A 54789-nucleotide genomic window follows, 5' to 3' on the forward strand; every position below is an offset into this window, starting at 1 on the left:
GACAGCCACCTCGACCACGTCGAACGCGCCCACCGGCGCATCACCGACGTGGTCGAAGACGTGCTCTCTCTCGCCCGCGACGGGCGTTCCGTCCTCGACGCGGAGGAAGTCTCGCTGGCGGACGCCGCGGCAACCGCGTGGGAGATGTGCTCGCCGAACGCCGGCCACGTGCGCTGTGAGGTCGGCGAACTTCCGGTGGTCGAAGCCGACGAGAGCCGGGCGACGCGGCTCTTCGAGAACCTGTTTCGGAACGCGCTCCAGCACGGCCGAAGCGACCGTGACGACGCGTCCACCGCGAGCGACGACTCGGAGCTCGTGATTCGCGTCGGTGCCCTCCCGTCGCACCGCGGCTTCTTCGTCGAGGACAACGGGCCCGGCATCCCGGCGTCGATTCGCGACCACGTCTTCGACTCTGGGTTTTCCACCAAAGACGGCGACGGAAACGGCCTCGGACTCGGTATCGTCCGGCAGATTGTCGACTCCCACGGCTGGATAATTCGGGTCGCCAACGGCGGGTCCGGGGCGCGCTTCGAGGTGCTTTTCGACCCCGTCGGCGAGGCCGGCGCGACCGACTGACCGGGGCGAACCGAAGGGGACGACGACCGCGCCCCGGCGACCGCCCGTCCGCTCCACGAGACCGACCGACCGCGCCACCGCGGCCGCGCCCCCGAAAGCAGATATATCCCCGTGGCATAGGAGTCAACGATGCTCTTGGTCCTCTGTGTCGACCTCGACGACGACCTCGGCCGCAAGACGGGTCTCTCGACGCCCGTCGTCGGCCGACAGCGCGTCGAGGACGCCGCGGTGGCGCTGGCCACCGCGGACCCGGAGGACTCCGACGTGAACGTCCTCTTTCAGGGCATTCAGGTCCACGACGAACTCCTCGAATCGGAAGACGAGGAGGTCGAGGTCGCGGCGGTCACCGGGTTGGAAGGAAGCGACGTGAAAGCGAACCGCGCCATCGGCGACGAGATTGACACCGTCCTCGCGAGCCTCTCGACCGGCGAGCCCGTCCACGCCATCGTCATCACCGACGGCGCACAGGACGAGTCGGTCCTGCCGGTCATCCGCTCTCGCGTCCCCATCGACGGGGTCCGTCGGGTCGTCGTCAGACAGGCCCAGAACCTCGAATCGATGTACTACACGATGAAGCAGGTGCTCGCCGACCCCGAGACTCGTGGGACCATCCTCGTCCCGCTCGGCATCCTGCTTCTCATCTACCCCTTCGTCACCATCGCCAGCTTCTTCGACGTGCCCGGCGCGGTCGTTCTCGGCCTCATCTCGGCGCTCCTCGGCCTGTACACGCTGTTCCGCGGGCTCGGCCTCGAATCCGCCGTCGACGAGGCGGCCAACCGGGCGCGAAACGTCCTCTACGCCGGTCGCGTCACCATCATCACCTACGTCGCCGCCGCGGCGCTCCTCGTCGTCGGCGGCGTCCGCGGGGTCGAACTCCTCGAAACCGTCTCCGACAGCGTCGGCGGCGACCCCGCCCCGGGACTCATCCTCGCGACGCTCGTCCACGGCGCGGTCGAGTGGTTCGCCGCCGCCGGTATCACGAGCAGCCTCGGGCAGGTGACAGACGAGTACCTCCACGACCGGTTCAAGTGGCGCTACCTCAACGCGCCGTTCTACGTGTTCGCCATCGCCATCGTGCTCTACGCGCTCTCCGGCTTCTTCCTCCCCGAGGGCGTCGTCGGTGTCCAGAAGTTCTACCTCCCCGGCCTCGCCGTCGCGCTCACGGTCGGCACGCTCCTCGGTGTGCTGAGCACGCTCACGTTCGCGGTGGCGGAGTCGCGCTATCCGACCGGCTCGGACGGCGACGGCGAGCAACCGGCGTAATCAGTCGCGGGCGGCCTCGCCGCTCGGCGTTTTCTGTCGGTTTTTAGCGTCGTCGGTGCCGAACTCGAAGTCGCCTCGTCAGCTCTCGCGGACGATGACGAACTCCGCGAGGTCGCGGAGATACTCCAGCGGCTCAGAGTCCTCGACGCCCGAGGAGTCGAGGGCCGAAAGCGCTTCGTCGGCCTGCTGTCGGGCCCGGCGGTTCGCTTCCTCGGGGGTCAGGTCCGTCACCTGTACGAGCGACGGCCGACCCATCTCGGCGTCCTGTCCCGTCGGCTTGCCGAGTTCCTCGGCGTCGGCCGTGGCGTCCAGCACGTCGTCGCGAATCTGGAAGGCGACGCCGACGCGGGCCGCGTAGTCGCCGAACGCCTCGACGACGTGGGCGTCGCCGCCGGCGGCGACAGCGCCGAGTTCGGCGGCGGCGCGGAACAGCGCCCCCGTCTTGCGGTGGGCGAGTTGCATGTACTCGGCTTCGTTGGACGGGACCGCGACGAGTTCGGTCGCCTCGCCCTCGCCGAGTTCGACCATCGATTCGGCGACGATGCGGGTGGCGCGGTCGGACGACGAGAGGAGGGCGAACGCCTCGCCGAGCAGGCCGTCGGAGGCGATGATTGCCGGGCCGTAGCCGTACTCGGCCCACGCGCTGGGCGTGCCGCGGCGGATGTCGGACCGGTCGATGATGTCGTCGACGACGAGCGAGGCGTTGTGGACGAGTTCGACGCCGACCGCGAAGTCGACGGCGTCCTCGGGGGTGCCACCGACGGCCTCGCAGGCGAGGATGGTCACGGCGGGGCGGACGCGCTTGCCCCCCGCGAGAGCGACGTGGTCGAGTTGGTCGGCGAGTTCCGACGGCTCGACCGCCGAGACGACCTCCTCGAGGCGGTCGTTTACCATCGTGACCCGGCGCTCCAGGTATTCCATTGTCGGTTCGTAGGGTTGGGTAGGGAAGTACGTACCGGATTTGGAGAAACCGCGCGACTGGGGTGCGGCGGTAGTCGGAGAACACCTGATTGGGAGACGCCTGCCCGAACTGTTCGATGAGTTCCGGAACCACGTGCGACAGCCTTTTTCCGGACGCTCACCGGTTCGCGTCCGCAAAAATCTGGACCAAAAACGGATGACGTTTACTCGAACTGTTCGATGAGTTCCGGAACTACCTCGAAGAGGTCGCCGACGATGCCGTAGTCGGCGATGTCGAAGATGGGCGCGTCGGGGTCGGTGTTGATGGCGACGATGTTCTCGGCACCCTTCATCCCGGCGACGTGCTGGACGGCGCCGGAGATGCCGATTGCGATGTAGAACTTCGGCGTGACGACCTTCCCGGACTGGCCGACCTGTCGGTCCTTCGGGAGCCAGCCGTTGTCGACGATGGGCCGCGACGACGAGAGCGTCGCGCCGAGCGCGTCGGCGAGTTCCTGCACGAGTTCGATGTTCTCTTCTTCTTCGATGCCGCGGCCGACGGAGACGAGCACGTCGGCGTCGGTGATGTCCACGTCGCCGCTGCCGGCTTCCTCGAAGCCGGTCACGCGCGAGCGCACGCGAGACTCGTCAAGGTCGAACGAGAAGGCCTCGACGGTGGGTTCGCCCGGCTCCTCGGCGGCGTCCCACTCGCCGGGGCGGACGGTGACCGCGGCGCGGTCGGCGTCGACCTCGACGGTCGATTCGACCTTCGAGGCGTACATCTCGCGGGTGACGACGAGGCCGCCGTCGTTCTGTAGGCCGATGGCGTCGGTCACGAGCGGGAGGTCGAGGCGTTCTGCGACCGCGGGGGCGTAGTCGAGACCGTTGACCGTGTTGCCCATGAGGACGTACGTGGGGTCGAGCTCCTCGGAGAGGGCCTCGACGGCCTGCACGTACACGTCGTGGTTGAATTCGTCGCCCTCGGCGACGGTGTGAATCGCGTCCACGCCGGCGAGCGAGAGCGCCTCGGCGAAGGCGTCCACGTCGCCGCCGATGACCGCGAGGTGGAGGTCGCCGCCGGTGTCGCCGACGAGGTCGGCGCCGGCCGTCACGAGTTCGAACGACACGTCGCGGAGGCTTCCGCGGCGGTGCTCGACGACGGCGAGCACGTCGCTCATTGCGCGCCCACCCCCTTCTCGCGGAGGACGGTCGCAAGGTCGGCGGCCTGCTCCCCGGCGTCACCCTCGAAGTAGGTCGCGTCGGACTCGGTCTCCGGCTCGTACACGTCGGTCAGGACGAGGTCGGACTCGACCGCCGCGGCGTCGAGGCCGAGGTCGGAGAGCGCGAGCGGCTTGATCTCCTTCGACTGGGCCTGCCGAATCCCGCGCAGGCTCGCGTAGCGGGGCTCGTTGATACCGGTCTGGATGGTGAGGACCGCGGGCAGGTCGACCTCGGTGAGCTCCTCCACGCCGCCTTCGAGTTCGCGGCGGACGTTCGCCACGCCGCCGTCGGCGTCGAGGTCGAGCGCGTTCACGACCGCGGCCCACTCGAAGTCGATCGCCGAGGCGAGCGAGACGCCGGTCGCGCCGAAGCTGTCGTCGTTCGCCTGCACGCCCGTCAGGACGAGGTCGGGGCCTTCCTCCTCGACGACCGCCGAGAGCAGGCGCGTCTTCGCGCCCACGTCGAGCAGGTCCACGCCGTCGAGCGCGTCGTCCCACACGCGGACCGCGCGGTCGACACCCTTGGCGAGCGCCATGCGGATGGTCTCTTCGGACCGCTCGGGGCCGATGGTGACGGCGACGACCTCCACGTCGTCGTCGCTCTCCTCGGCGATTTGGACGGCTTCCTCGACCGCGTACTCGTCCCACTCGTTGAGGTCGTAGTCGAGGTACTGGTCCGCCACGCGGAGCCCGTCGAGCTCGAAGTCCTCTTCGACCTCGGCGACCTCCTTGACGGTTACGAGAACTTTCATCAACGTTCACTACCGACCGGGGAGAATAAACGTTTTCGCACCGCGGTCGTCGGCGACGCCGTCCCCCGATTACTCCTCGTCTTCGTCCTCGTCGGGGAGCGAGATGAGGTTCTCGCGGCCGAGGCGCAGTTTCTCGACGCGCTCCTCGTCGGCCATCGCCGACAGGAGCTGCGAGACTTTGGCGTCGGACCAGCCGGTCTCCTTGACGATGTTCGCCTGCTTCATCCGCCCGCCGCTCCGTTCCAAGAGGAGTTCGACCCGCTCTTCGTCCGAGAGTAAGTCGAGGTCGATATCGTCGGGCGCTTCGCCTGCTTCGCCGTCGTCGTCAACCTCTTCGTCGGTGCCGAGTTCGTCGGCCGGCTCCGGCGTCGGCTCCTGACGCCGCGTGGGCGTCGATGCCGACGGTTTGGCCGTGGCCGCGTCGCCCGGCCGCCGCCGGGTGAACAGGACGACTCCCGCCACGAGCACCAAGAAGACGATGGCACCGCCACCGACGAGCGTCCACGGAATGGCTCCGTCAGACCCTGTGGAAACGTAACTCACGCTTAGTTGCTCGGTCGACTCGAACGTCCGCGGCCCCTCGGCGACGACGGCGTTGTTCTCCAGCGGGATGTCCGTGTCACTGACGGCGTAGCCCGGGGGCGTCTGAATCGTGAGGTTCTGGTTCGACTGCAGCGAGGTGACCCACGTCTCGCCGCCACCGGCCGAGAAGGCGTCACCGACGCGCAGCCCTTCGTCGGTCTGTTCCGCGAAGTTCGTCCAGGTGAACCTCAACACGAGGACGCCGGTCCCGTTTTCGACGTACCCCGTCGTCGTCGCGTTCTGGACGGTCATCGACCGACCGGTCTGCTCGGCGGCCGTCTGGCTGACACGCTGAAAGAAGGCGGCGTCGGGGCCGACATCGGTGGTTCCCTGCTCGTACTCCTGTGCGAACTCTTCGAACGCCGCGGTCTCGTTTCGCGTCTCGAGCTCGTAGCGCATCTCGATGCGCCAGTCCGCCGAGCGGTCGTCGCGAACTCGAATCGATATCTCCGTCCGCGGCGACCGTTCGAGACTCGTCTGCTGGGTGACGAGCGGTGCGCGGCCGAGGGCGGTGGGCGCTTGCGAGCGAGAGTCGGAACCGAAAACGTCGACTCCGGAATCGTCGACTGCCGCGTCAACGCCGTGAGCGCCAAGCGCAGTCATATCTGTGGCCGCCGCCGGGACTGCGACGCCGGAGACGATGGTGAGGAGGGCAACGATGAGGGCGGCGCTCCGCATACGTAAATCCGTTTCATCCGGCGATGAAAACGCTTTCCATCGACTCAACAGCGTCATACGTCGCCGACGTGCGCTCTCGAGGCTTCGCCGTGCCGACGCCGCCAAGAGGGTCATTTTAGTACCGGCACCGTGTACCCTCACGGCGATGAAGGCCCTCCCGCTCGTCGTCGTCATGCTCTTGGTGGCGTCGCCGGTTCTCGGCGCGGTCGGTCCCGCGGACGGCTCGGCCCAAGCGACGGCTCTCGACGAGCCGGCCCCCGCACAGGTCCAGTCGCCGTCCAACGAGACGATTCACGTCCTCGATATCCCGTCGTCGCAACTGGTTCGAGCGACCGTCGAGCCCGCCCATGTCGACCTCGGCCCGTCCCTCGGCTTCGCCGGCCTCGATACCAGCGGCGAGGTTCAATCGCGCGCGTCGATCGAGCGTATCGAGTCCGCGGGTGACGACAGCACCCGCCAACAGCTCATTCTCGACGAGATAAACAGCATCGAGCAGCGCGCGATTGCGCTGCAAAGCGCACAGCGCTCCGCAATCGAACGGTTCAACGCGGGGGAGCTTACCGCGCGCGAACTCCTCGTCGAACTCGCGCGAATCGACGCCGAGGCCCGCGGCCTCAACGAGCGACGCGTCGCCCTCCGGGAACTCGCCACCGAGACGTCGGACTTCTCTATCAACTCCGGCCGGCTCGCGGCGCTCGAACGCGAACTCGACACGTTCACCGGTCCCGTCCGAAAGTACGCCGTCTTGGTCATGACCGGGGAGTCCGATACCGCGCGGTTCTCTGTCCGAACGAGCGAGACGGGCGTCGTCCTCGGCGTCGTAGCCGACGGAGAGTACGTCCGCGAGGCCTACCGTGCCGGGCTTCGCAACCGCGACCAGAGCACGGTCTCCTACGAGGAGGCGCTCGACATCGTCGCGGAGAGCTACCCCACCATCTACTCGAGCCGCGCCGCGCAGAACGGGACCAACGTCATCAGCGCCGGTGACAGCCACCGCGTGCGAATCAACTACGACCGCGGCCAGTTGACTGCCTACGTTGACGCCGGGAGCGGGCGGGTGTTCAAGGAGTCGCAGACCCGCCCACTCGGTTCGATTGCGACCGGGGCCGTCGCGACCGAGGTCAAAGACGGCCTCGCGCTCACTGTCGACCGGACCTACCCCGGGGGGCCGCTCCGAATCCAGCTGAACGAAAGCGGGAGCGACGACCCGGTAGACGCGAACGTCACCATCGGACTCGAAGCCAGCCAAGAGAGCACGCTTCTCGGCCACACCGGCACCGACGGGACGCTCTGGACCGTCTCGCCGTCGTCCCCCTACACCATTACGGTGATTAAGGGCAACTCGGCGGTCGTGCTCACCACTTCACCGACGCCGATGCCCGACCTCGTCATGAACACGACCGCGGAGGCGAACGACAGCGCCGCGATGATCACCTCGACGCCGACCGAGTCGACGAGTTCCGCGTCGGTCGGTTCGGAGGGCGCACCGCCCGGTCCGCCGGCGGTCATCTGACCGGAGCTTCTTATCCCATGACGGGGCCACCCCGTCTCGATGTCTCGTCAGTTCCGCCGCTCGACTCGCGGCTCGTCCGTGCTCCTCGGGAGCGTGCTCCTCATCGGTCTCGTGGTCGTCGTCGCGGCCGCCGTCGGCGCGGTGGCGTTCGACGCGGCCGAGTCCTCGCCGACACCGACCCGACCGACAGCGCTGTCGCTCGCGGTCTCGGGCGACACGCTGTCGCTGACCCACGAGGGTGGCGCGCCACTCGACGTGAAGTCACTCGCGATTCGCATCTCCGTGGGCGGAGAGCCGCTCGCCTACCAACCGCCCGTGCCGTTCTTCTCGGCCAGCGGGTTCCGTCCCGGACCGACCGGTCCGTTCAACGCCGCGGCCGACTCCCGGTGGACCGCGGGCGAGACGGCGACGCTCGAACTCGCGGGGACGAACGACCCGGACATCGAACCTGGCGCGACGGTAACCGTCCGCGTCTTCGACGGAGAGACGCCGGTCGCGGCGCTCGAAGCGAGCGCGTCGTGAGTCGGCGGTGACGAAAACGAGCGTCCGAGTCGAACGCGGCGGTCGCGGTTTATTCCTCTGGTGCGCGCGCGATGGTCACGATGGCCCGCGGACTGCCGGGCTGGCGCTGGAGGATGTGGTGTTCGATGTCGACGAAGCCCGCGGCCTCGAACATTCGGTCGGCCTCCTCCTCGTCGTAGAACAGCATGATGGCGTCCGCCAACTTCTGGAAGACGCCGGATTTCGGGTCGTCGGGACCGACGACGAGGACTTTGCTCCCCGGCTTCACCACGCGTCGGAACTCCTCGAGCGCGGTGACCGGGTTCGGCCAGTACTCGATGGAGCCGGACGACCAGATGACGTCGAAGGAGTCGTCGGCGAAGGGGAGCCGCTCTGCGTCCCCGCGATAGAACCTGACCTCGTCGTTCTTGCCGAACTTCTCCCACGCCTTCTGCATCTGGTGGATACTCTGGTCGAGGCCGTGGACGTCGTCGGTGTAGCGGAGCAGTCCCTCGGTTCCGAAGCCGGTGCCACAGCCCACGTCGAGGACGCGGTCGCCCTGCTGGATGTCGAGCATCTCCAGCGCCTCGTCGCGCATCTCCTCGTTCCAGATGAACGGGTTCACCCGGTCGTACACCTTCGAGAGGTACTTGTAGAACAGGCGGGCCCGCGCTTTGTTTTCGAGGACTCCCATCGCGCAGGGATTAGGACTCACCGATGATAACGGTGCGGATTCGCCGCGCCGGTCGGCGTTCTCGGGGGTAAATCGCCGCGTTCCCCGAGCGTCTGTCACAGACTTTCCGCAAACACCTTATACAGCGCTTGTGCAACGTTCCTGTGATACGAGTATGCCGAGACAAGAGGTTCTCGAACGAATCAAAACGGCCGAGCAGGAGGCCGACGACATCGTTGAAGAGGCCGAGGCCAAACGTGAGGAGCTCGTCGCGGAGGCGCGTCGCGAAGCCGATGAGATTCGCTCCGAGGCCGAAGAAGAGGCCGCAGAGCTCGAATCCGAGCGTCTACAGGAGGGACGCGCGGACATAGAGTCGGAGCGGGAACGCATCCTCGAAGAAGGCGAGGACGCCCGCGACGAACTGGTTGCCGAGGCGGAAGACCACATCGACGACGCGGTCGAATTCGCCATCGGCCAATTCGAGGAGGCGGTTGATGCTCAGACCTGAGCAGATGAGCAAGGTCTCGGTGACCGGTTCCAAGGGCGTCATGCCCGAGGTCATCGAGGCTGTCCACGACCTCCGACTGCTGCACGTCACCGAATACGACGGCTCGTGGCAGGAGGAGTTCGGATTCGAGACGGGGTCGCCCATCGAAGGCGCCGAGAGCGCGTCCGACAAGCTCGTCACCGTCCGCTCGCTCAAGAGCATCCTCGGGGTCGAAGACACCGACACCGGCCGGCAGCGCATCGTCCCCGACGACGCGCTCGGCGAGCCCCTCGAAGAGATTCGAGCCGAGGTCAACGAACTGGACGACCGCCGCTCAGAGCTCGAAAACGAGCTCCGCGCGGTGGACGAAGAAATCGACGCGATGGAGCCGTTCGTCGACCTCGGGCTCGACCTCGACCTGCTTTCGGGGTACGAGACGCTGCAGGTCGTCGTCGGACAGGGGAAGGTCGAACCCGTCGAGCGCGCCGTCGTCGACGCCGACGACATCAACGCGTACGAGATCTTCTCGGGCGAGCGAACGCACGCCATCTTCGGCCGCGCGGTCGACGGTGCCGACGAGATGGCGCTCGCCGACGCGCTCGTCGGCGTCGAGTTCGCCACGCTCGAAGTCCCGGATGCCTCGGGAAGCCCCGAAGAGCACATCCGCAATCTCGAACAGCAGAAGCGCGAAATCGAGTCGAAGCTCGAAACCGTCGAGTCCGAGCTTCACGACATCGCCGTCGAGGAGGGAGAGTTCCTCCTCGCCGCCGAAGAGCGCCTCGCAATCGACGTCCAGAAGACGGAAGCGCCGCTTTCGTTCGCGACGACGGAGAACGCCTTCGTCGCCGAGGGCTGGATTCCGACCGAGCGCTACAACACGTTCGCGAGCACGCTCAAAGACGAGATCGGCGAGCACGTCGCCGTCGAGGAGCTCGAACGCGCCGAGTTCTCGCGTGACGGGCACGACCACGCGCGCGAGGATGTCGCCGAGAGTGGTGGCACGGTCGCCGCCACCGACGGCGGGACCGTCTCGATGTCCAGCGACGACCCGCCGGTCGTCCAGAAGAACAGCGGCGCAGTCAAGCCGTTCGAAATCCTCGTTCAGGCGGTCAATCGCCCGAGCTACTACGAGTTCGACCCGACCATCATCCTGTTCCTGACGTTCCCGACGTTCTTCGGGTTCATGATCGGTGACCTCGGGTACGGTGTCATCTACACCGCCATCGGCTTCTTCCTCTACTCGAAGTTCGATGACGGCGCGATTAAGAGCATGGGTGGCGTCACCATCGCCGCGGGGCTGTTCACGACGTTGTTCGGCATCCTCTACGGCGAGATATTCGGCTTCCACCTCATCACCGAGTACTTCTGGGAAGGCGTGCTCGGGATGTCGCACCCGCCCATCGAGAAGGGACTATCGCCGGCCACCTCTGAGTGGGCCCTCGGTTGGCTCACCGTGAGCGTCGCCGTCGGTATCTTCCACGTCAACGTGGGGTACATCCTCGACTTCTTCGAGAACTACGAACTCCACGGCGCGAAGGACGCAGTCCTCGAAAGCGGTTCGTGGATCCTCATGCTGAACGGCCTGTGGATCTGGATCTTCAGCGACGCGCTCGGTGGCGTGCCGCCGGAGTTCCTGTTCACCACGTTCGCGGCTGACGGGCTCATTCCGCTCGGCTTCTCCGGCTTCTCGTTCATCGTCGGCTGGGCCGGCTTCGGGATGTACATCCTCGGCGCGGTGCTGCTCGGGATGGCCGAACTGGCCGAACTCGTCGAGTTCGCCGCCCCGCTTTCGAACGTCCTGTCGTACACGCGTCTCGGCGCGGTTCTCATCGCGAAGGCGTCGATGGCGTTCGCCGTCAACCTGCTCGTCTTCGGCGTGTACGTCGACGACCACGGCGGCTGGCACTTCGGCCTCGGCGGGATGCCCGACGCCGCCGCCGTGTCGGCGCTCGGCGCGGGTGAAACGCTGAGTTACCACGGCTACGAAGTGACCGAAGTCCTGTTCGGCGGCATCTTCCACACGGGTGCCGCGGGCGTCGTGGGCGGACTGCTCGTCCTCGTCGTCGGTCACCTGGTCGTCCTCGCGCTCGGCGTCACGAGCGCCGGCCTGCAGGCCGTGCGTCTCGAGTACGTCGAGTTCTTCAACAAATTCTTCGAGGGCGGCGGCCGCGAGTACAACCCGTTCGGGTACGACCGCGAGTTCACGACCGAAGACTAACTCTCACCGACGATTCTTTTTTGAGTTTTGTCCGCTGGGAGCGACTGCTTTTGCAATGACGACGATTCCGCCGTCGTAGACAGACCGCTCCAGACGTTTTGGGAACCTTTATGATACGGCTGACGCCACATGCAGACGTTCGGAGACGACAATCCGGTACTCAGGAACACACAATGATTGAAGCACTTGAACCCCTCATGACTGCACTGCAGAATGAAACCGCTTCCTCGCCTGCGATCACCGAAGGCGCTGCAGCGGCCCTTTCCGTCGGTATCGCCGCCTTCGCCGCGGGCTACGCGGAGCGTGGCATCGGTTCCGCTGCGATGGGAGCCATCGCGGAAGACGAGGACCTCTTCGTTAACGGGCTGGTCCTTACGGTTCTCCCCGAGACCCTCGTTATCCTCGCACTGGTCGTTGTCTTCGCGGCCTAAGCACCCCCTCTCTTTCCCATTATGAGTTTGGACAACGTCGTTGAGGACATCCGAGACGAAGCCCGCGCACGCGCAGAGGACATCAGGCAGGACGGCCAGGAACAGGCAGACGAAATCGTCGCCGAGGCCGAGGCCGACGCCGAAGAACTCCTCGAATCGCGGAAGGCGGACGTCGAGCAACAACTCGAACGGGAGCGCGAACAGGCGCTCTCCAGCGCGAAGCTCGAAGCCAAGCAGGCTCGACTCAGCGCCCGTCGTGACGTGCTCCAGCGCGTCCGCGAGCAGGTCGAAAGCGAGCTCGCCGAGCTGGAAGGCGACCGTCGCGAAGAGCTCACCCGCTCGCTGCTCGACGCGGCGTCGGTCGAGTTCGAAGACGAAGACGAAGTCTCCGTCTACGGCCGCGCCGACGACGAGGACCTGCTTTCGAGCATCCTCGAAGACTACGACGGCTACGAGTTCGCCGGCGAGCGCGACTGCCTCGGTGGCGTCGTGGTCGAGGGCTCGAACTCGCGCGTCCGGGTGAACAACACCTTCGACTCGGTCCTCGACACAGTCTGGGAGGACAATCTGAAGGAAGTGAGTGCGCGACTGTTCGACGACCAATGAGCACTACAGGCGGCTCGAATCCCGAATACGTCATCGCTCGCGTTCGAGCGCGACGTAGTGCCCTGTTCGGCGACGAGGAGTACCGCAAACTGGTCCGCATGGGGCCGGCCGAAATCGCTCGGTTCATGGAGGAATCGGAGTACGAAACCGAGGTCAACGCGCTCGGCAGCCGTTTTTCGGGCGTCGACCTCATCGAGTACGCGCTGAACCAGAATCTGGCGAAGCAGTTCAACGATATCCTCGACTGGGCAGACGGCCGCCTCTACGACCTCATCGCGCGGTACCTCCGTAAGTTCGACGCGTGGAACGTGAAGACGATCATCCGCGGCATCTACTCCGGCGCGTCCCGCGACGAGGTCGAATCCGACCTCATTCGCGCCGGCGAGTTCGACGACCGCCTCCTCTCGCGACTGCTCGACGCAGACGAGATAGAGGAGATCGTCAACCTCCTCTCCGGCACTATCTTCGGAGACGGCCTCGCGGCCGCCTACGAGGAGTTCGAGGAAGTCGGCGTCCTCGTTCCGCTGGAGAACGCGGTCGACCGCGCCTTCTACGAGCAGCTGCTCGAGGGTCTGGTCGTCGGCGAAGAGGCGAAGAAGTACCGCGAGTTCCTCGAAGCCGAAATCGACTTCCGAAACGCCCGCAACGCGCTCCGCATCGCTCGCAGCGGTGCCGACCTCGACCCTGTCGACTACTTCATCGAGGGCGGCACGCTGTTCCGCGCGTCGGAGCTCGCGTCGCTGGCGACCAGCCCGGACGAGCTGGTGTCGAAGATTCGTGACAGCCGGTACGGCGACCGCCTCTCGACGGCCCTTTCGGACCTCGAGGAGGCCGACAGCCTCATCGGCTTCGAGCGCGCCCTCGACGCGGCGCTCTTGGAGTACGCGGACACGCTCGGTTACGTGTTCCCGCTTTCTGTCACGCCAATCGTCTCGTACATCCTCGCCAAGGAGCGCGAGGTCGACAACATCCGGGCCATCGCCCGCGGCCGCGAGGCCGGGCTGGACCCCGATGCAATAGAAGAGGAGCTGGTCATCCTATGAGCCAGGAAATCGCAGTTATCGGCAGTCCGGACTTCACCACGGGCTTTCGGCTTGCGGGCGTCCGCAAGTTCGAGAACGTCCCGGACGAAGCGAAGGACGACGAACTCGACGAAGCCGTGACGCGAACGCTGGAGGACGAGGACGTCGGCATCATCGTGATGCACGAAGACGACCTCGACCACCTCTCGCGTAACGCCCGGCAGTCGGTCGAGCGCAGCATCGAGCCGACGCTCGTGACGCTCGGCGGTTCCGGCGGCGCGAGCGGCCTCCGTGACCAGATCAAGAGAGCAATCGGTATCGATCTGATGGACGAATAACCAAACATGAGTCAGGCAACACAAGATTCCGTTCGCGAGGACGGTGTCATCGCAAGCGTGAGTGGTCCGGTCGTGACCGCCCGTGGCCTCGACGCCCGCATGAACGACGTCGTCTACGTCGGCGACGAAGGCCTAATGGGCGAGGTCATCGAAATCGAGGGCGACCTCACGACTATTCAGGTGTACGAAGAGACCTCCGGTGTCGGTCCCAGCGAACCCGTCGAGAGTACGGGCGAACCGCTGACCGTCGACCTCGGTCCGGGGATGATGGACGCCATCTACGACGGCGTGCAGCGTCCCCTGGACGTGCTGGAGTCGAAGATGAACTCGGCGTTCCTCGACCGCGGTGTCGACGCGCCGGGTATCGACCTCGAAAAGAAGTGGGAGTTCGAACCCACCGTCTCCGAGGGCGACGAGGTCGCCTCCGGCGACGTCGTGGGGACGGTCCCCGAGACCGTGACCATCGAACACAAGGTCATGGTCCCGCCGGACTTCGAGGGCGGCGAAGTCGTCGCCATCGAGGAAGGCGAGTTCTCCGTCACCGAGACGGTCGCCGAACTCGACAACGGCGAAGAGATTACGATGCACCAGGAGTGGCCGGTGCGTCAGGCGCGTCCCGCCGCGGAGAAGAAGACCCCGCGCGAACCGCTCGTCTCGGGGCAGCGCATCCTCGACGGCCTGTTCCCCATCGCGAAGGGCGGAACGGCCGCGATTCCGGGTCCGTTCGGGTCCGGGAAGACGGTCACCCAGCACCAGCTCGCCAAGTGGGCCGACGCGGACATCGTCGTCTATGTCGGCTGCGGCGAGCGCGGTAACGAGATGACCGAGGTTATCGAGGACTTCCCGGAACTCGACGACCCGAAGACCGGCAACCCGCTCATGGCTCGGACGTGCCTCATCGCGAACACGTCCAACATGCCCGTGGCGGCCCGCGAGTCCTGTATCTACACCGGCATCACCATCGCGGAGTACTACCGCGACATGGGATACGACGTCGCGCTGATGGCCGACTCCACCTCCCGGTGGGCCGAGGCCATGCGCGAGATCTCCTCGCGTCTCGAGGAGATGCCCGGCGAAGAGGGGTACCCCGCGTACCTCGCCGCGCGTCTCTCCGAGTTCTACGAGCGCGCCGGCTACTTCACGACCGTCAACGGCGAGGAAGGTTCCGTCTCCGTCATCGGCGCGGTTTCGCCGCCGGGCGGCGACTTCTCCGAGCCGGTCACGCAGAACACCCTGCGTATCGTGAAGACGTTCTGGGCGCTCGACGCGGACCTCGCAGAGCGCCGTCACTTCCCGGCGATTAACTGGAACGAGTCGTACTCGCTCTACCAAGAGCAGCTCGACCCGTGGTTCGTCGAGAACGTCGAGGACGACTGGGCCGAAGAGCGCCAGTGGGCCGTCGACGTGCTCGACGAGGAGAACGAACTGCAGGAAATCGTTCAGCTCGTCGGTAAGGACGCCCTGCCGGAGGACCAGCAGCTGACCCTCGAAATCGCTCGCTACCTCCGCGAGGCGTACCTCCAGCAGAACGCGTTCCACCCGACGGACACGTACTGTTCCCCCGAGAAGACGTACGGTATCCTCACCGCCATCCACGCGTTCAACGACGAGGCGTTCAAGGCGCTCGAAGCCGGCGTCCCCGTCGAAGAGATTCAGGCCATCGAGGCGGCTCCCCGGCTGAACCGCATCGGTGTGCAGGAAGACTGGGAGGCGTACATCGAGGACCTCAAAGCAGAAATCACCGAGCAGCTCCGCGAGCTGTACTGAGACCATGAAGGAATACCAGACTATCACCGAAATCAGCGGCCCGCTGGTGTTCGCCGAGGTCGACGAGCCGATCGGTTACGACGAAATCGTCGAAATCGAGACGCCCCAAGGCGAAACCAAGCGCGGACAGGTTCTCGAATCCTCCGAGGGCCTCGTCGCGATTCAGGTGTTCGAAGGCACGAGCGGTATCGACAGGAACGCGTCCGTCAGGTTCCTCGGCGAGACCCTCAAGATGCCCGTGACCGAGGACCTCCTCGGGCGCGTGCTCGACGGGTCCGGCCAGCCAATCGACGGTGGCCCCGAAATCGTTCCCGACGAGCGTCGGGACATCGTCGGCGCGGCAATCAACCCCTACTCCCGCGAGTACCCCGAGGAGTTCATCCAGACCGGCGTCTCCGCCATCGACGGCATGAACACCCTCGTCCGCGGTCAGAAGCTCCCGATCTTCTCCGCGTCGGGGCTTCCCCACAACAACCTCGCGCTCCAGATCGCCCGTCAGGCGACGGTGCCCGAGGACGAAGAAAGCGGCGAAGAGTCCGAGTTCGCAGTGGTCTTCGGCGCGATGGGTATCACGCAGGAAGAGGCGAACGAGTTCATGGAGGACTTCGAGCGCACGGGCGCACTCGAGCGCTCCGTCGTCTTCACGAACCTCGCGGACGACCCTGCAGTCGAGCGGACGGTCACGCCGCGTCTCGCGCTGACGACCGCCGAGTACCTCGCGTTCGACAAGGACTACCACGTCCTCGTCATCCTGACCGACATGACCAACTACTGCGAGGCGCTCCGCGAGATCGGTGCGGCTCGCGAAGAGGTTCCCGGTCGCCGTGGCTACCCGGGTTACATGTACACCGACCTTGCACAGCTCTACGAGCGTGCAGGTCGCATCCAGGGTCGCGACGGCTCTGTCACGCAGATTCCCATCCTCACGATGCCGGGTGACGACGACACGCACCCGATTCCGGACCTGACCGGCTACATCACCGAGGGTCAGATCTACATCGACCGCGACCTCAACTCGCAGGGTATCCGCCCGCCGATCAACCCGCTTCCGTCCCTGTCGCGTCTCATGGACGACGGTATCGGTGAGGGCCTCACCCGCGAGGACCACGCCGACGTGTCCGACCAGATGTACGCGGCGTACGCGGAGGGTGAAGACCTGCGCGACCTCGTGAACATCGTCGGTCGCGAGGCGCTGTCCGAGCGCGACAACAAGTACCTCGACTTCGCCGAGCGCTTCGAAGCCGAGTTCGTCAACCAGGGCTTCGACACGGACCGGTCCATCGAGGAAACCCTCGACATCGGCTGGGACCTCCTGTCGATGCTCCCGAAGTCCGAGCTCAACCGTATCGACGAGGAGCTCATCGAGGACTACTACCACGAAGACGCCGAGTCGGTCGAAGCGGAAGCCTAGACCGCGACGAACGCCGCGTTCGTCCCTCGGTTCGATTCTCCTCTTCTATTCGCGCCCCGAGCCGTGCGACCGCACGCCCGCCGCGAGAACTTCCTTATGGCTCGGCGACCACACCCCCGTATGGACGCCACTTCGTCTCGCGCGCACGTCCTCGCGGTCGTCGGCCCCGCCGTCGACCGGGGGCGACTCTTAGACGCGCTCTCGCCGCTTTCGGTGTCGCTCGCCGCGTCCGTCGATGCGGTGAGCCGGCGCGCCGAGGACGAACGGGTCGACTGCGTCGTGCTTGCGACCGACCGACTCGCGGACGTTGAAGCGGTCCACGGCGCGCTCGCGGTCCCGCTGGTCGTCGTCGTCCCGACCGACGGCGACCTCTCGGCGGCGGCCGCCCGCGACGCCGGCGCGGCCGACGTGGTACCGGTCGTCGACTCGAACCTCTTCGAGCGGCTTCCCGAACGGGTCGAAAGCGTCGTCGCGTGGCGTCGCCGCGGCGCGACGGCCGCGAGCAAGATAACCGAGGACCTGAAGGAACAGGCGATAGACGAGGCACCGGTCGGCATCACCGTCGCCGACTGCTCGCTTCCCGACCGACCGCTCGTCTACGTCAACGAGGCGTTTGAGGCGATGACCGGCTACTCGGCCGACGCGGCGCTGGGGCGGAACTGCCGATACCTTCAGGGACCGAACACCGACCCCGAGCGGGTCGCCGAACTCCGCCGCGCCATCGAGGCCGAAGAGTCGGCGTCGGTCGAACTGCTGAACTACCGCGCGAACGGCGAGACGTTCTGGAACCGGGTCGACGTCGCGCCGTTGAGCGGGCCGGATGGCGAGGTGACCCACTACGTCGGCTTCCAGACCGACATCACGGAGCGCGTGCGCGCGGAGACGGCCGCCGAGCGGTACGCCGAGAGAGTCGACGAAGAGCGCGAGCGTCTCCAGACGCTCGTCGAGCACATCGAGGGCTTGTTGGCGGACGTAACGAGCGCGCTCGTCCGCGCGGAGAGCAGACAGGAACTCGAAGCCGCCGTCTGCGACCGAGTCACCGCCGCCGGGTCGTTCACCTGCGCGTGGGTCGGCCGCTGCGACCTCGCACCGGCGGTCATCGTCCCGAACGAGCGGGCCGGAGCCGACACCGAATTCCTCGACGGCCTCGAAATCGACCGGTCCAACCCCGACGACCCCACCGCTCGCGCCGCGGAGACGCGGACCGTCCAGTCGGCGACTGTCGGTGACGGGAGCGTCTCCGCGGAGACGCTCGTCCCGTTCGACTCGGTCATCGCGGTTCCGTTGGCCCACCGCGGGACGCTCTACGGCGTCTTGACCGTCTACACCGACGCCGCGGAACTCGACGACCAGGTTCGGGTGGTCTTCGGGACGCTCGGTCGGGCGGTCGGCGCGGCCATCGACGCTTTCGAGAGCCGGCGGTCCCTGCTGTCCGACGAGCGGCTCGAACTCGAAATCGAGGTGCGCGACGAGACGCAACCGCTGGTCCGACTCGCCGCCGCGGGGGACTGCAAACTCTCGTACCGCGGTTCGGCCCAACACGACGACGGGACCGTGAGTCTGTTCGTCTCGACGGACCCCGCGACGGAGTTCGACGAGGTCGACACCGCGCTCGACGGCCTTCGGAGCGTCGACGTCCTCCCTCGCGGTGACGACGCCGAACTCTACGAACTCACCTTCGCCGACGGGTCGCTCGTCCACCTCGTCGCCGACGCGGGCGGGCGACTCGTCGACCTCGAAGTAGACCGCCTCGGCTGTCGGCTTACGGTCGTCGTCCCCGACCGCGTAGCGGGGCGGGCGCTCCTCGACGACTTCAAGTCGGTCGCGGCGAACGCCGAACTCCGATCCGTGACGAACCGGTCCGAACCGCCGGAGGCGCGCCGCGAGTTCGTCGCGAGCGTCAACGACGACCTGACCGACCGCCAGCAGTCGGCCCTCCAACTCGCCTACCTCGGCGGGTATTTCGAGTGGCCGCACGCCGTCACCGGCGACGAACTCGCGGAGACGATGGGTGTCTCGCGGGCGACGTTTCACCAGCACCTGCACGCGGCGGAGCGAAAACTCATCTCTCGGTTTTTCGATGGAGAACCGTACTAGCGGGGATATCCGGCGTTTCGATAGCCGCTCGATGTCTACCGGCCTCGGTACCCCGACATCAGCACCCGTGACGACCCACGAACTGAATCGCGGTCTCGACCCACAGACGTGACGTCTCCCCGTCACGACGGAGTTCGGGCGGTCCGGCCGGCCAGACAGTAAAAGATTAACACCCCAGGCGAACAACCCCCGCCAACGATGGCCGAAGACGTCAAGCCGACCCGCAAGAACTTGATGGCGATCGAAGATCGCATCGAACTCTCCGAGCGGGGCCACGACACGCTCGAACAGAAGCGTGACGGGCTCATCATGGAGTTCATGGATATCCTCGACCAGGCCCAGGACGTGCGGGCCAACCTCAATCAGGACTACGAGCGCGCGCAGAACAAAATCAACATGGCCCGCGCCATGGAGGGCGACGTGGCCGTCCGCGGCGCGGCCGCCGCGCTGAAGGAGTACCCCGAAATCACGACGCAGTCCAAGAACATCATGGGCGTCGTCGTTCCGCAGATCGAGTCCTCGCGTGTGAAAAAGAGCCTCGATCAGCGCGGCTACGGGCTGCTCGGCTCCTCGGCCCGCATCGACGAGGCCGCCGACGCCTACGAGGAACTCCTCGAATCCATCATCCTCGCCGCGGAGGTCGAGACGGCGATGAGGAAGATGCTCGAGGAAATCGAGACGACGAAGCGCCGCGTCAACGCGCTCGAGTTCAAACTCCTGCCGGAACTCTACGAGAACCAGGAGTACATCGAGCAGAAGCTCGAAGAACAGGAACGCGAGGAGATCTTCCGCCTGAAGAAGATCAAGGCGAAGAAGGAAGAAGAAGAGAAGGAAGAACGCGCCGCCAAGGAAGCCGCCGCCGAAGCGGAAGCGGCGACCGCGGCCGACTGAGGCCGACCGCGCGCGACCGTTCTCTCTCCAGTTCTCTCTCGGTCGGGTCTCCGACCGTTTTTCACCGTCTCGGCGCGTAGAGACTGCTATGTCCTGTCCCGACTGCGACGGTGAAATCGCCGTCTTCGCAGTGCCCGAACCGCTCGAGTCTCACGCGCCCGAAGCGGCGCTGACCGTCGGGTTGTGTGCCGGTTGCCTCCGACTTCACCCGGCGGAGACGGCGCCGACCGGCGGCGACTCGCGCCCGCTCGCGGACGTGCTCCCCGAGGGCGACGCGGGCGCTTCGGTCGCGCTCCTCGTCGGCATGCTCGACTCGCTGGCGCTCAACCGCGCCGGCATCGTCGACTGCGTCGAGTTCGCCGAACGGTCTGGCATCGACGTGCATCTCACGCTCGACCGACTCCAGCGGGAGGCGACCGACCCTCACTTCGACGTCGCCCGTCGGCAGGCGCAGTTGGACGCGTTCCTCTGAGCGCCGCCGCTCCGTGCTGTCTGACAGCGTGGCGCGCGAAGACGCCGAGGAGGAGTCGCTTAGACGCCGGTGGAGTACCGGAGAATGCCGGCGATACCGCCGAACGCGTCGTAGAGCTGTTCGCCTTTCTCGAAGTCCGTGCTGATGAACTTCGTCTCGGTGCCGCGCTGGTCGGCGAGGTCCATGAGCCACTCGATGACGTCCTCGCGCTCTTTCAGCTCGGCTTCCGAGCCGCCTTCGCACTCGTGGGTCGGCGTGTTGTGACGGTGGTCGACGAGTTCGTACTCCTCTTGGCCGTCGCAGTCGTAGATGGCGATGTCCTTCCGCAGGTCCTCGGAGATGAGGAGACGGTCGACAGAGCCCATCACGAGGTTCTTCCGGGTCGCCTCGAACCCGTATGTGGACTCGTTGCCGCGGTGGAGCTTCTCGAAGAACTCCTCCATCTGCCTTTTGTCCTTCATGACCTCCTGGTCGGCCAGCGCGTCCTGGCCGGCGTCGACGAGGTCGTAGAGGCCGGACTCGTCGGTGTAGGCTACGTCGAACTTCCCGACGACGAGGTCCTGCAGTTCGTGGTGGAGGTAGTCGCCGTCGAGGAACTCGTCTTTCGTCGGCGAGGGGCCGCCCACGAGGATGCCGTCCATCTCGTGTCGCTTGGGGACGAACAGGTCGTTGGCCATGCCGGCGACCTCCTGATAGAAGTTGTCGATGGCTTCGAGGCGGAGGCGGGCGAAACGCTGGGCGGACTGACCACCTTTGCGCTGCTTACCGGGGACGAGCGACGAGGCGCTCTTGACCGGCTCGACGCGCTTGCCCTTGAGCCAGCCGACGTTGGCCTCGCGGCGGTCGAGGACGATGAGCCCGAACAGGCCCTTGTCCATGAGCATGTCCTCGAGCGGCCCGGTGAGGAAGTTCGAGTCGCAGTGGTACCGGAACGACTGAATCGGCTCCGGCGGGCTCTCCAGCACCTTCGTGACCATGTCCGTCTGGCCGCCGCCGGAGTTGACCGCTCCGGAGAACATGACGATACCGCGGTCCGGTGGGAAGGTGTCGTAGTACCGGAGTCGGTCCTTGATGCTCGTCAGGGCGTCTTGGACGTTCGTTCGCGTCTGCTTCGATTTGATGTTAGACGCTTCGCTGTGCTCCGTGATGACGTGTTCGACCACGTCGGAAATCTGCTTGTCTTCGGGGATGTAGATGGTGACGAGCTGCGTTCCTGACCCTTCGTACTCTCGCAGGTCCTCGATGACCTTCTTGAATTCGTACTTTCGGCGGTCCTCGCTCGCCTCCTCGGCGTCGCTACTCATCACTCCACCTAGTCCCTCCAGCGGCTAAGTAACCTTTGACTGGTCACGTTCCGCGGTATCCTGCCGCACGAGCCGCCCTACGACCCGACTTCGAGACGAGCGCGGTCGGAGAACATTTATGTGGCTGTCACGGGTGGACTTCGACGTTGGAATTATGGCCCGGGTGTACGCAGTTGCCAGCGCGAAAGGCGGGGTTGGAAAGACGACGACCACGGCCAACCTCGGGACGACGCTCGCGATGGCCGGTCACGATGTCGTCGTCGTCGACGGTGACCTCGGGATGCCGAACCTCGCCGGCGCGCTCGGCGTCGACCCGGACGGGGCGACGCTTCACGACGTATTGACAGGCGAGGCGGCGGTCGAGGCGGCCGTCTACGAGGGACCGGCGGGACTCTCGGTGCTCCCCGGCTCGAACGCCCTCGAAGCGTTCGCGACGGCGAACGCGAAGGAACTCGAACCGGTCGTCTCGGCGCTCGAAGCGAGCTACGATATCGTCATCATCGACACCGGCGCGGGGCTGAGCGACGACACCTTCGTCCCGTTGAAGCTCGCCGACGAGGTCGTCTTGGTCTCGACGACCGAGCGCGAGTCGCTCGGCGACACTGAAAAGACCCGACAGCTCGCAGAGCGAATCGGCGCCGACGTGGTCGGCGTCGTCCTCACGCGCGTCAACCAGTCGAACCCGAACGCCGACGTGGTCGCCTCGCTCCTCGACGCCGGCGTCATCGCCGTCGTCCCCGAGGACCCGGCCATCCGCGAGGCGCTCAGCACGCAGATTCCGGTCGTCGCCCGCTCGCCCGACAGCATCGCGGCCGCGGGCTACCGCGCCCTCGCCGAAGCGCTCACCGGCAAGCCGGTGCCGATTCCGGACGACGCGGTCGACTCGGCCGACTCCGAGGCCGCGGCGGACGAGTCGGACACGGAACCCGAACCGGCGGCCACCGCGGAATCCGCTTCCGACGCGGCCAGCGACGACGACGCGGTCGACGGCGAAGCAGCCACGCCGGAGGCGAGTGAGCACACGTCGGTCGTTCAGGTCGACGCGGACCCCGCAGCGGAGTCCGACCCGGAATCGGAACCCGACGTCGAAGCCGAGACCACTGATATGGGCCCAGAGCCGGCGGTCGAGGACACTGACGCCGACCCCGAACCGGACGACGACCTCGCGGCGTCGATTCCGTTTTCCGGTGGCTCCGCTGAAGCGTCGGACGACTCCGCCGAACCCGACGTGGACCCCGCCGAGGACGCGGGCGAACCGGCGGTCGAAACGGATGCAGTCGCCGACCCGATGGATGGTGACGACTCCGCCGAACCCGACGGTGTCGTCGAAGCCCCAGACGTTGGTGCGGCCGCCGTCGAAGCCGGTGATGACGACGCGCCGGCCGACCCGCTGGCGGCCGACACGTCCGACGACTCGATGGTCGCAGACCCCGAACCGGTCGGCGACGAGGAACCGGAGAGTGACCCGCTGGCGGCGGACCTCGAAGCGGTCACTCGCGGCACCTCGACCGCCGACCATGAGGCCGCCCTGGATGTCGACGCCGACGCCGGTGCGACGGGCACGGACCCGCTCGCTGAAGGGACCGTCGAAGCAGAGTCGGTCGGCGACCTGTCGCCCGGTTCACCGTCCGACGACCCCGCCGAGGTTCCCGAGACGCCGGCGGACGATGCTGACCCGGTGACTGAGGGTTCCGAATCTGAGGATTCCGAATCCGCGGAGTCCGTCCCTACGGATTTCGACCCCGACGCCGAGGAGACGGACGCGCACGGCGCGGACGAACCTCTCGTTGCCGAGGCTGAGCCGAGCACCGCCGACACTGGTGCTGACGCCGACGCCGACGCCGACGCCGACGAATCGCCCGAAGCCGGCGGCGACGAGGAGGGCGTCTACACCACTTCGCTCGTCGAGGAGGTCGAGTCGTTCGACGACGACGAGCGCGACGAGAAGAAAAAGGGATTCTTCAGTCGTTTCCTCGGCTAAACGGGAAGGCCTTTTACTCGCGTCTGCGGAAAGCCCTCTATGGCAGACTCTGAGTCCGTTCCCTTCTGGTGGATAGTCCTGTTTCTCGTCCTCGCGCTCGGCAGCGGTGCCGCCGTCGTCTTCTCGGTCGGCGGGTCGCTCATCTCGGGGGCCGCGGTACTCCCGCTTTTCTTCTGAACCGCCGGAAAAAGCCGTCTCCGAAGAACTCGCTCAGCCCGCGGTCACATCGACTCGGGCGCTTCCACGCCCACGATAGCGAGTGCGTTCGCCACCGCGTTCCGCGAGGCCTCAACGAGCGCGAGGCGGGCCGCGCCGACCTCCTCGTCGGCGTCGAGCACGGGGCACTCGCGGTAGAAGGTGTTGAACACCTCGGCGAGCTCGCGGGCGAACGTCGCCACGGTGTGGGGTTCGAGGTCGTCGGCCGCGGCCTCGACGACGGCGGGGAACCGCGCGATGGTCGCCAGCAGGTCGCGCTCGGCGTCGGTCGTCAGCACGGTCGGGTCGACCTCGCTCGCGTCGAGGCCGGCGGCGGCCGCCTCGTCGGCGATGCCGCAACAGCGCGCGTGGACGTACTGGATGTACGGCGCGGACTGCGCCTCGAAGTTGAGCGCCTGGTCCCACTCGAAGGTGATGGTCTTCGTGGGCTGTTTGGAGACGATGTCGTAGCGGACCGCGCCGATGCCGACCTGCCGGGCGATGCGGTCGATGTCGGCCTCGCCGAGGTCGTCGTCGCGAGTGCGGCCTTCGAGGCGGGTCTCGACCTCGTCGCGGGCGCGGTCGATGGCCTCGTCGAGGAGGTCGTCGAGCATGACGCCCGTCCCCTTGCGGGTGGACATCGTCTCGCCGCCGGGGAGGTTGACCCACGAGTAGATGACGTTCTCCAGTTTGTCCACGTCGTTGCCGAGGATGTCCAGCGCGGCGCGGAGCTGTCCGGACTGGAGCTTGTGGTCCTCGCCGAGGACGGTCACGGCGCGGTCGTAGTTGTCGAACTTCCACTCGTGGTGAGCGAGGTCACGCGTCGTGTACAGCGAGGTGTCGTCCGACCGGAGGAACACGAGGTTCTTCTCGAAGCCGTAGTCCTCGAGTTCGAGTTGCCACGCGTCTTCCTCGTAGACGGCGTGGTCGGTCTCCTTGAGGCGCTCGGCGAGGTCGCGGGTGCTCCCGTCGAACATGAACCGCGTCTCCTTGACGAACTCGTCGAACTCCGCGGGGAGGCGTTCGAGACACTCGCGCATGCCGCCGAGCACCTGGTCGACCACGGTCTCGACGCGGGCGTAGGTCTCCTCGTCGCCCTCCTCGATGCCCTGGAGAATCTCGGTGATTTCCGCTTCCGCCTGCTCGACTTCCTCGGGGTCGGCCTCTTCGAGGAACGCGTTGCCCTTGCGGTAGTAGCGAACGAGGTCGTACTCGACGCGCTCGCGCGCGGGTTCGCTGTCGAGCTCCGCTTCGTCGAACGTCTCGTAGGCCCACGTGAAGACGGCCATCTGGCGGCCGGCGTCGTTCACGTAGTAGTGGCGGTCGACGTCGTTGCCGGCGAAGTCGAGCAGGTTGGCGACGGCGTCGCCGATGACCGGGTTACGGGTGCGACCGACGTGGACCGGGCCGGTCGGGTTCGCGCTCGTGTGCTCGACGACGACGCTGTCGCCGGTCGCGGGCAGGCGACCGTACTCCTCGTCGGCCGCGGCGGCTTCGAGGGTGTCGTCGTAGTAGGCGTCGGAGACGTGGAAGTTGACGTACGGGCCCTGCGTGTCGACCGCGGCGAGGTAGTCGTAGCCCTCGACGGAGAGTTCGTCTGCGATGTCGACGGCGATCTTCGGCGGCGGCGCGCCGACGACCCCGGCGAGTCTGAAGGCGACGCTGGAGGCGAGCGTCGCGGGTACGTCCTCCGGCGGTTCCTCGACCCCGAGGTCGTCGGTGGGAAGGTCGAGCGACGAGAGCGCCGCAGAGAGCGCCGTCTCGACCTCCTCACGGAACTGTCTGAACATGTACGCGGATTCTCGATAGGCGGCTAAAGGCCTTTCCGAACCGTTCGAGCGACCGCGCGCCGCATCGAACGGTGACGCTCGTTTCCCCGGTTGACGGGGTAGTCTTCCCGCCGCTCGCTCCGATACCTTACCAGTTAGGTAATAGTGGTATATCGTAAGCGGACGACATTCAAATCACGGGCGGCGACCCGCCGCTCTCACCACCCCACCCATGAGTCAATGCAACCACTGCGATGCGTTCGTGTCGAACAACTTCGTCCGCGTCTTCGGCGACGAGGACGGCAACGTGTACGCGTGTCCCAGTTGCTCGGCGAACGCGGGTATCTCACAGGTCAGCACCGAGCGGCGAGCGTCGTCTCCCTGAGGACGCGATTCGGTCGCTGGCCCGACGGCCCGGAACGCGTGGCATCGCACACTCACCGCCACTCCCCATCACACCCACACTCTCCACCACCACACACCCACACCGTCACACCGACCCAGCGGCCGGTGCCGCTCTCGTCGAACCGAGAGACTTGACCGCGCGTCCGCCGAACACGCCCTTCTCGACGCGGTAGACTGACCGACGGACTTACCCGTTCGCGATTGGAACTGTCGCGTATCCACGGCGGTCGCGTCCACCGGTCGTTCCTTCTCTGACTATCTCACTATTGGAACGCATCTCACTTACGATATGCTTATGGGGAGCGCGTTCGAAGCGAGAGGTATGTCAGAATCGGCAGTCGCCGCGGCGGTCGGGTACGACGAGTTGGCCACGCTCAAACTCGTCGCGCTCGACGGCGGGCGCTCCGGCCCGGTCAAGCTCTCCTGTTCCGGCGTCGCGAACCGACTCGACGTGTCGAACCAGACGGCCTCTCGTCGCCTCCAGCGCCTCGAAGAAGCCGACTTCGTCGACCGCGAGGTCGTCGCCGACGGCCAGTGGATAACCATCACCGACGCGGGGGAGTCCGCGCTCAGACAGGAGTACGCCGACTACCGACGCATCTTCGAGACGCCCTCGGTTGTCGTCCTCGACGGCGAGGTCACCGGCGGGATGGGCGAGGGTCGCCACTACATCTCGCTTTCGGGCTACATGGAGCAGTTCAGAGACCGGCTCGGCTACGAGCCGTTCCCCGGCACGCTGAACGTCCGCCTCGACGACGACGCGGTCCGCGCTCGCGCCGGCATGACCGCCCTCGACGCGGTCCCGATAGACGGCTGGGAAGACGACGAACGCACCTTCGGCCCGGCGACGTGTTACGCCGCCTCCGTCGCGGTCGGCGACGAGTCCTACGAACCGGTCCACATCATCGTCCCCGAGCGAACCCACCACGACGAGTCGCAACTGGAGATAATCGCGCCCGATAAGCTCCGCGACGAACTCGACCTCGACGACGACGACGAGGTCACGGTCCGCGTCGAGGAGGCGGATTACGAATGAGCCGCACCGCCGAGTCGACCGGCGACTTCGACGCCGTCTCGCGCGTTCTCGACGCCTTCCGCGCCGGCGAACCGGTGCTCGTCCACGACTTCGACGACCGCGAGGGGGAGACCGACCTCGTCTACCCCGCGGGCGCGGTCCGTCCGGCCGACGTGGCCCGGATGCGCAACGACGCCGGCGGCCTCGTCTGCGTCGCCCTCCCGAACGACGTGTCAGAATCCCTCGGCCTCCCGTTCATGGACGACGTGCTCGACCACCCGGCCGCGTCGTCTCACGACCTCGCCTACGACTCTCGGTCGTCGTTTTCGTTCACGGTGAACCACCGCGACTCGTTTACGGGCATCACCGACCGCGACCGCGCGATGACCATCTCTCGACTCGCACCCGTCGCCGAGGCCGCCCGCGCCGGCGAGTACGACGCCGACGACTTCGGCGGCGAGTTCCGTGCGCCCGGCCACGTCCACCTGCTCCGCGGCGCGCCGAACCTGCTTTCTGACCGGCAGGGCCACACTGAACTCGGCCTCGCGATGGCCGACGAGGCGGGTATCCCGCCGGCGGTCGTCGTCTGCGAGATGCTCGACGACGAGACCGGCGCGGCCCTCTCGAAGGACGCCGCCCGCGACTACGCCGACCGACACGGCTTCGCCTTCGTCGACGGCGACGGCCTCATCGACGAACTCGTCTGAGCGATCGAGGGGGTCCGCCCCGATTTACCTTCTCACGCGCGCCCGTCGCGCCACGACCACGTCGGTTCCCAGCCGAGCAGTCGCTTTGCCTTCTCGGTCGAAACGAGCGCCTCGTGGTCCGAAAGCGGCGCTCTGACCTCCGCGCCGGGGTAGACCTCGCGGGCGACTGTCTCTGACTCGACGGTCGTCGAGGTGTCGGCGGCCGCGGCCCAGAACACCTCGTGGCCCGCGAAGTCGGCTTCGAGCGCCCGGCGGACGAGCCGCGCGGCGTCCTCTCTGCCGAGGTACGAAAAGAGCGTGTTGCGCGCGGTGTGGAAGTGCCCGGCGTCCCGCAGTCCCGACAGCGAGCGGTCGGCCTCGGCGAAGGTCCGGCGGGCCTCTTCTTCACTCGGCATCCACGGGAATCGGAGGCTGGCGACCGTCTCGGGTGCGTCGTCGCGGCGGACGACCCCCGCGGCGGTCTGCTCGGCGACGTACTTCCCGAGGCCGTAGGGGTTCGAGGGCGTCGCGCGGTGGGTCTCGTCGACCGGGAGGAAGTCGATTCGAGCGGGGTCGGGTTCGAAGCTCCCGCCGATGGCGCTCATGCTGGAGGCGGCGACCACGCGGTCGATGCCGAGCGCGGCGGCGACTTCGAGGACGACGTAGGTCGACTGGACGTTGCTCTCGAAGACGCGGTGGCCGGGGTCGTTCGTCGGCGTCGAGATGGTTCCGAGATGGACGACTGCGTCGGCGTCGACGTCGCTGAGCGCCGCGGTGAGGTCGCCCGGGTCGAGCGCGCTCACGCGGTAGTCGTGGTCCGCGAGCGACGACTCGCTGTGCCGCGAGCAGTTCGTGACGGTGTAGCCGCTCGCGCGGAGGTGGGCGACGACGGTCGGCCCGAGGTTTCCGGTCCCGCCCGTGACGGCGACGGATTCGAGGCTCATACCCCGTCATGGCGGCCCGCGGACAAAACCGCGGGGGACGCGGTGGTCGGGTCGTCATGATTTTAGAGGGGGGCCACCGAAGGCCACTACATGGGATTTGACGAGATGGATGTCTCGACGATTTGGCAGAGTGGAGAGTACAAGGACTGGGAGGACGCGACGGTGCACGTCCTCACCCACGGACTCCACTACGGGACGGGCGTCTTCGAGGGCGTTCGCGCCTACGACACCGACCGCGGCCCGGCCATCTTCCGTTGGGAGGAACACCTCGAACGGCTCTATCAGTCCGCGAAGCCCTACGACATGGAGATTCCGTACACGCGCGAGGAACTCACCGAGGCGACGCTGGAGGTCATCCGCCGCAACGACCTCGACGGCGGATACATCCGCCCCATCGCCTTCTACGGCTACGACTCGCTCGGCGTCAGCCCCAAGGACAACCCGACTGAGGTCGCCATCGCGGCGTGGCCGTGGGGGACCTACCTCGGCGAGGACGCGCTCGAAAACGGCGTCGACGTGATGGTCTCGTCGTGGCGCAAGCACGCCTCCAGCCAGATTCCGACGAACGCGAAGACGACCGGGCTCTACGTGAACTCCATGCTCGCGGGCGAGGAAGCCCGCCGCAACGGCTACGTCGAAGCCATCGTCCTGAACAAGGAGGGCAACGTCGCAGAGGGTCCCGGCGAGAACATCTTCATGGTCCGCGACGGGAAGCTCTACACCCCCGGGCTCTCCCAGAGCATCCTCGACGGCATCACCCGCGACACCGTCATTACGCTCGCCCGCGAGCGCGGCTACGAGGTCGACGACAGCGCGACCATCAGCCGCGGCGAACTCAACACGGCCGACGAGCTGTTCTTCACCGGCAGCGCCGCCGAAGTGACTCCCATCCGCAAGGTCGACAACGTCGTCATCGGCGAGGGCACTCGCGGCCCGGTCACGGAGGAGCTGCAGTCCGCCTTCTTCGACCTCGTGGAGCGCCGCACCGACGACCACGAAGAGTGGTTCACCTACGTCGACGAGCAGTAGACGCCCGCGAAAACGAGCTCCCTTTTCACGTCACTGTACCGCCACGGCCCGATAGCGACGACCGCCGCCGCCGAATCCTTACTCGTTGCTGGGGACTCGCCCGTCGCCGGACTCTTCGGTCACTTCGATGTTGAACTCGTCCACGTGGTCCTGTTCTGCGAACCCGGCCGAGAGGACGCGCGTGAGGGCCTCTTCGACCTTCTCGCCGGTCTCTTCGATGTCTTCGGGGTCGACTTCCATCACGAACCCGGTGGTGATGTTCGGCGCGGTCGGCATGAAGACGATCTCCTTGCCGTCTTTGGTCGTCTTCCCGGTCTTGAACGCGGTCATGCGGATGCCCGGCCACGTTTCGAGACGGACCGGCTTCTGGAGGTCTTCGGTACCAGTGAGGGCGGTTTCGACCGCGAGCTTAGAAGCGTTGTAGATAACGCGAACGAGCGGGACCTTGTTCATGGCGGCGTCGAGGCCGGATTCGAGCAGGCGACCGGCCGTCGTCCGCATCAGGTAGCCGACTGAGAGGACCAACAACAGGAAGATGATGATGGCGACGAAGAACCCGAACACCTCCGAGAGGTAGGTGTACGGCTCCGGAAACTCCAACAGGCGGTCAACTCCCGGTATGCGGACGATTGCGCCGTACAGAATGGAGAGGACGTACAGGATGACGATGAGCGGAACGAGGACCACGAGGCCGCTGGCGAAGTCGCGTCTCCACGAGGACATTGATATCGGGTACGTGAACCCGCGGGCATAAGGGGATTTCTAGTGCGGGACGGGGGCGTACCCGCACCCCATCGCTCTCTCAGACGCCGACGACCGCCCGGAGTGCGAACAGGGCGTTTTCCTTGCGCTCGCGGACCCGGCGGTAGAAGTACGAGACCCACTTGTCGCCGTAGGGCGCGTACTGCCATACTTCGACGCCCTCGGCGGCGAGTTCGCGCTGGGCGTCCTCGCGCACGCCCATGAGCATCTGCACCTCGTAGTCGCGGTCGTACTCCGCGCCGAGGTCCCGGGCGTAGGCTATCATCTCGGGGTCGTGGCTGCCGACCGCGATGCCGCCGTCGTACTCCCGAAACAGGTACGCGAGGAGCTCCTTGTACGCCTCGTTGACCGCCGATTTCTGCTTGTGGGCGACCGCGGCGGGTTCGTCGTACGCGCCCTTGACGAGGCGAATCTTCCCCGGCACGTCGGCGAGGCGTTCGAGGTCTTCGGGGGTGCGCTTGAGGTTCGCCTGCACGCACAGCCCCATCCCGCCGTCGAACTCGCGGGCGAGTTCCTCGAAGGCGTCGAGGGTCACGTCTGTCGTCTCGTGGTCCTCCATGTCGCACCACAGGAAGACGCCGTGTTCGTCCGCCGCCTCGGCGATGTGCCGGTAGTTCTCTTCGAACACGTGGTCGCCCGCGTCGAGACCGATTTGGGAGGGCTTGACCGACACGCAGGCGTCGATGCCGGCCGAGGCGATGTCCTCGACGAGGCTGACGTACGCCGCCGCGTCCTCGTCCGCGGGGCCGCGCTCCGCGTAGTGCTCCCCGAGGAGGTTGAGGATGACCGCCACGCCGTCGTCGTTCATCCGTCGGGCGTGGTCGAGCGCTCCCGCCGCGGACTCCCCCGCGACGAACCTGCTCGCGATGGGCGGAATCATAACGAACGATTACGACCCTCAGCTATTGAGGGTTATCATCGGTTCGGACGCGAAATCGAACGACTCCGGCGCTTCGAACGGCGACGAACCGTCGGAACTTACATTCTTCGCCGCCGACGGGTCGGTATGGTCGTCTCTCTCGTCGCCACCGCCTTCTGGGCGATGTTGCCCGCGTACGTGCCGAACAACGCCGCCGTCCTCGCGGGCGGTGGCCGCCCCATCGACGGCGGGCGCACGTGGGGCGGTCGGCGCGTCCTCGGGGACGGAAAGACGTGGCGCGGCACCGCCGCCGGGACGCTGGCCGGGACGCTCCTCGCCGTCGTCCTCAACGCCGCCGCGCCCGCGGTCTCGGGCGCGCTCGGCGTCTTGCTCCCGACGTTCCCGCTCGCCGCCGGGTTCGGCCTCGCGCTCGGCGCGATGCTCGGCGACATCGGCGCGTCGTTCCTCAAGCGTCGGTCGGGCCGGGAGCGCGGTGCCGCCTTCCCCGGTCTCGACCAGCTCGACTTCGTCGTCGGCGCGCTCGTCCTCGCGCTCGTCGCTGCACCCGGCTGGTTCTCGGCGACGTTCACCCTGCCCGTGCTCGCGGTCGTGCTCGTGATGACGCCCGTGCTCCACGTCGTCACCAACGTCGGCGCGTACCTGCTCGGGCTGAAAAACGAGCCGTGGTAGGCGGTCGAGCGTCCGCGCGACGGGTCGCCGACCGACGCGCACAAGGCGACAAGGCCGGTCCCTCGGTCGCTCGCGCCGCCGTCCCTTCGGTCCCCGCTCGTTCCTGTTACGAAGCCGATATCACCGCGAGACACCGCGATTAACTCGGCATAATTCGAGTCAAACGTCCCGTACTGCGCTGGACGGACGCCGCGGTTCAAGTCCCTCCGACGGTTGCGACTCGGCCAGATGAAGACAGAACGGATCTCACTCATCGTCGGTGGACTCGTGGCCGTCCTCGCGGCCGTCGGGACGGCCGCGCCGTGGCTCGCACCCGGCGGGGTCGACTGGACCGCCGCGGGCGAACTGCTGGTCGTCGGAACGACGGCGCTTTTCACTCTCACGGCCCTCGTCTGGGTCGTCCTCACCTACGTCGTCGGCGCGGGCTACGAGCCCCCGGCCCCGGAGTACGGCCCCGACGAGATTCAGGTCCGCATCCTCACCGTCGACGCCGAGTCGATCGTCCAATCGACCGTCGACTCGCTTCCGGCGTCGTTCGACGAGGTCCACGTCGTCGCCGAGACCGACATCGACGTCGCGGGCGCAGCGGTCCACGCCGTCCCCGACGAGTTCGACTGCGACGCCGTCCGGAAGGGTCGCGCAATCGAGTGGGCGCGGCGGAACCTCGAAACCGACCGCGAGTACGTCCTCTACCTGGACGAGGACAGCCTGCTGGAGTCGTTCGACGGGCTTCCCGGCTCCGACGTGGTCCAACTGCGCGAACGGCCGCGTCGGACCGACTCGCTGTTCTCCTACCTCGCCGACGTCTACCGGATGGGCGTCCAGATAGAACAGCGCGCCTTCGCGCGCCTCTCGATTCCGCTGTTCGCGTGGGGCGGCGGTATCGCCGTCCGCCGAGAGGTCGAAGAGGCGGTCACGTGGGACCGCGAGACGCTCGTCGAGGACACCGCGTTCGTCTGGGCGGCCGCACAGGAACTCGACGACTTCACCTTCGACCTCGCGACGGCGACCTGCGCCAACGAGGCCCCGCCGTCGCTCACCGAGATTCTCCAACAGCGCCGCCGCTGGGCCGCCGGCAATCTCGACGCCGCGACGGCGCTCCCGGTTCACTACCAGCTTCTCACTCGCGTCCGCAACTACGCGTGGGCGCTCTCGCCGGTGGTCACGGTCGTCGCCGTCCCCCTGTCGGTCCTCGGCGTCGGCCTCGTCGCCAGCGGCCTGTTCGCGCTCGCGTCGCTCGCGCTCGGCGCGCTCACGGCGTTCTGGTACCTCCGGGGTGTGGTCTACTACGGCCGCGACAAGTTCTCGTGGGCGCTCGCGGTCCCGCTCGCGCCGGTCGTCACCGTCGTCCACTCGATGGGGACGGTCGCGGGAATCCTCGACCCGCCCCGCGACTTCCGCGTGACGAAGAAGACCGGGAAGTAGGGGTTCGCCTCGATTGCCGCGGTAGCGTGGGTCGGCGCGACCGAACCGCCCCGAACCGTCCCGCTTAAGCGCCTCCCTGAACCCTCTCGAAACAAGATGGCGAACGCAGCACTCATCGAGGCGCTTCGAGCCGCCGACGCGGTCCAGTTCGGCGAGTTCGAACTCTCCCACGGCGGCACGTCGAGCTACTACGTGGACAAGTACCTCTTCGAGACCGACCCCCGGTGTCTGAAGCTCATCGCCGAGGCGTTCGCGGAGCGCGTCGCGGACGACGACAAACTGGCTGGCGTCGCGCTCGGTGCGGTCCCGCTCGTGGCCGCGACCGCGGTCGAGACGAACAAGCCGTACGTCATCGCCCGCAAGAAGGCGAAGGAGTACGGGACGGCCAAGCGCATCGAGGGCGCGCTCGACGAGGGCGAGGAGGTCGTCGTCCTCGAAGACATCGCGACGACCGGCCAGAGCGCCGTCGACGCCGTGGAGGCGCTCCGCGAGGCCGGCGCGGTCGTCGACCGCGTCATCGTCGTCGTGGACCGACAGGAGGGCGCAGCGGAGCTGTTAGCCGAACACGACATCGAACTGGAGTCGCTTCTCACCGCCGAGGACCTGCTGGCTGACGCCGACCGCTAATACACGCTTGTGACTAATTCACTCGGAATCGGCAATCGAAGTATTCATTTTTGTGCAAGTACGAAGGCGGAGGCATGAACAGAGCAGAGAAGGCCGCACTCCAGTTGCAGGCTGTCTCCGTGCTCCGGATGCTCAAAGAGACCCGGACGTACGACGAGCTGGCCGAACTCACGGGACTGCCGGCCGGCGACCTCAACCGCTACGTCAACGGGCACGTCCTGCCCGGAGTCGAACGCGCCCGGGAGGTCGTCGAGGGCGTCGGCCGCGACGCGCTCGCCGACGAACTCGAAGCCCGCGTCCGATTCGACGACGAGGGCTACGTCGACAACTCCGGCGTCGTCTTCGACCAGTCGTTCCTCGACCTCGTCGCGCCCGTCGCGGCGAACACGCTGAACCTCGAACGCCCCGACGTGATTCTGACCGCGGCGACCGACGGCATCACCCTCGGCGCGGCGATGGCGAGCTACTTCGGCGCGCGCCTCGCGTACGCGAAGAAGTCGAAAGAGACCGCCGTCGAGGACTTCATCGAGTCGCGCCAGCGCCTCGCGTCCGGTATCGAACTCACCTACTACCTCCCCGCCAGCGCCATCGACGACGGCGAGCGCGTCCTCGTCGTCGACGACCTCATCCGCTCGGGCGAGACACAGGAACTCCTCTTGGACATCGCGCTGCAGGCCGACGCCGACATCGCCGGCGTCTTCGCGCTCATCGCCGTCGGCGACGAGGGGACGAACCGCGCCCGCGAACTCACCGACGCCCCGGTCGGCGCGCTGAGCAGTTTCGACTGAGGCTCCCCCGCGGCCGCTCGAATAAACGGCTCTAAACTCGTTAGCCAACTTACAAATGGTGGGAAAATAGGCACTTATGTGCCGTTCTCTCACGCTGAATGGGCTGTTTAACTCGCGTTCGTGGATAATTCTGCCCGGGAGGATGGTAATGCTTATGTGTGCAATCGTGGGTATGCTTAGTCGTGCATCATGGGGCTCTCTGAAACCCTCGCAAACTACTTCGACGTGCATAAACACGGGTCCACGGTCAGGACCGAGATTCTCGCGGGCATCACGACGTTCCTCACGATGTCGTACATCGTCGTGGTCAACCCGTCGCTTCTCACAGACCAACCGTACATCGAGGGCGTCGACGGCATCGCCATCGCCGGGTACACGCCGGGCGAGGTCCAGTCCATGCTCGCTGTCGTCACCATCCTCGCGGCCGCCATCGCGACCACGGTCATGGCGTTCTACGCCAACCGACCCTTCGCGCAAGCGCCGGGCCTCGGCCTGAACGCCTTCTTCGCGTTCACCGTCGTCGGCGCGTTAGGCGTCCCGTGGCAGACGGCGCTCGCGGCCGTCTTCGTCGAGGGAATCATCTTCATCGCGCTCACCGCCGTCGGCGCGCGGGAAGCCATCATCAAGGTGTTCCCCGAACCGGTCAAGATGGCCGTCGGGACCGGTATCGGACTGTTCTTGGCGATTATCGGCTTACAGGCGATGGGCATCGTCGTCAACGATAACTCGACGCTCATCACGATGGGTGACCTCGCGTCGAACCCCGTCGCCATCGTCTCCATCGTCGGCCTGTTCTTGACGTTCGCGCTCTACGCGGCGAACGTTCCCGGTTCCATCATCATCGGCATCGTCGGCACGTCGCTTCTCGGCTGGGGCCTCACCGTCTCGGGTCTCGTCTCGTCCGAGGCCGGCCTCGTCGTCGGCACCTCGGCCGCAACCTACGACATCACGCCGCTCGCCGGCGCGTTCATCTCCGGCTTCGGCAACGTCGAGGCGTTCAGCTTCGCGCTTATCGTCATCACGTTCTTCTTCGTCGACTTCTTCGACACCGCCGGCACGCTCGTCGGCGTCGGGCAGGCCGGGGGCTTCCTCGACGACAACGGCGACCTCCCCGACATCGACAAGCCGCTCATGGCCGACGCGGTCGGTACCACGGCTGGCGCGATGCTCGGGACCTCGACGGTCACGACCTACATCGAGTCCGCCACCGGCGTCGAAGAGGGCGGTCGCACGGGCCTCACCGCGCTCGTCGTCGCCCTCCTGTTCCTCGGCTCGCTCGCCATCGTCCCGCTCGCGACGGCCATCCCGCAGTACGCCTCTCACATCGCGCTCGTCGTCATCGGCGTCGTGATGCTCCGCAACGTCGTCGACATCGCGTGGGACGACATCACGTTCACCATCCCCGCCGGCATGACCATCCTCGTCATGCCCTTCACGTACTCCATCGCCTACGGCATCGCGGCGGGTATCGTCTCGTACCCGCTCGTGAAGGTCGCCGCCGGCGAGTACGACGAGGTCAGCGTCGGGCAGTGGACGCTCGCAGCCGCGTTCGTCCTCTACTTCGTCATCCGTACCTCCGGGATGCTGCAAGCGCAGGTCTGAGACGCCGATCCGCGACCGCTCGATTCCCCCGCAGGCGTGCGTTTCTCTCCGATGCGTCCGCGACACACACCACCGCCGCGTTTTTCCGCTCGGACTCCATACCTCCGAGCGATGTCTCAACTCGTCCTCTACGAACTGCAGGGCTGTCCGTACTGCGCGAAGGTGAAGAACAAGCTCGCCGAACTCGACCTCGAATACGAGTCGCGGATGGTTCCCAGCGCCCACGCCGAGCGCACGGAAGTCGAAGCGGTAAGCGGGCAGACCGGCGTCCCCGTCCTCGTCGACGAGGAACACGGCGTCGAGGGGATGCCCGAGAGCGACGATATCGTCGACTACCTCGAAGAGACCTACGGCTCGGCGGCGTAACCCCCTCCCCTTTCGCGGCGGCCGTCGGGCTCCCGCTTACTGTTCTCGTTTTCGACCGCACGCGGTCTCGTAGCTCGCGCGGAGCGCGTCCGAGAGTTCGGCGATTCGGCTCGGCTCGATATCGACCGTCGCCCACGACCCGACGATTCGACCGTTCGCCTCGAACGGCAGGACGCGGTGTCGTTTCGCGACCGCCGCTCGCGACTCGGCCGACAGCGACGTGAGCGAGAGCCCCTGCTCCGAGACGACGGCGAAGAGCGTCCCGTTCGCCCGAAACGACGGGCAGCCGAAAAGCGCCGTCCGCTCGACCGCCGGCCACGACGCGGCCTCGCGCCACACCGCGGCCGCGAGCGTTTCGACGGCGGCCGGCGACTCCTCACTCGTCCCCGCACCCTCGGTTGTCCTCTTCGATTTCGACATCACAGTCGCTACGCTGTCGAGGAGAATAACGGTAGTCGCTCGGAGGCGAGCACCCGACCCCGCCGGTTAGCTCTCTGCGGGGTCGCGGGTCCGCTCTCGAATCAGGTCGCGAATCTCGTCGGGGTCGTCGATGGCGGCGAGTTCCTCGCAGCTGACGATGCCGGTTCCGTCGACCGACTCGCGTTTCTGTTGTTCCTCGACGAAGTAGACCGAGCGCGTCCGCGTGATTTCGCCGAGCGAAGACATGATTTGGGCGCGCTTTTCGGCGCTTCTGGTGAACGACGAGTGGCCCGTGAGAACGTTCGTCTCCTTCTTTCGTCCGGCGTCCTCGCTGACGGCCTTGAACGGTGCGCGGGCGGTCGGGTGGACGGTGAAGCCGGCGCGCGTCAACACCGACAGAACGTGTTCGTCGTCGGGGTCCACGTCGGGGTCTTCGGGAGTCGGCTCGGCGTCGCGCACGTCCTCCGCGCCCGTGAGCACGTCGACCGGGCTCGAGAAGGGACGATCGAACAGCTCTTCGAGGTGAATCGCCACTTCGATGCTCGCGTTCATGCCGTTTTCGTACTTCGAGACGGTGCGCCGCGAAACGCCGAGCTCGGTCGCGAGCTGTCCGAGGCTCCACCCGCGTTCTTGCCGCTCTTCGGCGAGCACGTCGCCGTCGAGGCTCACGTACAGACCGCCGGGGGCGGCGTAGATGAGCGGGGGAACCTCTTCGACGAACAGGTCCATGGCGGTGTCGGGGTTCAACACCGGCACGCCGTGACGGAAGTAGACGACTCCGGGTTTGAGGTCCTCGTCTCGGGTCCGAAGCCCGACGACCAACGGCGTGGCGTCGAGGTACGAGCCGAGGCGTCGCATCTCGGAGCCGGTGACGCCGTCGAACGCGTCGATGTTCCCCAGTATCTTGAGGAGCAACAGGTCCTCACCTCTCCGGGCGGCGAGGTCGAAGCTCTTCGGCCGGATGGCGATGCGGTCGCTCACGACGAAGCCCGCGTCTTGGAGCATCGCGGCGACATTACCAACCAGCGCTGACCGGGACATAGGGGGCAATAAGCGATTCGGCCCATAAAGCGTTTTCCCCGGTATCGACGCCCTCGCCGACGTGTATCCCTTCTCGATGCCGCATTTATATAGCCGCGACCGACCCGAAAGGCGTTACTGCGCCCTCCGGCAATCTCCGCCGATGACCGTCATCGGCCTCGACGACACCGACTCCCGCACCCTCGGGATGTGTACGACCTACCTGGCGACGCTCGTCGCCGAGGCAGTCGAGGCCCGCGGCGGGACCGTCGAGCGGCGACTCCTCGTCCGGCTGAACCCGGCGGTCGAGCACAAGACCCGCGGGAACGCGGCGCTGGCGCTTCACGCCGACCTCCCCGCGGGCGCGGCGCTCGACGTCGCCCGCGACGAGCTCGACCGCTGGGCCGTCCTCGACGACGACCGAACCAGTCCGGGCCTCGTCGTCGCGCCGGGGTCGCCCGACACGGTTTCGACCGCCGTCGCCGACTTCGCCCGCGACGCCGTCCGCGACTTCCACGACCTCGACGCCGCGGTCAACCTCGCCGAGCGCTCCGGGTTTCTGACCGAGGGTTGGCACGGCGGGCGGGGGCGCATCGGCGCGCTCGCGGCCGTCGGCGCGTGGGCCGCCTTCGACGAGTGGACCTACGAACACATCTCCTACCGCGAGTTCCACCGCTGCGGGACGCCCCGCGAGGTCGACTTCGACTCCGTCTTCGACGCCGCGGACGCGGCGTACCCCGACGCGTGGGACACCGTGGACCGCGAGGAGGGCGAGGCCGTCTGCGTGCCGAACGCGCCGGGACCGATTCTCCACGGCATCCGGGGCGACGACGCCGACACCGTCCGCGAGGTCGCCGCCGCCATCGCCTCCGAGCCCGTCGACCGCTCGGCGACGTTCCTCACGAATCAGGGGACCGACGCGCACCTCCGCGACGGCGTCGTCTCGGACCTCCGCGACGGCCGCGCCTACCGGGTCGCCGGCACCGTCGCCTCCGACCCGGAGACGCGCGCCGGCGGCCACGTCTTTTTCGACCTCGAAGCGGGCGGCGCTTCGGTTCCCGTCGCCGCCTTCGAACCGACGAAGCGCTTCCGGAACCGGGTGCGGGCGCTCCGTGTCGGCGACGCCCTCACCGCCTGCGGCGAGGTCGGAGACGGGACGCTCAAACTGGAGAAGTTCGCGGTCCGCGACCTCGTGCACACGGAGCCCGCGACGCCCGTCTGTCCCGACTGCGGGCGGACGATGAAAAGCGCCGGGCGGAATCAGGGCTACCGGTGTCGCGACTGCGGGACCGACGCGCCCGGTAAAGTCGAGCGGGCGGTCGACCGCGACCTCGAACTCGGCTGGTACGAGGTGCCGCCCTGCGCCCGCCGACACATCGCCAAACCGCTCGTTCGCGGCGGCTTCGACGCGGCGACGCACCCCGAACGCTGAGCCCGCGGCTCGCAGCCGTCCACCTCAGTCTTGGACGACCAGCACGTTCGTGTTCTCGCGGCGGTCGACGAAGGAGCCCCCCGCGGGCGGTTTCACGTCCACGACGAGCGTTCCGTCCTCGCGGTTCGCGCCGAGTTCGGCGTCGACGCGAACGGTCGCTGAACCCCCGTCTCCCGTCTTCGCCGTCGCCACGCCGTCGATTTCCGCGGTTCCGGACTTGACGATGACCGTCGCGCCCTCGACGGGGTCCCCCTCGTGGTCGACGACGGTGAAATCGAGCGTCTGTGCGCCGGGACCGACCACGTCGGGCGTCGGCTTTACGTCGAGCTCCGAGGTGGCGAGTCCCTGCACTCCCGAGAGCATGTTGAGCATGACGCTCATGCTGGCGACGCCGACCACGAGAGCGACGACGAGGCGGACCGGGAGCCCTTCGATGGCGCGCGTGTCTGACCGAAACGTATCGAGCATGGACCGTCTGGCCGCGGGTTCGTATATAAACTCTCGTCCGGAGGTTCAAGTCGCATCGCGGGACCAGTCCGCGCCATGCACACCATCGGCCGCGACTCGGACGAAGATGGTCCTGTCTGCCGGTTCGGGAACTACCGCGCCCGCGACGGGAGCGACGGCGCGGCCGTCGGCCTCGACGTGAACCGCCCGCACGCGGCGGTCGTCGTCGGCAAGCGCGGAAGCGGGAAATCCCACACGCTCGGCGTCGTCGCCGAGGGCCTGGCGCGCGCCGCGGGCGTCGCGCCGGTCGTCATCGACCCGATGGGCGTCTTCGACGGCCTCGAAGCGTCACCGATAGACGGGACGGTCCACGACGCGCCGAGCGTTCGGGCCGACGCGCTCCCGCCGAGCGCGTGGCCGGACCTGCTCGGTCTCGACCCGACCGCCCCCGCGGGGTCGCTCGTGTGGCGACTCGCGGCCGAGGAAGACTCGCTGTTGGCGATGCGCGGGGCGGTCGACGACGCCGACGCCGCGCCCGAGACGCGCAGAGCCGCGGCGAACCACCTCGCGCTCGCCGACTCGTGGGACGTGTTCCACCCCGACGGGCTCGACCCGAGGTCGCTCTGCGGTCCCGCGCCCGACGTGCTCGACCTCTCCGGACTGGACGAGACTCCCGCGAGCGCCGTCGTCCGCGTCGTCGCCCGCGGCCTCTACGACGCCCGCGTCGCGGACGCTGTCTCCCGCATCCCGTGGATGCTTCTCGACGAGGCCCACGCGTTCGTCGGCGGGCTCGCAGACTCCGCGCTTCGGACACTTCTCACGCGCGGGCGAGCACCCGGCGTCGGCGTCGTTCTCGCGACCCAGCGGCCCTCCGCGCTCCCCGAGGTCGCCGTCTCGCAGGCTGACCTCCGGGTCATCCACCGACTCACCGCCGGTCCCGACGTGTCGGCGATTTCGGCCGCAGACCCGACGTACTTCGACGAATCGCTCCGCGCTCGGCTCCCGCGGGAACGCGGCTGCGCCCTCGTCGTCGACGACACCGCGGAGACGGTCCACGACGTGCGGGTCCGTCCCCGAGAGACGCCGGACGGGGGCGCGACGCCGCGGGCGGTTCCCGAGCGTGACGGTTCCGAAACCGTGGAGTAGTCTGCCCGGAGAAGAGCCGTATGGACCGCTCGGAACTGGCGTTAGTCGCCCTCGGTGGATTCGCCGGTGCGATACTGCGCTACGGCGTCTCCGTCGCGATTCCCGGCGCGGGCGGCACCCTCGCCGTGAACGTCCTCGGGGGCTTCGTCCTCGGGACGTTCATCACGTCGGTCTCCTCTCGCCGGGCGCAGTTGTTCTTCGGGACCGGGCTGCTCTCGTCGTTCACGACGTACAGCACGTTCGCCGTCCAGACCGCGTCGCTGTCGCCGGCGGGCGGCGCGCTCAACGTCGGCGCGAACTACGCGCTCGGTTTCGCCGCCGCAGCACTCGGACTCGCGTTCGGAGGACGACGATGAGTCTCTCGCTTCTCCCGGCGGTCCTCGTCGGCGTCGGTGGGATGGCCGGCGCGGTCTCTCGGCACACCGTCGACCAGCGAATCGTCGGCAAGTGGAGCACCGTCACCGTCAACGTCCTCGGAAGCGTCGCGCTGGGTTTTCTCGTCTCCGCGCCCGTCGGCGATGCGGCGGTGACGCTCGCCGGAACCGGATTCTGCGGGGCCTTCACGACCTTCTCGTCGTTCGCGGTCGGCGTCGCCGAACTCGTTGACGCGGGTGAGTACGACACGGCGGCTCGGTATGCGTTCGGGACGCTCGTGGCGGCGTTGGTCGGCGTGGCAATTGGCGGGGCTGTGGGCGGGATGGTCGGGTGAGTCCGGCGCTCACCGCACGTCACCGCTCGCCCGATTCGACGGCCGCCTCGCGCTCGTCGAGGAACTGTTTGGTACCCCGCTTGACGATGAACGGGAAGCGGCGGGCGAGGTACAGCCCGATTCTGGTCGTCAGGTCGGCGGTGATGACGAGACGGGTAGATTCGATTTTGTCGGCGAACTTCCGCCCCACGTCTTCGGGGTCACTCATCATCGACGACGGGAGCCCGAGTCGGGCCGCCGACCGGGTGGCGGTGTAAGGCGGGTGCATCACCGAACAGGAGACGTTCTCGCGTTGCAGTTCCATCCGAAGCGAACGGGTGAACGCCTCGATTGCGCCCTTCGTCGACGCGTACCCAGATAGTCCCGGCGTGCCGACGAGCCCGACGCCGGAGCTCACGTTGTGGATGTGCCCCGAGTTTCGGGCCCGCATGTGGGGCAGGACGGCCCGTATCATTCGAAGGTAGCCGAAGTAGTTCACCTCGAACTCCTCGCGCGTGTCGTCGAGCGTTCGGTCGTCGAACAAGCCGAAGTTGAATATCGCTGCGTTGTTGAGGAGGATGTCGATGTGTCCCCACTCGTCCAGGAGTCCAGCCACCGCCGCCTCCACGTCGTCGTCGTTCGTCACGTCGCACTCGTAGACGCGGATGCGGTCGGGGTACGTCTCCCGAAGCGGGCGAAGGCTGTCCACGTTGATATCGACCCCGGCGACCCGATAGCCCTTCTTCAGGAGCGCCCTCAGCGTGTGGTAGCCGATACCTTCGTTCGCGCCGGTCACGACGACGACCCGCCCGTCGGTTGTGCTGTTCACGATACTGTACAGACGTCACGCGAGAATATGGCGGTAGTGACGTCCCTCACGGCGCTCGGCGAGTAATTCGTCGAAAAGCACGCCTGTCGTCGCTTACAGATTTCACTCGCTCTCGCTCGGCGACGAGACACCTCGCTGGAGGAGTTGAAATCAGAGAAGCGCCCGAGGCGGGATTTGAACCGTACCGACGTCGCTCGTTTCACTCGCTCGTCGTCGGGTTCAATCCCTTTTGGGGTATTCACGAGAATCACGGCCGCGCCGAGACGAGACTCGGCGCTCAGCGAGTAATTCATCGAAAAGTACGCCCGAGGCGGGATTTGAACCCGCGTCACGACCGTGACAGGGTCGTATGATGGGCCACTACACCACCCGGGCTTACTGAAGTGAGTTTGCGGTACGGAGAGCGCCCGAGGCGGGATTTGAACCCGCGTCACGACCGTGACAGGGTCGTATGATGGGCCACTACACCACCCGGGCCCTCCGTCTGCACTCATCCGTAGCCGAGGTTTATAGATAAGACTTACCATCTGGGTTGCCCTTGGCCCGCGGTACCGCGATTCTTGCCCCGAAGACATTTATATCGCGATACCCCATGCCAACACGTGACGATTCGCGCATCTCCGGTGCGTGACCTCCGATAGCGTTGCCTTTCTTCGACGCAGTTGGCAAGTGTTAAATGGGTGCGTCCCAAAATCAGCCGTAGTATCCCGTGACAGCTTCTTCCAGCACCCAGCAGCACCATACATGGTAGACGTAAGCCAACACAAACTGGTTCCGGAACACACGAAACTCGACGACGAGGCCGTCGAGGACGTGTTACAGGAGTATAACGTCGAGAAGACGAACCTCCCGAAGATCAAGCTGAAGGACCCGGCGCTCCCCGAGGACGCAGAGCCCGGCGACGTCATCAAGATCGTTCGGAACTCTCGAACGACAGACAAAGCAGTCGTATACCGACTGGTGATCGAATGAACCGACAAGCGCGACGCGAGGTCTCTCGCAAGTACTTCTCCGAAGAACGGCTCGCTGAACACCACTTCCGCTCGTTCAACGCGTTCCTCGAACGCGGCATGATGGACGTCGTCGAAGAGAAGGCGACCATCGAGACCGACATCGGCGACAAGGAGGGCGAGGAACCCGTCTACGTCGAACTCGGTGGCGTCCGCGTGGAGACGCCCCGCGTCCGCGAGGCCGACGGCTCCGAGGAACTGCTCTTCCCGCAGGAAGCCCGCCTGCGCAACATCACCTACTCCGCCCCCGTGTTCATGGAGATGTCCATCGTCCGCGGCGGCGAAGAAGAAGAGGAGGTCGTCGTCGACACCGCCGAGACGAAGGTCGGCCGGATGCCCATCATGGTCGGCTCCTCGAAGTGTAACATCGCGGAACTCTCCGACGAGGACCTCGTCGAAATCGGCGAGGACCCCGTCGACCCCGGTGGCTACTTCATCGTCAACGGCTCCGAGCGCGTGCTCATGACCTCGGAGGACCTGGCGCCGAACAAGATTCTCGCCGAGTACGACACGAAGTACGGCGACGAGATTCAGGTCGCAAAGACGTTCAGCCAGCGCCGCGGTTACCGCGCGCTCGTGCTCTGCGAGCGCAACCGCGAGGGGCTCCTCGAAGTGTCGTTCCCGTCCGTCTCCGGGAGCGTCAACTTCGTCACGCTCGTCCGCGCGCTCGGCCTCGAATCCGACGAGGAGATCGTCCACCGCGTCTCCGACGACCCGGAGATTGTGAAGTTCATGCTCGAGAACCTCGAGGAGGCCGAAGTGCAGACCCAAGAGCAGGCCATCGAGGCGCTCGGCAAGCGCGTCGCCGGCGGCCAGGGCAAGAACTACCAGCTCAAGCGCGCCAACTACGTCATCGACCGCTACCTGCTCCCGCACCTCCACGAGGAGGGCGCGGAAGAAGAGGAAGTGCGCATGAACAAGGCGTACTACCTCTGTCGCATGGCCGAGGCGTGTTTCGAACTCGCGCTGCAGCGCCGCGACTCCGACGACAAGGACCACTACGCCAACAAGCGCCTGAAGGTCTCCGGCGACCTCATGAAGGACCTCTTCCGGACGGCGCTCAACAAGCTGGCACGCGACGTGAAGTACCAGCTCGAGCGCGCTAACATGCGGAACCGGAACCTGACGGTCAACACCGTCGTCCGGTCCGACGTGCTCACAGAGCGGCTCGAACACCCCATCGCGACGGGTAACTGGGTCGGCGGCCGCTCCGGCGTCTCCCAGCTCGTCGACCGCACCGACTACATGGGTGTGCTGTCGCACCTTCGCCGCCTCCGCAGTCCGCTGTCCCGGTCGCAGCCGCACTTCGAGGCGCGCGACCTGCACGCGACCCAGTGGGGTCGCATCTGTCCCTCCGAGACTCCCGAGGGACCGAACTGTGGACTGGTGAAGAACTTCGCGCAGGCGATGGAGCTCTCCCAGAACGTCGAAGACGAACAGTCGCTGAAACGAGAACTCGCGTCGATGGGTGTCGAGGGTATCCCCGGCATCGACAGCGTCGACGCCACACCCGCGGACGACTAACATGGCTCAGGCACAGCGAGAAGCGAAAGTATACGTCAACGGTAGTCTCGTCGGGACCCACCCGGACCCCAACCAACTCGCGGCACAGATTCGAGAGGCGCGCCGCCGCGGCGACGTGAGCCAGATGGTGAACGTCTCCGTCAAAGAGCGCACCCGCGAAGTCATCATCAACGCCGACGCGGGCCGCGCCCGCCGTCCGCTCATCGTCGTCGAAGACGGCGAGCCGCTCCTCGACGACGACCACGTCGAGGCGCTCGACAACAACGACCTCGACTTCGACGACCTCGTCGAGCGCGGACTCGTCGAGTTCATCGACGCCGAGGAGGAAGAAGACATCTACGTCGCGGTCGACGAGGACGAACTCAACGAGGACCACACGCACCTCGAAATCGACCCGCAGCTCATCTTCGGCATTGGTGCCGGGATGATTCCGTACCCGGAACACAACGCTTCGCCCCGCATTACGATGGGTGCAGGGATGATGAAGCAGTCGCTCGGGCTGCCCGCGGCGAACTACCGCATCCGCCCGGACACCCGTCAGCACCTCATGCACTACCCGCAGCTCTCGATGGTCAAAACGCAGACCACGGAGCAGATCGGGTTCGACGAGCGACCCGCGGCCCAGAACTTCGTCGTGGCCGTCATGTCCTACGAGGGCTTCAACATCGAGGACGCGCTCGTCATGAACAAGGGCTCCGTCGAACGCGCCCTCGCCCGCTCGCACTTCTTCCGCACCTACGAGGGCGAAGAGCGCCGCTACCCCGGCGGTCAGGAAGACCGCTTCGAGATTCCGTCGCAGGACGTGCGCGGCGCGCGCGGTGAAGACGCGTACTCGCACCTCGACGAGGACGGCCTCGTCAACCCCGAGACGGTCGTCGACGAGAACTCCGTGCTGCTCGGCAAGACCTCGCCGCCGCGGTTCCTCGAGGAACCCGACGACATGGCGGGTCTCTCGCCGCAGAAGCGCCGCGAGACCTCCGTCACGATGCGCTCGGGCGAATCCGGCGTCGTGGACACGGTCACGCTCATGGAGGGCGAAGACGGCTCGAAGCTCGCCAAGGTGTCCGTCCGCGACCAGCGCGTTCCGGAACTCGGCGACAAGTTCGCGTCCCGTCACGGACAGAAGGGCGTCGTGGGCCACCTGGCACCCCAGGAGGACATGCCGTTCACCGCCGACGGCGTCGTTCCCGACCTCGTCCTTAACCCGCACGCCCTGCCGTCGCGCATGACGGTCGGCCACGTGCTGGAGATGCTCGGCGGCAAGGTCGGTGCGCTCGAAGGCCGCCGCGTCGACGGTACCGCCTTCCAGGGCGAAAACGAAGAGGAGCTCCGCTCGGCGCTCGAAGAGCGCGGCTTCATGTCCTCCGGCAAGGAGGTCATGTACTCCGGCGTCACCGGCGAGAAGATCGAGGCCGAAATCTTCGTCGGCATCATCTTCTACCACAAGCTGTACCACATGGTGAGCAACAAGCTGCACGCCCGCTCGCGCGGTCCCGTGCAGGTACTCACCCGCCAGCCGACGGAGGGGCGCGCCCGCGAGGGTGGCCTCCGTCTCGGGGAGATGGAGCGCGACACCGTCATCGGCCACGGTGCCGCGATGGTGCTCCAGGAGCGCCTGCTCGACTCCTCCGACAAGGAGCAGGTCTACATCTCCGCCGACACCGGCATGGTCGCCGTCGAAGACCGCGACCAGCGCCGCATCTACGACCCCGTCACCGGTGACGAGGACAACATCCACGAAATCGACATCAGCTACGCGTTCAAGCTGCTCTTAGACGAGATGGTCGCACTCGGCGTTCGCCCGCGAATCGAGCTCAAGGACGCGGTCTAACCACTCATGTCAATTCAGACACCCAAAGAAATCGGCAGCATCCAGTTCGGGTTGATGGACCCGGAGACGTACCGAGACATGTCCGCGACGAAGGTCATTACCGCGGACACCTACGACGACGACGGCTACCCAATCGACATGGGTCTCATGGACCCGCGGCTGGGCGTCATCGACCCCGGGCTGCAGTGCCGCACCTGCGGCCAGCACTCCGGGTCGTGTAACGGGCACTTCGGCCACATCGAACTGGCCGCGCCCGTCATCCACGTCGGCTTCACGAAGCTCATCCGCCGCCTGCTCCGCTCGACGTGTCGCGAGTGCGGTCGCCTCTCGCTCACGCAGGAGGAGGCCGACGAGTACCGCGACAAGCTCGGTCGCACGAAGGAACTCGGCGACGACTGGAGCGACGTGATGAAGTCGGCGGTTCGGCAGGCCCGCAAGGCCCACCGCTGTCCCCACTGCGGCTCGCCGCAGCACGACATCAAACACGAGAAGCCGACGACCTACTACGAAGTCCAGAACGTGCTCGCCGGGGACTACTCCGAGCGCATCGCCGAAGCGATGCAGCCGGACCCCGACGACGAGGACGACGAGGGCGTCGACCCCGTCACCCTCGCTAACGAGACCGGCCTCGACGCCGAGCGCGTCAACCAGGTGCTCGCCGGCGAGTTCCGCCCGGTCGGCGACGACCGCAAAGCGCTCGAAAAGGCGCTCGACCTCGACCTCACGGAAGAGGACATGAACAAGCTGATGCCCTCGGACATCCGCGACTGGTTCGAGGACATCCCGGACGAGGACCTCATCACGCTCGGCATCGACCCCGACCGGTCGCGCCCCGAGTGGATGATTCTGACCGTCCTCCCCGTCCCGCCGGTCACGGCGCGTCCCTCCATCACGCTGGACAACGGCCAGCGCTCCGAGGACGACCTGACCCACAAGCTCGTGGACATCATCCGCATCAACCAGCGGTTCATGGAGAACCGCGAGGCGGGTGCCCCGCAGCTGATTATCGAGGACCTGTGGGAGCTGCTTCAGTACCACGTCACCACGTTCATCGACAACGAGATTTCGGGCACGCCGCCGGCGCGGCACCGCTCCGGCCGCCCGCTGAAGACGCTCAGCCAGCGCCTGAAGGGTAAGGAGGGTCGCTTCCGCGGCTCCCTGTCCGGCAAGCGCGTCAACTTCTCGGCCCGTACCGTCATCTCGCCGGACCCGACCCTGTCGCTCAACGAGGTCGGCGTCCCGGACCGCGTCGCGTCCGAGATGACCCAGACGATGAACGTCACCGAGCGCAACATCGACGAGGCTCGCCAGTACGTCCGTAACGGACCCGAGAGCCACCCCGGCGCGAACTACGTCCGCCGTCCGGACGGCCGCCGCCTGAAGGTGACCGAAAAGAACTGCGAGGAACTCGCGGAGAAGGTCGAACTCGGCTGGGAGGTCAACCGCCACCTCGTCGACGGCGACATCGTCATCTTCAACCGACAGCCGTCGCTGCACCGGATGTCCATCATGGCGCACGAAGTCGTCGTGATGCCGTACAAGACGTTCCGCCTGAACACCGTCGTCTGTCCGCCGTACAACGCCGACTTCGACGGCGACGAGATGAACATGCACGCCCTCCAGAACGAGGAGGCCCGTGCCGAGGCGCGCGTCCTCATGCGCGTCCAAGAGCAGATTCTCTCGCCGCGCTTCGGTGAGAACATCATCGGCGCGATTCAGGACCACATCTCGGGCACCTACCTGCTCACCCACGACAACCCCGAGTTCGTCGAGACGCAGGCGCTCGACCTGCTCCGCGCGACGCGCGTGGACACGCTCCCCGAGCCCGCGGGCGAAAACGAGGACGGCCAGTCCTACTGGACCGGCCAGCAGATCTTCTCCGAACTCCTGCCCGACGACCTGAACATGGAGTTCACCTCGAAGGTCGGCGACACGGTCACCATCGAGGACGGCCAGCTCACTCAGGGTACCATCGACGAGGACGCCGTCGGCGCGTTCGGTGGCGAAATCGTCGACGCCCTCGCCAAGGACTACTCGAAGACGCGCTCGCGCATCTTCATCAACGAGATTGCCTCGCTCGCGATGCGCGCCATCATGCACTTCGGGCTGTCTATCGGTATCGACGACGAGTCCATCCCGGACGAGGCGACGGCGCAGGTCGACGAGGCCATCGACGCCGCCTACGACAAGATTCAGGAACTCATCGAAATCTACGAGGCGGGCGAGCTCGAGTCCCTGCCGGGCCGCTCCGTCGACGAGACGCTGGAGATGAAGATCATGCAGCGCCTCGGCAAGGCGCGTGACTCCGCCGGTGAAATCGCGGAGGACCACTTCGAGGAGGACAACCCCGCGGTCGTGATGTCGAAGTCCGGCGCGCGTGCGTCCATGCTCAACCTGACCCAGATGGCCGGCTGTGTCGGCCAGCAGGCGGTTCGGGGCGAGCGCATCAACCGCGGCTACGAGGGTCGCACCCTGAGCCACTACCAGAAAGGCGACCTCTCGGCCGAGGCCCACGGCTTCGTCGAGAACTCCTACCGCGCCGGCCTCACGCCGCGTGAGTTCTTCTTCCACGCGATGGGTGGCCGCGAAGGGCTGGTCGACACGGCAGTCCGGACCTCGAAGTCCGGCTACCTGCAGCGTCGGCTCATCAACGCCCTCTCCGAACTCGAAGCGCAGTACGACGGCTCCGTCCGCGACACGTCGGGGACCATCGTTCAGTTCGAGTTCGGCGAAGACGGCACGAGCCCGGTGAAGGTCTCGTCCGACGACGAGACGCCGATCGACGTCGAGAACATCGCCGACCGAATCCTCACCTCGGAGTTCAGCTCCGCCGAGGAGAAGGAACGCTTCCTCGGCGAGCGCGAACCGCCGACCAACCTCTCCGAGCACGCCGAACCGCGTGTCGACGCCCGTGCGGGGGTCGAATCCGATGACTGAACACGACGCAACCGCCGACTACGAGTTCGTCGACGACGCCATCGTCGACGTCGTCGAGTCCAAAGAGCTGTCTCGACGCCTGAAGGACCGAATCTACCAGACCATCGAAGAGCGCGAGGGCGTCTCGTTCGAACAGGCCGGCGAAATCGCGCAGGCCGTCGAGGCGCGCTACCTCGACACCCGCGTCGACCCGCTCGACCCCGTCGGGACGGTCTCGGCGCAGTCCATCGGTGAGCCGGGGACGCAGATGACGATGAACACGTTCCACTACGCGGGCGTCGCCGAAATCGACGTCACGCAGGGACTGCCGCGCCTCATCGAACTGGTGGACGCGCGGAAGCCCCCCGACACGCCGATGATGACCGTGTACCTCGAAGACGAGTACGCGAACAACCGCGAACTCGCCCACCAGGTCGTCTGGAACATCGAGTCCACGAAGATTCTGGCGCTCGGCGACATCTCGACGAACGTCGCCGACATGGTCGTCCAGATCAACCTCAACGACGAGACGCTTCTCGAACGCTGGCCGACCTACGACGACGAGGGCGTCGTCGCGAGCGAAATCGCGGAGACCATCGAGGACGCGCTCGGTATCAAGACTCGCCGCGAGGGGACGCTCATCGAGTTCGGCCCCGAGAGCCCGAGCTACCGCCGGCTCCTCCAACTCGTCGAGGAACTGCGCGACATCGTGTTCAAGGGCATCGAGGAGGTCTCCCGCGTCGTCATCCGCAAGGAGAACAACGAGGACACCGACGAAGAGGAGTTCGTCCTCTACACCGAGGGTTCGGCGTTCGGCGACGCGCTCGCCATCGAGGGCGTCGACGCCTCCCGGAGCACCTCGAACAACATCCACGAGGTGCACAAGCAGCTCGGCATCGAGGCCGCCCGCGAGGCCATCATCGACGAGACGATGAACACGCTCCGCGAGCAGGGTCTCGACGACGTGAACATCCGCCACCTGATGCTCGTCGCGGACATCATGACGAACGACGGGACCATCGAGTCCATCGGCCGTCACGGTATCTCCGGGTCGAAGGACTCCGTCCTCGCCCGCGCCGCGTTCGAGGTCACGGTCAACCACCTGCTCGACGCCGCCATCCACGGCGAGGAAGACGACCTCGACGGCGTCATCGAGAACGTCATCGTCGGCAAGCCGATTGCGATCGGCACCGGCGACGTGGACCTCCGCATGGGCTCGCTCGACGTCGAGGACGCGGACGCCAACGCGGCACCCGAACCGTCTGACGACTGACGATGAAAGTTACGCTGTCGGATACGGCCCGGCGCTTCATCGCCCTCTTCGAGGAGGAGACGGAGGCGACCGCCCACGACTGCCTCGTGTTCGAGGACCGGGTCGTCTTCCTCGTCGCCGCGGGCGACATGGCGACGGCCATCGGCCCCGGCGGGCGGACCGTCCAGTCGGTCGAGCGGCAACTCGGTCGGTCGGTCGAGCTGGTCGAGGACGCCGACACGCCGGAGGCGTTCGTCGCGAGCGCGCTCGCGCCGGCGGCCGTCCGACACGTGACTCTCTCGCGGCAGAACGACACCGTCGCGTACGTCGAGGTCGCCGAAGCCGACCGCGGCGTCGCCATCGGCGCGAGCGGGAAGACCATCGACACCGCGCGCGAGCTGGCGCGTCGTCACTACGACATCGACGACATCCAGTTGACGTAGGGCGGCGGCCGACCCGACCACACGTTTTTGTCCCCACCGAACGGCGAGCTACGCATGTCGCCGATACGACAGTCGGTCGGGCTCGCGGTCGGACAACTCGACCCGACGGGATTCGCCGAGTACGAGGAGCTCGCGAGCGTGACCGTGGGGTTCGCCGCCGCGGCGGTCGTGGTCTATCTGGTCGGTCGGCTTCTCGTCGTCCCGGGCGTGACGAGGCTCGTCAGCGCCCGGAACCGGAACAACCCGACGTTGCAGTCGGCGACGGAGACCTACGCGCACGCGTTCGTCATCGCGCTCGCAACGCTCGCGGGCGTCGTCGGCGCGGGCTACGCGTCGGTGCTGACCGACACCGCGCTCATCGTCGCGGCGCTGACGCTCGTCGTCGGCGTCGCCGGGCAGGAGGTCATCGGCGCGCTCATCAGCGGCCTCTTTCTCGTGGCCGACCCGGACTTCAACGTCGGCGACTGGATATCGTGGCCCGGCGGCGAGGGCGTCGTCGAGGCGGTCGACTTCCGGGTCACGCGCGTGCGGACGGTCAACAACGAGACCATCTCCGTGCCGAACACGGAACTCACGACGAACGCGCTCACCCGCCCGTACGGCCGAGAGCGGTACCGCATCACCGAGCGCGTCGCGTACGCCGACGACACGGAGTTGGCGCTCCGCGAACTCGTCGAGACCGCGCGGGAGGACGACCGCGTGCTCGACGACCCGGAGCCGACCGCGCGCATCCTCGAGTTCGCCGGGAGTTCGATCGGTCTGCAGGCGGAGTTCTGGGTCGAATCGCCGATGGACGTGAGCCTCGTCGACGTTCGCTCGCAGTACCGGCGTCGAGTCAAGCGGCGGTTCGACGAGGAGGGGCTGACGCTGGGGCCGGCGTCGGGCCGGGAGGTCAGCGGCCGCCTCGACGTGGACCTCGTCGGGGAGCGCGGCGGCGAGTGACCCGGTCAGACGGGCGCGTCACCCCGCGTGCGTGTCGTTCGCATGGGTGGACGAAACGACACCATCTCCGGGCGGTTTAGTCCCTCTTCGCCGCGGAGGGGGCGTCGTTCGAATCGGAGAAACGACCTCAGATTCCTCCTTAGGGGTCGCTAATCGCTCCTGAAGCCGTCTCACCGGATTCGAAAAGGGAGGCTTAAGTAGCTCCATCTGGAACTGTTGTTCACTATGGCGAACGGCAAATACGCCGCGCGCAAGCTCAAGCAGGACCGGCAGAAGCGCCGCTGGTCCGACTCTGAGTACGCGCGCCGTGAGCGCGGTCTCGGCAAGAAGTCCGACCCGCTCGAGGGTGCTCCGCAGGGTCGCGGCATCGTCCTCGAGAAGGTCGGTATCGAAGCGAAGCAGCCGAACTCGGCGATTCGGAAATGCGTCCGTGTTCAGCTCATCAAGAACGGAAAGCAGGTCACCGCCTTCTGTCCCGGTGACGGCGCGATTTCGTTCATCGACGAACACGACGAAGTCACCATCGCCGGTATCGGCGGCGCGAAGGGTCGCGCGATGGGCGACCTTTCGGGTGTCAACTACAAGGTCGAGAAGGTCAACGGCGTCTCGATGATCGAACTCGTCCGCGGGAACGCTGAAAAGCCGGTGCGCTAACCATGTCGGAAAGCGACGCACCCGAGCCCGAGTCCCCCGCGAGCAGCGAGGAAGCAAAGGAGAACGCGCTTCTGTTCGGCGTCTGGGACGTCTCCGAAATGGAGTACACCGACCCCAGCATGAGCCGGTACATCAAGGCGACGCCCATCGCCCACACGATGGGTCGTCACGCCTCGAAGCAGTTCCAGAAGTCCGAAATCAGCATCGTCGAGCGGCTCATCAACCGCCTGATGCAGACCGAGGACAACACGGGACACAAGCAGAAGACGAGCAAAATCGTCAAGGAAGCGTTCGAAATCGTCAACGAGCGCACCGAGGAGAACCCCGTGCAGGTGCTCATCCGCGCGGTCGAGAACGCCGGCCCCCGCGAGGAGACCGTCCGACTCAAGTACGGCGGTATCTCGGTCCCGCAGGCCGTCGACGTCGCCCCGCAGCGCCGCGTCGACGAGGCGCTGAAGTTCATCGCGCAGGGCACGCTCAGCGGCTCCTACAAGACGACGACCACCGCCGCCGAGGCGCTCGCACAGCAGCTCGTCGGTGCGGCCGACTACGACGTCCAGACGTACGCTATCTCCCAGAAAGAGGAGAAAGAGCGCGTCGCCGAAGCAGCCCGGTAATCTCTCCACTCTCTTTCGTTTTTCACCGCGCCGAGTGACGACGCCGTCCGGTCGGGCCGGTGGGACCCACGCCGTCCGTCTGACGCCTCGCGGCCGGTACGTAGCGCTCAGTCGGCGGCCATCTCCGGGTTGACGACGTAGTGTTTCACCACGTCGACGAGCGTCCGGCGGTACTCGCTTTTCGAGGGGTCGTCGGCGAGCGTTCGGAAGTGCTCTTTGAACGTCTCGAGAGACACCGACGGCGCGTCGTCGCCCGCGGCGTGGGCGAGGTCGTACAGCCGGTGGTCGGACTCGACGAGGTCGTGTCGCTCCACGAGCGCGAGGGCGAACGCGGCGTTCACGGCCGTGATTTCGGGGTCCGAACCCGAGGTGACGAGTCGGGAGCCGGGGCGGCCGGACGCCTGCGGTCGGTCGGCGAGCGCCGCCGCCAGTTGCGACTCGAGGAACTGGACGAGCTTGTCCGCGGGCGCGACAGACAGCGTCAGGTCGTCGGCGTAGATGTCCTTGCAGTGGTTAGCGATTTGATAGCAGTGCGCGAGCTTTCGGCGCTCGACGGTGCGCCCCGCGAGCGCGAGAAAGACCGCCTCGCGCGTGGACTGGTAGTGCGAGACGTGGCCCTCTTCGTTTCGGGCCATGTGTGAGAGCTCGTGGAGCGCGAGTTCGCGGGCCATCGCGCTGGTGGCGGCCTGCCGGGAGATGTTGAGGACGTGGTGGTCCTGATAGTGGCCGGCCCACGTGCGGGAGTCGGGATCATCGCGAACGCGCACGTACAC

55 protein-coding genes and 2 tRNA genes (2 of these 57 cut by a window edge) are annotated in these 54789 nt (G+C 66.6%); 40 read left to right on the forward strand and 17 right to left on the reverse strand.

The window, feature by feature from the left end:
• Positions 1–576, forward strand: the 3' portion of a protein-coding gene (locus C457_RS01780) for a PAS domain S-box protein (protein WP_008091411.1). It extends 1314 nt beyond the left edge of the window; only the last 576 of its 1890 coding nucleotides appear in the window; its start codon lies beyond the left edge, outside the window; it ends in the stop codon at positions 574–576.
• Between the two features lie 129 nt (positions 577–705).
• Positions 706–1839, forward strand: coding sequence for a DUF373 family protein (locus tag C457_RS01785; protein ID WP_004973664.1), 1134 nt, complete (start codon positions 706–708; stop codon positions 1837–1839).
• A 78-nt stretch (positions 1840–1917) separates the two neighbouring features.
• On the opposite strand, the gene C457_RS01790 is transcribed toward C457_RS01785, so the two are convergent.
• The 4 genes from C457_RS01790 to C457_RS01805 all read right to left on the reverse strand — a co-directional run bounded on the left by C457_RS01790 (position 1918) and on the right by C457_RS01805 (position 5971).
• Entirely contained in the window at positions 1918–2760 is an 843-nt protein-coding gene (locus tag C457_RS01790; RefSeq protein WP_004973663.1) for a polyprenyl synthetase family protein, read from the reverse strand.
• 203 nt (positions 2761–2963) lie between these two features.
• Entirely contained in the window at positions 2964–3917 is a 954-nt protein-coding gene (locus tag C457_RS01795) for an electron transfer flavoprotein subunit alpha/FixB family protein (RefSeq protein ID WP_008091415.1), read from the reverse strand.
• Positions 3914–4711 carry an electron transfer flavoprotein subunit beta/FixA family protein gene (locus C457_RS01800; RefSeq protein WP_008091416.1) on the reverse strand — a complete coding sequence of 266 codons (798 nt, stop codon included), beginning with the start codon at positions 4709–4711 and terminating at the stop codon, positions 3914–3916. Before C457_RS01800 ends, C457_RS01795 begins: the two co-directional genes overlap by 4 nt.
• A 69-nt stretch (positions 4712–4780) precedes the next feature.
• Positions 4781–5971 (reverse strand): DUF7345 domain-containing protein, encoded by a 1191-nt coding sequence (locus C457_RS01805; RefSeq protein WP_008091417.1) that lies wholly within the window; start codon positions 5969–5971, stop codon positions 4781–4783.
• 145 nt (positions 5972–6116) lie between these two features.
• Between C457_RS01805 and C457_RS01810 the strand changes: the two genes are divergently transcribed.
• Both C457_RS01810 and C457_RS01815 read left to right on the forward strand, forming a co-directional pair.
• Positions 6117–7484: a DUF7094 domain-containing protein gene (locus C457_RS01810; RefSeq protein ID WP_049913343.1), complete on the forward strand. Its 1368-nt coding sequence runs from the start codon at positions 6117–6119 to the stop codon at positions 7482–7484.
• A gap of 39 nt (positions 7485–7523) precedes the next feature.
• Positions 7524–8006, forward strand: a complete 483-nt coding sequence (locus C457_RS01815; protein ID WP_008091420.1) for a type IV pilin — start codon at positions 7524–7526, stop codon at positions 8004–8006.
• A gap of 49 nt (positions 8007–8055) precedes the next feature.
• On the opposite strand, the gene C457_RS01820 is transcribed toward C457_RS01815, so the two are convergent.
• On the reverse strand, positions 8056–8679 hold the full coding sequence (locus C457_RS01820) for a methyltransferase domain-containing protein (protein WP_004973651.1): 624 nt from the start codon (positions 8677–8679) through the stop codon (positions 8056–8058).
• 154 nt (positions 8680–8833) lie between these two features.
• Between C457_RS01820 and ahaH the strand changes: the two genes are divergently transcribed.
• The 11 genes from ahaH (at position 8834) to C457_RS01875 (ending at position 20398) form a co-directional block, all read left to right on the forward strand.
• Complete coding sequence (gene ahaH / locus C457_RS01825) at positions 8834–9166, forward strand: ATP synthase archaeal subunit H (protein ID WP_008091423.1); 333 nt, start codon at positions 8834–8836, stop codon at positions 9164–9166.
• Positions 9153–11363, forward strand: a complete 2211-nt coding sequence (locus C457_RS01830; RefSeq protein WP_049913344.1) for a V-type ATP synthase subunit I — start codon at positions 9153–9155, stop codon at positions 11361–11363. The genes ahaH and C457_RS01830 overlap by 14 nt, the downstream gene beginning before the upstream one ends.
• A gap of 173 nt (positions 11364–11536) precedes the next feature.
• Complete coding sequence (locus C457_RS01835; protein WP_049913345.1) at positions 11537–11794, forward strand: ATP synthase subunit K; 258 nt, start codon at positions 11537–11539, stop codon at positions 11792–11794.
• Between the two features lie 21 nt (positions 11795–11815).
• Positions 11816–12400: a V-type ATP synthase subunit E gene (locus tag C457_RS01840; RefSeq protein ID WP_008091429.1), complete on the forward strand. Its 585-nt coding sequence runs from the start codon at positions 11816–11818 to the stop codon at positions 12398–12400.
• A complete protein-coding gene (locus C457_RS01845) occupies positions 12397–13443 on the forward strand; it encodes a V-type ATP synthase subunit C (RefSeq protein ID WP_008091431.1) in 1047 nt (348 codons plus the stop codon). Before C457_RS01840 ends, C457_RS01845 begins: the two co-directional genes overlap by 4 nt.
• Positions 13440–13760 carry a V-type ATP synthase subunit F gene (locus tag C457_RS01850; RefSeq protein WP_004044608.1) on the forward strand — a complete coding sequence of 107 codons (321 nt, stop codon included), beginning with the start codon at positions 13440–13442 and terminating at the stop codon, positions 13758–13760. Before C457_RS01845 ends, C457_RS01850 begins: the two co-directional genes overlap by 4 nt.
• Before the next feature lie 6 nt (positions 13761–13766).
• Positions 13767–15527 carry an ATP synthase subunit A gene (locus tag C457_RS01855; RefSeq protein WP_008091438.1) on the forward strand — a complete coding sequence of 587 codons (1761 nt, stop codon included), beginning with the start codon at positions 13767–13769 and terminating at the stop codon, positions 15525–15527.
• A 4-nt stretch (positions 15528–15531) separates the two neighbouring features.
• The gene (locus tag C457_RS01860; protein ID WP_008091439.1) at positions 15532–16938 is read left to right on the forward strand and encodes an ATP synthase subunit B; all 1407 of its coding nucleotides are present in this window, start codon (positions 15532–15534) and stop codon (positions 16936–16938) included.
• Between the two features lie 120 nt (positions 16939–17058).
• The gene (locus C457_RS01865; protein ID WP_008091440.1) at positions 17059–19035 is read left to right on the forward strand and encodes a bacterio-opsin activator domain-containing protein; all 1977 of its coding nucleotides are present in this window, start codon (positions 17059–17061) and stop codon (positions 19033–19035) included.
• A 198-nt stretch (positions 19036–19233) separates the two neighbouring features.
• The gene (locus tag C457_RS01870; protein ID WP_008091441.1) at positions 19234–19926 is read left to right on the forward strand and encodes a V-type ATP synthase subunit D; all 693 of its coding nucleotides are present in this window, start codon (positions 19234–19236) and stop codon (positions 19924–19926) included.
• A gap of 88 nt (positions 19927–20014) precedes the next feature.
• Positions 20015–20398 (forward strand): DUF6276 family protein, encoded by a 384-nt coding sequence (locus C457_RS01875; protein ID WP_008091443.1) that lies wholly within the window; start codon positions 20015–20017, stop codon positions 20396–20398.
• A 59-nt stretch (positions 20399–20457) separates the two neighbouring features.
• On the opposite strand, the gene prf1 is transcribed toward C457_RS01875, so the two are convergent.
• On the reverse strand, positions 20458–21702 hold the full coding sequence (gene prf1 / locus C457_RS01880) for a peptide chain release factor aRF-1 (protein WP_008091445.1): 1245 nt from the start codon (positions 21700–21702) through the stop codon (positions 20458–20460).
• A 154-nt stretch (positions 21703–21856) separates the two neighbouring features.
• Here prf1 and minD point away from each other — a divergent pair, with 154 nt between their 5' ends.
• Both minD and C457_RS20505 read left to right on the forward strand, forming a co-directional pair.
• The gene (minD, locus tag C457_RS01885) at positions 21857–23683 is read left to right on the forward strand and encodes a cell division ATPase MinD (protein WP_008091447.1); all 1827 of its coding nucleotides are present in this window, start codon (positions 21857–21859) and stop codon (positions 23681–23683) included.
• Between the two features lie 39 nt (positions 23684–23722).
• Positions 23723–23860, forward strand: coding sequence for a hypothetical protein (locus tag C457_RS20505; RefSeq protein WP_008091450.1), 138 nt, complete (start codon positions 23723–23725; stop codon positions 23858–23860).
• Between the two features lie 44 nt (positions 23861–23904).
• Here C457_RS20505 and argS read toward each other — a convergent pair whose 3' ends face one another.
• Positions 23905–25668, reverse strand: coding sequence for an arginine--tRNA ligase (argS, locus tag C457_RS01890; RefSeq protein ID WP_008091452.1), 1764 nt, complete (start codon positions 25666–25668; stop codon positions 23905–23907).
• 211 nt (positions 25669–25879) lie between these two features.
• On the opposite strand from argS, the gene C457_RS21215 reads away from it, so the two are divergent.
• The 3 genes from C457_RS21215 to ribB all read left to right on the forward strand — a co-directional run bounded on the left by C457_RS21215 (position 25880) and on the right by ribB (position 27774).
• Complete coding sequence (locus C457_RS21215; protein WP_181950689.1) at positions 25880–26032, forward strand: DUF7563 family protein; 153 nt, start codon at positions 25880–25882, stop codon at positions 26030–26032.
• A gap of 315 nt (positions 26033–26347) precedes the next feature.
• Positions 26348–27088, forward strand: coding sequence for a DUF120 domain-containing protein (locus C457_RS01895; RefSeq protein ID WP_181950690.1), 741 nt, complete (start codon positions 26348–26350; stop codon positions 27086–27088).
• Positions 27085–27774, forward strand: a complete 690-nt coding sequence (ribB, locus tag C457_RS01900) for a 3,4-dihydroxy-2-butanone-4-phosphate synthase (protein WP_008091458.1) — start codon at positions 27085–27087, stop codon at positions 27772–27774. The genes C457_RS01895 and ribB overlap by 4 nt, the downstream gene beginning before the upstream one ends.
• 32 nt (positions 27775–27806) lie before the next feature.
• On the opposite strand, the gene C457_RS01905 is transcribed toward ribB, so the two are convergent.
• The gene (locus C457_RS01905; protein ID WP_008091460.1) at positions 27807–28697 is read right to left on the reverse strand and encodes an NAD-dependent epimerase/dehydratase family protein; all 891 of its coding nucleotides are present in this window, start codon (positions 28695–28697) and stop codon (positions 27807–27809) included.
• 90 nt (positions 28698–28787) lie between these two features.
• Here C457_RS01905 and C457_RS01910 point away from each other — a divergent pair, with 90 nt between their 5' ends.
• Positions 28788–29726, forward strand: a complete 939-nt coding sequence (locus C457_RS01910; protein ID WP_008091462.1) for a branched-chain amino acid transaminase — start codon at positions 28788–28790, stop codon at positions 29724–29726.
• 78 nt (positions 29727–29804) lie between these two features.
• Here C457_RS01910 and C457_RS01915 read toward each other — a convergent pair whose 3' ends face one another.
• Both C457_RS01915 and C457_RS01920 read right to left on the reverse strand, forming a co-directional pair.
• Complete coding sequence (locus tag C457_RS01915; RefSeq protein WP_008091463.1) at positions 29805–30449, reverse strand: DUF502 domain-containing protein; 645 nt, start codon at positions 30447–30449, stop codon at positions 29805–29807.
• A 79-nt stretch (positions 30450–30528) separates the two neighbouring features.
• The gene (locus C457_RS01920) at positions 30529–31368 is read right to left on the reverse strand and encodes a proline dehydrogenase family protein (protein ID WP_008091465.1); all 840 of its coding nucleotides are present in this window, start codon (positions 31366–31368) and stop codon (positions 30529–30531) included.
• 126 nt (positions 31369–31494) lie between these two features.
• Between C457_RS01920 and C457_RS01925 the strand changes: the two genes are divergently transcribed.
• The 6 genes from C457_RS01925 (at position 31495) to C457_RS01950 (ending at position 36845) form a co-directional block, all read left to right on the forward strand.
• A complete protein-coding gene (locus C457_RS01925) occupies positions 31495–32037 on the forward strand; it encodes a CDP-2,3-bis-(O-geranylgeranyl)-sn-glycerol synthase (RefSeq protein ID WP_008091466.1) in 543 nt (180 codons plus the stop codon).
• Between the two features lie 228 nt (positions 32038–32265).
• A complete protein-coding gene (locus tag C457_RS01930; RefSeq protein ID WP_008091467.1) occupies positions 32266–33462 on the forward strand; it encodes a glycosyltransferase family 2 protein in 1197 nt (398 codons plus the stop codon).
• A 96-nt stretch (positions 33463–33558) separates the two neighbouring features.
• The gene (pyrE, locus tag C457_RS01935; protein ID WP_004973603.1) at positions 33559–34089 is read left to right on the forward strand and encodes an orotate phosphoribosyltransferase; all 531 of its coding nucleotides are present in this window, start codon (positions 33559–33561) and stop codon (positions 34087–34089) included.
• A gap of 74 nt (positions 34090–34163) precedes the next feature.
• Entirely contained in the window at positions 34164–34877 is a 714-nt protein-coding gene (locus C457_RS01940; RefSeq protein ID WP_004969046.1) for a phosphoribosyltransferase family protein, read from the forward strand.
• Positions 34878–35066: 189 nt separating this feature from the next.
• Positions 35067–36479 carry an NCS2 family permease gene (locus tag C457_RS01945; protein WP_008091471.1) on the forward strand — a complete coding sequence of 471 codons (1413 nt, stop codon included), beginning with the start codon at positions 35067–35069 and terminating at the stop codon, positions 36477–36479.
• 111 nt (positions 36480–36590) lie between these two features.
• Complete coding sequence (locus tag C457_RS01950; RefSeq protein WP_008091473.1) at positions 36591–36845, forward strand: glutathione S-transferase N-terminal domain-containing protein; 255 nt, start codon at positions 36591–36593, stop codon at positions 36843–36845.
• A 36-nt stretch (positions 36846–36881) separates the two neighbouring features.
• Here C457_RS01950 and C457_RS01955 read toward each other — a convergent pair whose 3' ends face one another.
• Both C457_RS01955 and C457_RS01960 read right to left on the reverse strand, forming a co-directional pair.
• Positions 36882–37265 carry a hypothetical protein gene (locus C457_RS01955; RefSeq protein WP_008091475.1) on the reverse strand — a complete coding sequence of 128 codons (384 nt, stop codon included), beginning with the start codon at positions 37263–37265 and terminating at the stop codon, positions 36882–36884.
• 66 nt (positions 37266–37331) lie between these two features.
• The gene (locus C457_RS01960; protein ID WP_004973594.1) at positions 37332–38306 is read right to left on the reverse strand and encodes a transcriptional regulator; all 975 of its coding nucleotides are present in this window, start codon (positions 38304–38306) and stop codon (positions 37332–37334) included.
• A 142-nt stretch (positions 38307–38448) separates the two neighbouring features.
• On the opposite strand from C457_RS01960, the gene C457_RS01965 reads away from it, so the two are divergent.
• Positions 38449–39717 carry a tRNA(Ile)(2)-agmatinylcytidine synthase gene (locus C457_RS01965; protein ID WP_008091478.1) on the forward strand — a complete coding sequence of 423 codons (1269 nt, stop codon included), beginning with the start codon at positions 38449–38451 and terminating at the stop codon, positions 39715–39717.
• 24 nt (positions 39718–39741) lie between these two features.
• On the opposite strand, the gene C457_RS01970 is transcribed toward C457_RS01965, so the two are convergent.
• Positions 39742–40185: a DUF7382 domain-containing protein gene (locus C457_RS01970; RefSeq protein ID WP_008091480.1), complete on the reverse strand. Its 444-nt coding sequence runs from the start codon at positions 40183–40185 to the stop codon at positions 39742–39744.
• Positions 40186–40260: 75 nt separating this feature from the next.
• On the opposite strand from C457_RS01970, the gene C457_RS01975 reads away from it, so the two are divergent.
• From C457_RS01975 to C457_RS01985, 3 genes are read left to right on the forward strand one after another with little or no spacing between them, the layout of a single operon-like run.
• Positions 40261–41310, forward strand: a complete 1050-nt coding sequence (locus C457_RS01975) for an ATP-binding protein (RefSeq protein WP_008091481.1) — start codon at positions 40261–40263, stop codon at positions 41308–41310.
• Positions 41311–41330: 20 nt separating this feature from the next.
• The gene (locus C457_RS01980; RefSeq protein WP_008091484.1) at positions 41331–41666 is read left to right on the forward strand and encodes a CrcB family protein; all 336 of its coding nucleotides are present in this window, start codon (positions 41331–41333) and stop codon (positions 41664–41666) included.
• On the forward strand, positions 41663–42019 hold the full coding sequence (locus C457_RS01985) for a fluoride efflux transporter FluC (protein ID WP_008091486.1): 357 nt from the start codon (positions 41663–41665) through the stop codon (positions 42017–42019). The genes C457_RS01980 and C457_RS01985 overlap by 4 nt, the downstream gene beginning before the upstream one ends.
• 19 nt (positions 42020–42038) lie before the next feature.
• Here C457_RS01985 and C457_RS01990 read toward each other — a convergent pair whose 3' ends face one another.
• The 3 genes from C457_RS01990 to C457_RS02000 form a co-directional block, all read right to left on the reverse strand.
• Positions 42039–42827: an SDR family NAD(P)-dependent oxidoreductase gene (locus tag C457_RS01990; protein ID WP_008091488.1), complete on the reverse strand. Its 789-nt coding sequence runs from the start codon at positions 42825–42827 to the stop codon at positions 42039–42041.
• Positions 42828–43129: 302 nt separating this feature from the next.
• Positions 43130–43202, reverse strand: a tRNA-Asp gene (locus C457_RS01995).
• A gap of 29 nt (positions 43203–43231) precedes the next feature.
• A tRNA-Asp gene (locus tag C457_RS02000) sits at positions 43232–43304 on the reverse strand.
• Between the two features lie 267 nt (positions 43305–43571).
• On the opposite strand from C457_RS02000, the gene C457_RS02005 reads away from it, so the two are divergent.
• From C457_RS02005 to C457_RS02045, 9 genes are all read left to right on the forward strand, one after another.
• On the forward strand, positions 43572–43799 hold the full coding sequence (locus C457_RS02005; RefSeq protein ID WP_004044577.1) for a DNA-directed RNA polymerase subunit H: 228 nt from the start codon (positions 43572–43574) through the stop codon (positions 43797–43799).
• The gene (locus tag C457_RS02010; protein ID WP_004969057.1) at positions 43796–45361 is read left to right on the forward strand and encodes a DNA-directed RNA polymerase subunit B''; all 1566 of its coding nucleotides are present in this window, start codon (positions 43796–43798) and stop codon (positions 45359–45361) included. The genes C457_RS02005 and C457_RS02010 overlap by 4 nt, the downstream gene beginning before the upstream one ends.
• 1 nt (position 45362) lies before the next feature.
• The gene (gene rpoB / locus C457_RS02015) at positions 45363–47192 is read left to right on the forward strand and encodes a DNA-directed RNA polymerase subunit B (protein WP_008091495.1); all 1830 of its coding nucleotides are present in this window, start codon (positions 45363–45365) and stop codon (positions 47190–47192) included.
• Positions 47193–47198: 6 nt separating this feature from the next.
• Positions 47199–50129, forward strand: coding sequence for a DNA-directed RNA polymerase subunit A' (locus tag C457_RS02020; RefSeq protein WP_008091496.1), 2931 nt, complete (start codon positions 47199–47201; stop codon positions 50127–50129).
• The gene (gene rpoA2 / locus C457_RS02025; RefSeq protein ID WP_008091497.1) at positions 50122–51381 is read left to right on the forward strand and encodes a DNA-directed RNA polymerase subunit A''; all 1260 of its coding nucleotides are present in this window, start codon (positions 50122–50124) and stop codon (positions 51379–51381) included. Before C457_RS02020 ends, rpoA2 begins: the two co-directional genes overlap by 8 nt.
• A 2-nt stretch (positions 51382–51383) precedes the next feature.
• Positions 51384–51803: a NusA-like transcription termination signal-binding factor gene (locus C457_RS02030; protein WP_004973575.1), complete on the forward strand. Its 420-nt coding sequence runs from the start codon at positions 51384–51386 to the stop codon at positions 51801–51803.
• Positions 51804–51857: 54 nt separating this feature from the next.
• The gene (locus C457_RS02035) at positions 51858–52745 is read left to right on the forward strand and encodes a mechanosensitive ion channel family protein (protein WP_008091499.1); all 888 of its coding nucleotides are present in this window, start codon (positions 51858–51860) and stop codon (positions 52743–52745) included.
• Positions 52746–52970: 225 nt separating this feature from the next.
• Positions 52971–53399: a 30S ribosomal protein S12 gene (locus C457_RS02040; protein ID WP_004044570.1), complete on the forward strand. Its 429-nt coding sequence runs from the start codon at positions 52971–52973 to the stop codon at positions 53397–53399.
• 2 nt (positions 53400–53401) lie between these two features.
• Positions 53402–54016 carry a 30S ribosomal protein S7 gene (locus tag C457_RS02045; RefSeq protein WP_008091508.1) on the forward strand — a complete coding sequence of 205 codons (615 nt, stop codon included), beginning with the start codon at positions 53402–53404 and terminating at the stop codon, positions 54014–54016.
• A 107-nt stretch (positions 54017–54123) separates the two neighbouring features.
• Here C457_RS02045 and C457_RS02050 read toward each other — a convergent pair whose 3' ends face one another.
• Positions 54124–54789, reverse strand: the 3' portion of a protein-coding gene (locus C457_RS02050) for a DUF5781 family protein (protein WP_008091509.1). It continues 90 nt past the right edge of the window; the window shows 666 of its 756 coding nt (coding positions 91–756); the start codon falls outside the window, past its right edge; the stop codon is at positions 54124–54126.

The organism is Haloferax prahovense DSM 18310, assembly GCF_000336815.1.
GTDB classification, from domain to species: Archaea; Halobacteriota; Halobacteria; order Halobacteriales; family Haloferacaceae; genus Haloferax; species Haloferax prahovense.

What these genes read in the sequence shown, in the direction of transcription:
- C457_RS01785 (WP_004973664.1), top strand. Translation starts at nt 706, where the DNA reads ATGCTCTTGGTCCTCTGTGTCGACCTCGACGACGACCTCGGCCGCAAG.
- C457_RS01790 (WP_004973663.1), bottom strand. Translation starts at nt 2,760, where the DNA reads ATGGAATACCTGGAGCGCCGGGTCACGATGGTAAACGACCGCCTCGAG.
- C457_RS01795 (WP_008091415.1), bottom strand. Translation starts at nt 3,917, where the DNA reads ATGAGCGACGTGCTCGCCGTCGTCGAGCACCGCCGCGGAAGCCTCCGC.
- C457_RS01800 (WP_008091416.1), bottom strand. Translation starts at nt 4,711, where the DNA reads ATGAAAGTTCTCGTAACCGTCAAGGAGGTCGCCGAGGTCGAAGAGGAC.
- C457_RS01805 (WP_008091417.1), bottom strand. Translation starts at nt 5,971, where the DNA reads ATGCGGAGCGCCGCCCTCATCGTTGCCCTCCTCACCATCGTCTCCGGC.
- C457_RS01810 (WP_049913343.1), top strand. Translation starts at nt 6,117, where the DNA reads ATGAAGGCCCTCCCGCTCGTCGTCGTCATGCTCTTGGTGGCGTCGCCG.
- C457_RS01815 (WP_008091420.1), top strand. Translation starts at nt 7,524, where the DNA reads ATGTCTCGTCAGTTCCGCCGCTCGACTCGCGGCTCGTCCGTGCTCCTC.
- C457_RS01820 (WP_004973651.1), bottom strand. Translation starts at nt 8,679, where the DNA reads ATGGGAGTCCTCGAAAACAAAGCGCGGGCCCGCCTGTTCTACAAGTAC.
- ahaH (WP_008091423.1), top strand. Translation starts at nt 8,834, where the DNA reads ATGCCGAGACAAGAGGTTCTCGAACGAATCAAAACGGCCGAGCAGGAG.
- C457_RS01830 (WP_049913344.1), top strand. Translation starts at nt 9,153, where the DNA reads ATGCTCAGACCTGAGCAGATGAGCAAGGTCTCGGTGACCGGTTCCAAG.
- C457_RS01835 (WP_049913345.1), top strand. Translation starts at nt 11,537, where the DNA reads ATGATTGAAGCACTTGAACCCCTCATGACTGCACTGCAGAATGAAACC.
- C457_RS01840 (WP_008091429.1), top strand. Translation starts at nt 11,816, where the DNA reads ATGAGTTTGGACAACGTCGTTGAGGACATCCGAGACGAAGCCCGCGCA.
- C457_RS01845 (WP_008091431.1), top strand. Translation starts at nt 12,397, where the DNA reads ATGAGCACTACAGGCGGCTCGAATCCCGAATACGTCATCGCTCGCGTT.
- C457_RS01850 (WP_004044608.1), top strand. Translation starts at nt 13,440, where the DNA reads ATGAGCCAGGAAATCGCAGTTATCGGCAGTCCGGACTTCACCACGGGC.
- C457_RS01855 (WP_008091438.1), top strand. Translation starts at nt 13,767, where the DNA reads ATGAGTCAGGCAACACAAGATTCCGTTCGCGAGGACGGTGTCATCGCA.
- C457_RS01860 (WP_008091439.1), top strand. Translation starts at nt 15,532, where the DNA reads ATGAAGGAATACCAGACTATCACCGAAATCAGCGGCCCGCTGGTGTTC.
- C457_RS01865 (WP_008091440.1), top strand. Translation starts at nt 17,059, where the DNA reads ATGGACGCCACTTCGTCTCGCGCGCACGTCCTCGCGGTCGTCGGCCCC.
- C457_RS01870 (WP_008091441.1), top strand. Translation starts at nt 19,234, where the DNA reads ATGGCCGAAGACGTCAAGCCGACCCGCAAGAACTTGATGGCGATCGAA.
- C457_RS01875 (WP_008091443.1), top strand. Translation starts at nt 20,015, where the DNA reads ATGTCCTGTCCCGACTGCGACGGTGAAATCGCCGTCTTCGCAGTGCCC.
- prf1 (WP_008091445.1), bottom strand. Translation starts at nt 21,702, where the DNA reads ATGAGTAGCGACGCCGAGGAGGCGAGCGAGGACCGCCGAAAGTACGAA.
- minD (WP_008091447.1), top strand. Translation starts at nt 21,857, where the DNA reads ATGGCCCGGGTGTACGCAGTTGCCAGCGCGAAAGGCGGGGTTGGAAAG.
- C457_RS20505 (WP_008091450.1), top strand. Translation starts at nt 23,723, where the DNA reads ATGGCAGACTCTGAGTCCGTTCCCTTCTGGTGGATAGTCCTGTTTCTC.
- argS (WP_008091452.1), bottom strand. Translation starts at nt 25,668, where the DNA reads ATGTTCAGACAGTTCCGTGAGGAGGTCGAGACGGCGCTCTCTGCGGCG.
- C457_RS21215 (WP_181950689.1), top strand. Translation starts at nt 25,880, where the DNA reads ATGAGTCAATGCAACCACTGCGATGCGTTCGTGTCGAACAACTTCGTC.
- C457_RS01895 (WP_181950690.1), top strand. Translation starts at nt 26,348, where the DNA reads ATGGGGAGCGCGTTCGAAGCGAGAGGTATGTCAGAATCGGCAGTCGCC.
- ribB (WP_008091458.1), top strand. Translation starts at nt 27,085, where the DNA reads ATGAGCCGCACCGCCGAGTCGACCGGCGACTTCGACGCCGTCTCGCGC.
- C457_RS01905 (WP_008091460.1), bottom strand. Translation starts at nt 28,697, where the DNA reads ATGAGCCTCGAATCCGTCGCCGTCACGGGCGGGACCGGAAACCTCGGG.
- C457_RS01910 (WP_008091462.1), top strand. Translation starts at nt 28,788, where the DNA reads ATGGGATTTGACGAGATGGATGTCTCGACGATTTGGCAGAGTGGAGAG.
- C457_RS01915 (WP_008091463.1), bottom strand. Translation starts at nt 30,449, where the DNA reads ATGTCCTCGTGGAGACGCGACTTCGCCAGCGGCCTCGTGGTCCTCGTT.
- C457_RS01920 (WP_008091465.1), bottom strand. Translation starts at nt 31,368, where the DNA reads ATGATTCCGCCCATCGCGAGCAGGTTCGTCGCGGGGGAGTCCGCGGCG.
- C457_RS01925 (WP_008091466.1), top strand. Translation starts at nt 31,495, where the DNA reads ATGGTCGTCTCTCTCGTCGCCACCGCCTTCTGGGCGATGTTGCCCGCG.
- C457_RS01930 (WP_008091467.1), top strand. Translation starts at nt 32,266, where the DNA reads ATGAAGACAGAACGGATCTCACTCATCGTCGGTGGACTCGTGGCCGTC.
- pyrE (WP_004973603.1), top strand. Translation starts at nt 33,559, where the DNA reads ATGGCGAACGCAGCACTCATCGAGGCGCTTCGAGCCGCCGACGCGGTC.
- C457_RS01940 (WP_004969046.1), top strand. Translation starts at nt 34,164, where the DNA reads ATGAACAGAGCAGAGAAGGCCGCACTCCAGTTGCAGGCTGTCTCCGTG.
- C457_RS01945 (WP_008091471.1), top strand. Translation starts at nt 35,067, where the DNA reads ATGGGGCTCTCTGAAACCCTCGCAAACTACTTCGACGTGCATAAACAC.
- C457_RS01950 (WP_008091473.1), top strand. Translation starts at nt 36,591, where the DNA reads ATGTCTCAACTCGTCCTCTACGAACTGCAGGGCTGTCCGTACTGCGCG.
- C457_RS01955 (WP_008091475.1), bottom strand. Translation starts at nt 37,265, where the DNA reads ATGTCGAAATCGAAGAGGACAACCGAGGGTGCGGGGACGAGTGAGGAG.
- C457_RS01960 (WP_004973594.1), bottom strand. Translation starts at nt 38,306, where the DNA reads ATGTCCCGGTCAGCGCTGGTTGGTAATGTCGCCGCGATGCTCCAAGAC.
- C457_RS01965 (WP_008091478.1), top strand. Translation starts at nt 38,449, where the DNA reads ATGACCGTCATCGGCCTCGACGACACCGACTCCCGCACCCTCGGGATG.
- C457_RS01970 (WP_008091480.1), bottom strand. Translation starts at nt 40,185, where the DNA reads ATGCTCGATACGTTTCGGTCAGACACGCGCGCCATCGAAGGGCTCCCG.
- C457_RS01975 (WP_008091481.1), top strand. Translation starts at nt 40,261, where the DNA reads ATGCACACCATCGGCCGCGACTCGGACGAAGATGGTCCTGTCTGCCGG.
- C457_RS01980 (WP_008091484.1), top strand. Translation starts at nt 41,331, where the DNA reads ATGGACCGCTCGGAACTGGCGTTAGTCGCCCTCGGTGGATTCGCCGGT.
- C457_RS01985 (WP_008091486.1), top strand. Translation starts at nt 41,663, where the DNA reads ATGAGTCTCTCGCTTCTCCCGGCGGTCCTCGTCGGCGTCGGTGGGATG.
- C457_RS02005 (WP_004044577.1), top strand. Translation starts at nt 43,572, where the DNA reads ATGGTAGACGTAAGCCAACACAAACTGGTTCCGGAACACACGAAACTC.
- C457_RS02010 (WP_004969057.1), top strand. Translation starts at nt 43,796, where the DNA reads ATGAACCGACAAGCGCGACGCGAGGTCTCTCGCAAGTACTTCTCCGAA.
- rpoB (WP_008091495.1), top strand. Translation starts at nt 45,363, where the DNA reads ATGGCTCAGGCACAGCGAGAAGCGAAAGTATACGTCAACGGTAGTCTC.
- C457_RS02020 (WP_008091496.1), top strand. Translation starts at nt 47,199, where the DNA reads ATGTCAATTCAGACACCCAAAGAAATCGGCAGCATCCAGTTCGGGTTG.
- rpoA2 (WP_008091497.1), top strand. Translation starts at nt 50,122, where the DNA reads ATGACTGAACACGACGCAACCGCCGACTACGAGTTCGTCGACGACGCC.
- C457_RS02030 (WP_004973575.1), top strand. Translation starts at nt 51,384, where the DNA reads ATGAAAGTTACGCTGTCGGATACGGCCCGGCGCTTCATCGCCCTCTTC.
- C457_RS02035 (WP_008091499.1), top strand. Translation starts at nt 51,858, where the DNA reads ATGTCGCCGATACGACAGTCGGTCGGGCTCGCGGTCGGACAACTCGAC.
- C457_RS02040 (WP_004044570.1), top strand. Translation starts at nt 52,971, where the DNA reads ATGGCGAACGGCAAATACGCCGCGCGCAAGCTCAAGCAGGACCGGCAG.
- C457_RS02045 (WP_008091508.1), top strand. Translation starts at nt 53,402, where the DNA reads ATGTCGGAAAGCGACGCACCCGAGCCCGAGTCCCCCGCGAGCAGCGAG.